58 protein-coding genes and 1 tRNA gene (1 of these 59 only partly in view) are annotated in these 55,179 nt (G+C 61.1%); 29 read left to right on the top strand and 30 right to left on the bottom strand.

Annotation, left to right across the window (positions count from 1 at the left end; all coding sequences use genetic code 11):
• Window positions 1–156: 156 nt before the first annotated feature.
• Window positions 157–810 (top strand): protein-L-isoaspartate O-methyltransferase, encoded by a 654-nt coding sequence (locus tag BV911_RS01325; protein ID WP_086051770.1) that lies wholly within the window; start codon window positions 157–159, stop codon window positions 808–810.
• 35 nt (window positions 811–845) lie between these two features.
• Window positions 846–2,252: a TolC family outer membrane protein gene (locus tag BV911_RS01320; protein WP_240512099.1), complete on the top strand. Its 1,407-nt coding sequence runs from the start codon at window positions 846–848 to the stop codon at window positions 2,250–2,252.
• Between the two features lie 18 nt (window positions 2,253–2,270).
• Here the strand turns inward: BV911_RS01320 and BV911_RS01315 are convergent, their stop codons facing one another.
• Entirely contained in the window at window positions 2,271–3,734 is a 1,464-nt protein-coding gene (locus BV911_RS01315) for a cobyric acid synthase (RefSeq protein WP_086052014.1), read from the bottom strand.
• 94 nt (window positions 3,735–3,828) lie between these two features.
• Complete coding sequence (locus BV911_RS01310) at window positions 3,829–4,143, bottom strand: DUF6280 family protein (RefSeq protein WP_086051768.1); 315 nt, start codon at window positions 4,141–4,143, stop codon at window positions 3,829–3,831.
• 211 nt (window positions 4,144–4,354) lie between these two features.
• Between BV911_RS01310 and efp the strand changes: the two genes are divergently transcribed.
• A complete protein-coding gene (efp, locus tag BV911_RS01305; RefSeq protein WP_086051767.1) occupies window positions 4,355–4,918 on the top strand; it encodes an elongation factor P in 564 nt (187 codons plus the stop codon).
• 82 nt (window positions 4,919–5,000) lie between these two features.
• On the opposite strand, the gene xylA is transcribed toward efp, so the two are convergent.
• The 5 genes from xylA to BV911_RS01280 all read right to left on the bottom strand — a co-directional run bounded on the left by xylA (window position 5,001) and on the right by BV911_RS01280 (window position 11,024).
• Entirely contained in the window at window positions 5,001–6,305 is a 1,305-nt protein-coding gene (gene xylA / locus BV911_RS01300; RefSeq protein WP_086051766.1) for a xylose isomerase, read from the bottom strand.
• A complete protein-coding gene (gene xylB, locus BV911_RS01295) occupies window positions 6,302–7,741 on the bottom strand; it encodes a xylulokinase (protein WP_086051765.1) in 1,440 nt (479 codons plus the stop codon). The genes xylA and xylB overlap by 4 nt, the downstream gene beginning before the upstream one ends.
• On the bottom strand, window positions 7,742–8,503 hold the full coding sequence (locus BV911_RS01290) for an ATP-binding cassette domain-containing protein (protein ID WP_086051764.1): 762 nt from the start codon (window positions 8,501–8,503) through the stop codon (window positions 7,742–7,744). It abuts the gene before it with no gap.
• 13 nt (window positions 8,504–8,516) lie between these two features.
• The gene (locus BV911_RS01285; protein ID WP_086051763.1) at window positions 8,517–9,836 is read right to left on the bottom strand and encodes a sugar ABC transporter permease; all 1,320 of its coding nucleotides are present in this window, start codon (window positions 9,834–9,836) and stop codon (window positions 8,517–8,519) included.
• Between the two features lie 165 nt (window positions 9,837–10,001).
• Complete coding sequence (locus BV911_RS01280; RefSeq protein ID WP_086051762.1) at window positions 10,002–11,024, bottom strand: substrate-binding domain-containing protein; 1,023 nt, start codon at window positions 11,022–11,024, stop codon at window positions 10,002–10,004.
• A 206-nt stretch (window positions 11,025–11,230) separates the two neighbouring features.
• Between BV911_RS01280 and BV911_RS01275 the strand changes: the two genes are divergently transcribed.
• Entirely contained in the window at window positions 11,231–12,502 is a 1,272-nt protein-coding gene (locus BV911_RS01275; RefSeq protein ID WP_086051761.1) for an ROK family transcriptional regulator, read from the top strand.
• Between the two features lie 69 nt (window positions 12,503–12,571).
• Here the strand turns inward: BV911_RS01275 and ggpS are convergent, their stop codons facing one another.
• Genes ggpS through BV911_RS01260 form a run of 3 tightly spaced genes read right to left on the bottom strand, consistent with a single transcriptional unit; the run spans window position 12,572 to window position 16,012 of the window.
• Entirely contained in the window at window positions 12,572–14,080 is a 1,509-nt protein-coding gene (gene ggpS, locus BV911_RS01270) for a glucosylglycerol-phosphate synthase (RefSeq protein ID WP_086051760.1), read from the bottom strand.
• A complete protein-coding gene (locus BV911_RS01265) occupies window positions 14,070–14,870 on the bottom strand; it encodes an HAD-IIB family hydrolase (RefSeq protein WP_086051759.1) in 801 nt (266 codons plus the stop codon). The genes ggpS and BV911_RS01265 overlap by 11 nt, the downstream gene beginning before the upstream one ends.
• Window positions 14,867–16,012, bottom strand: coding sequence for an NAD(P)H-dependent glycerol-3-phosphate dehydrogenase (locus BV911_RS01260; protein WP_086051758.1), 1,146 nt, complete (start codon window positions 16,010–16,012; stop codon window positions 14,867–14,869). Before BV911_RS01260 ends, BV911_RS01265 begins: the two co-directional genes overlap by 4 nt.
• Window positions 16,013–16,209: 197 nt before the next feature.
• Between BV911_RS01260 and BV911_RS01255 the strand changes: the two genes are divergently transcribed.
• Window positions 16,210–17,253: a Glu/Leu/Phe/Val dehydrogenase dimerization domain-containing protein gene (locus BV911_RS01255; protein WP_086051757.1), complete on the top strand. Its 1,044-nt coding sequence runs from the start codon at window positions 16,210–16,212 to the stop codon at window positions 17,251–17,253.
• Between the two features lie 21 nt (window positions 17,254–17,274).
• On the opposite strand, the gene BV911_RS01250 is transcribed toward BV911_RS01255, so the two are convergent.
• Both BV911_RS01250 and BV911_RS01245 read right to left on the bottom strand, forming a co-directional pair.
• Window positions 17,275–18,183 (bottom strand): LysR family transcriptional regulator, encoded by a 909-nt coding sequence (locus BV911_RS01250; protein ID WP_086051756.1) that lies wholly within the window; start codon window positions 18,181–18,183, stop codon window positions 17,275–17,277.
• A 117-nt stretch (window positions 18,184–18,300) separates the two neighbouring features.
• Window positions 18,301–19,803, bottom strand: a complete 1,503-nt coding sequence (locus tag BV911_RS01245; protein ID WP_086051755.1) for a CoA-acylating methylmalonate-semialdehyde dehydrogenase — start codon at window positions 19,801–19,803, stop codon at window positions 18,301–18,303.
• 82 nt (window positions 19,804–19,885) lie between these two features.
• Between BV911_RS01245 and BV911_RS01240 the strand changes: the two genes are divergently transcribed.
• Complete coding sequence (locus tag BV911_RS01240) at window positions 19,886–20,776, top strand: LysR family transcriptional regulator (protein ID WP_240512098.1); 891 nt, start codon at window positions 19,886–19,888, stop codon at window positions 20,774–20,776.
• 390 nt (window positions 20,777–21,166) lie between these two features.
• Here BV911_RS01240 and BV911_RS01235 read toward each other — a convergent pair.
• From BV911_RS01235 to BV911_RS01220, 4 genes are all read right to left on the bottom strand, one after another.
• Window positions 21,167–21,243 (bottom strand) — tRNA-Arg (locus BV911_RS01235).
• Window positions 21,244–21,299: 56 nt separating this feature from the next.
• Window positions 21,300–22,691 carry a HAMP domain-containing sensor histidine kinase gene (locus BV911_RS01230; protein ID WP_086051754.1) on the bottom strand — a complete coding sequence of 464 codons (1,392 nt, stop codon included), beginning with the start codon at window positions 22,689–22,691 and terminating at the stop codon, window positions 21,300–21,302.
• Window positions 22,692–22,709: 18 nt separating this feature from the next.
• On the bottom strand, window positions 22,710–24,125 hold the full coding sequence (locus BV911_RS01225; RefSeq protein ID WP_086051753.1) for an NAD(P)/FAD-dependent oxidoreductase: 1,416 nt from the start codon (window positions 24,123–24,125) through the stop codon (window positions 22,710–22,712).
• 2 nt (window positions 24,126–24,127) lie between these two features.
• Window positions 24,128–24,826, bottom strand: coding sequence for a TVP38/TMEM64 family protein (locus tag BV911_RS01220; RefSeq protein ID WP_240512097.1), 699 nt, complete (start codon window positions 24,824–24,826; stop codon window positions 24,128–24,130).
• Between the two features lie 334 nt (window positions 24,827–25,160).
• On the opposite strand from BV911_RS01220, the gene rpmH reads away from it, so the two are divergent.
• The 11 genes from rpmH to BV911_RS01165 all read left to right on the top strand — a co-directional run bounded on the left by rpmH (window position 25,161) and on the right by BV911_RS01165 (window position 36,928).
• On the top strand, window positions 25,161–25,295 hold the full coding sequence (gene rpmH, locus BV911_RS01215; protein ID WP_086051751.1) for a 50S ribosomal protein L34: 135 nt from the start codon (window positions 25,161–25,163) through the stop codon (window positions 25,293–25,295).
• A 20-nt stretch (window positions 25,296–25,315) separates the two neighbouring features.
• Entirely contained in the window at window positions 25,316–25,738 is a 423-nt protein-coding gene (gene rnpA / locus BV911_RS01210) for a ribonuclease P protein component (RefSeq protein ID WP_086052012.1), read from the top strand.
• Window positions 25,735–25,956, top strand: a complete 222-nt coding sequence (yidD, locus tag BV911_RS01205; protein WP_086051750.1) for a membrane protein insertion efficiency factor YidD — start codon at window positions 25,735–25,737, stop codon at window positions 25,954–25,956. The genes rnpA and yidD overlap by 4 nt, the downstream gene beginning before the upstream one ends.
• Before the next feature lie 305 nt (window positions 25,957–26,261).
• Window positions 26,262–28,457, top strand: a complete 2,196-nt coding sequence (locus BV911_RS01200) for a DEAD/DEAH box helicase (RefSeq protein ID WP_086051749.1) — start codon at window positions 26,262–26,264, stop codon at window positions 28,455–28,457.
• 101 nt (window positions 28,458–28,558) lie between these two features.
• A complete protein-coding gene (locus BV911_RS01195; RefSeq protein WP_086051748.1) occupies window positions 28,559–30,121 on the top strand; it encodes an ABC transporter substrate-binding protein in 1,563 nt (520 codons plus the stop codon).
• Window positions 30,118–30,660: a DUF4329 domain-containing protein gene (locus BV911_RS01190; protein WP_086051747.1), complete on the top strand. Its 543-nt coding sequence runs from the start codon at window positions 30,118–30,120 to the stop codon at window positions 30,658–30,660. Before BV911_RS01195 ends, BV911_RS01190 begins: the two co-directional genes overlap by 4 nt.
• 138 nt (window positions 30,661–30,798) lie before the next feature.
• Window positions 30,799–31,296, top strand: coding sequence for a DUF2059 domain-containing protein (locus BV911_RS01185; protein WP_168183949.1), 498 nt, complete (start codon window positions 30,799–30,801; stop codon window positions 31,294–31,296).
• Between the two features lie 354 nt (window positions 31,297–31,650).
• Window positions 31,651–32,619, top strand: coding sequence for a TAXI family TRAP transporter solute-binding subunit (locus BV911_RS01180; RefSeq protein ID WP_086051745.1), 969 nt, complete (start codon window positions 31,651–31,653; stop codon window positions 32,617–32,619).
• A 79-nt stretch (window positions 32,620–32,698) separates the two neighbouring features.
• The gene (locus BV911_RS01175; protein ID WP_086051744.1) at window positions 32,699–35,305 is read left to right on the top strand and encodes a TRAP transporter permease; all 2,607 of its coding nucleotides are present in this window, start codon (window positions 32,699–32,701) and stop codon (window positions 35,303–35,305) included.
• A complete protein-coding gene (locus tag BV911_RS01170; protein WP_086051743.1) occupies window positions 35,302–35,742 on the top strand; it encodes a universal stress protein in 441 nt (146 codons plus the stop codon). Before BV911_RS01175 ends, BV911_RS01170 begins: the two co-directional genes overlap by 4 nt.
• A gap of 142 nt (window positions 35,743–35,884) precedes the next feature.
• Window positions 35,885–36,928, top strand: a complete 1,044-nt coding sequence (locus tag BV911_RS01165) for an AI-2E family transporter (RefSeq protein WP_086051742.1) — start codon at window positions 35,885–35,887, stop codon at window positions 36,926–36,928.
• A gap of 24 nt (window positions 36,929–36,952) precedes the next feature.
• Here the strand turns inward: BV911_RS01165 and BV911_RS01160 are convergent, their stop codons facing one another.
• Window positions 36,953–37,762 carry a division plane positioning ATPase MipZ gene (locus BV911_RS01160; protein WP_086051741.1) on the bottom strand — a complete coding sequence of 270 codons (810 nt, stop codon included), beginning with the start codon at window positions 37,760–37,762 and terminating at the stop codon, window positions 36,953–36,955.
• A 217-nt stretch (window positions 37,763–37,979) separates the two neighbouring features.
• Here BV911_RS01160 and BV911_RS01155 point away from each other — a divergent pair, with 217 nt between their 5' ends.
• Window positions 37,980–39,242 (top strand): Hsp70 family protein, encoded by a 1,263-nt coding sequence (locus BV911_RS01155; protein ID WP_086051740.1) that lies wholly within the window; start codon window positions 37,980–37,982, stop codon window positions 39,240–39,242.
• Window positions 39,243–39,324: 82 nt separating this feature from the next.
• Here BV911_RS01155 and rpmE read toward each other — a convergent pair whose 3' ends face one another.
• From rpmE to ffh, 8 genes are all read right to left on the bottom strand, one after another.
• Window positions 39,325–39,546, bottom strand: a complete 222-nt coding sequence (gene rpmE, locus BV911_RS01150; RefSeq protein ID WP_086051739.1) for a 50S ribosomal protein L31 — start codon at window positions 39,544–39,546, stop codon at window positions 39,325–39,327.
• Between the two features lie 11 nt (window positions 39,547–39,557).
• Window positions 39,558–39,950: a 50S ribosomal protein L19 gene (rplS, locus tag BV911_RS01145; RefSeq protein ID WP_086051738.1), complete on the bottom strand. Its 393-nt coding sequence runs from the start codon at window positions 39,948–39,950 to the stop codon at window positions 39,558–39,560.
• Window positions 39,951–39,998: 48 nt separating this feature from the next.
• On the bottom strand, window positions 39,999–40,829 hold the full coding sequence (gene trmD / locus BV911_RS01140; RefSeq protein WP_086051737.1) for a tRNA (guanosine(37)-N1)-methyltransferase TrmD: 831 nt from the start codon (window positions 40,827–40,829) through the stop codon (window positions 39,999–40,001).
• Window positions 40,826–41,365, bottom strand: coding sequence for a ribosome maturation factor RimM (gene rimM / locus BV911_RS01135; protein WP_086051736.1), 540 nt, complete (start codon window positions 41,363–41,365; stop codon window positions 40,826–40,828). Before rimM ends, trmD begins: the two co-directional genes overlap by 4 nt.
• The gene (locus BV911_RS19505; RefSeq protein WP_168183948.1) at window positions 41,365–41,508 is read right to left on the bottom strand and encodes a hypothetical protein; all 144 of its coding nucleotides are present in this window, start codon (window positions 41,506–41,508) and stop codon (window positions 41,365–41,367) included. The genes rimM and BV911_RS19505 overlap by 1 nt, the downstream gene beginning before the upstream one ends.
• Window positions 41,509–41,583: 75 nt before the next feature.
• Window positions 41,584–41,982: a 30S ribosomal protein S16 gene (gene rpsP / locus BV911_RS01130; RefSeq protein ID WP_086051735.1), complete on the bottom strand. Its 399-nt coding sequence runs from the start codon at window positions 41,980–41,982 to the stop codon at window positions 41,584–41,586.
• 39 nt (window positions 41,983–42,021) lie between these two features.
• Window positions 42,022–42,318 carry a chorismate mutase gene (locus tag BV911_RS01125; RefSeq protein ID WP_086051734.1) on the bottom strand — a complete coding sequence of 99 codons (297 nt, stop codon included), beginning with the start codon at window positions 42,316–42,318 and terminating at the stop codon, window positions 42,022–42,024.
• Window positions 42,319–42,415: 97 nt separating this feature from the next.
• On the bottom strand, window positions 42,416–43,933 hold the full coding sequence (gene ffh, locus BV911_RS01120) for a signal recognition particle protein (RefSeq protein ID WP_086052011.1): 1,518 nt from the start codon (window positions 43,931–43,933) through the stop codon (window positions 42,416–42,418).
• A gap of 414 nt (window positions 43,934–44,347) precedes the next feature.
• Here ffh and BV911_RS01115 point away from each other — a divergent pair, with 414 nt between their 5' ends.
• On the top strand, window positions 44,348–44,728 hold the full coding sequence (locus BV911_RS01115) for a winged helix-turn-helix domain-containing protein (RefSeq protein ID WP_086051733.1): 381 nt from the start codon (window positions 44,348–44,350) through the stop codon (window positions 44,726–44,728).
• An 18-nt stretch (window positions 44,729–44,746) separates the two neighbouring features.
• Here BV911_RS01115 and BV911_RS01110 read toward each other — a convergent pair whose 3' ends face one another.
• Window positions 44,747–45,334 (bottom strand): FMN-dependent NADH-azoreductase, encoded by a 588-nt coding sequence (locus BV911_RS01110; protein WP_086051732.1) that lies wholly within the window; start codon window positions 45,332–45,334, stop codon window positions 44,747–44,749.
• A 222-nt stretch (window positions 45,335–45,556) separates the two neighbouring features.
• Here BV911_RS01110 and BV911_RS01105 point away from each other — a divergent pair, with 222 nt between their 5' ends.
• Window positions 45,557–46,441 carry a LysR family transcriptional regulator gene (locus tag BV911_RS01105; protein WP_086051731.1) on the top strand — a complete coding sequence of 295 codons (885 nt, stop codon included), beginning with the start codon at window positions 45,557–45,559 and terminating at the stop codon, window positions 46,439–46,441.
• Window positions 46,442–46,448: 7 nt separating this feature from the next.
• Here BV911_RS01105 and BV911_RS01100 read toward each other — a convergent pair whose 3' ends face one another.
• A complete protein-coding gene (locus tag BV911_RS01100) occupies window positions 46,449–46,811 on the bottom strand; it encodes a helix-turn-helix transcriptional regulator (RefSeq protein WP_086052010.1) in 363 nt (120 codons plus the stop codon).
• Between the two features lie 117 nt (window positions 46,812–46,928).
• Between BV911_RS01100 and BV911_RS01095 the strand changes: the two genes are divergently transcribed.
• The 6 genes from BV911_RS01095 (at window position 46,929) to BV911_RS01070 (ending at window position 50,663) form a co-directional block, all read left to right on the top strand.
• Complete coding sequence (locus BV911_RS01095) at window positions 46,929–47,825, top strand: DMT family transporter (RefSeq protein WP_086051730.1); 897 nt, start codon at window positions 46,929–46,931, stop codon at window positions 47,823–47,825.
• A 182-nt stretch (window positions 47,826–48,007) separates the two neighbouring features.
• On the top strand, window positions 48,008–48,346 hold the full coding sequence (locus tag BV911_RS01090; protein WP_086051729.1) for an AtpZ/AtpI family protein: 339 nt from the start codon (window positions 48,008–48,010) through the stop codon (window positions 48,344–48,346).
• A 63-nt stretch (window positions 48,347–48,409) separates the two neighbouring features.
• The gene (locus BV911_RS01085; protein WP_086051728.1) at window positions 48,410–49,162 is read left to right on the top strand and encodes a F0F1 ATP synthase subunit A; all 753 of its coding nucleotides are present in this window, start codon (window positions 48,410–48,412) and stop codon (window positions 49,160–49,162) included.
• Window positions 49,163–49,208: 46 nt separating this feature from the next.
• On the top strand, window positions 49,209–49,445 hold the full coding sequence (locus BV911_RS01080; RefSeq protein ID WP_086051727.1) for a F0F1 ATP synthase subunit C: 237 nt from the start codon (window positions 49,209–49,211) through the stop codon (window positions 49,443–49,445).
• A gap of 84 nt (window positions 49,446–49,529) precedes the next feature.
• Window positions 49,530–50,102 carry a F0F1 ATP synthase subunit B' gene (locus tag BV911_RS01075; protein ID WP_086051726.1) on the top strand — a complete coding sequence of 191 codons (573 nt, stop codon included), beginning with the start codon at window positions 49,530–49,532 and terminating at the stop codon, window positions 50,100–50,102.
• Between the two features lie 3 nt (window positions 50,103–50,105).
• A complete protein-coding gene (locus BV911_RS01070; protein ID WP_086051725.1) occupies window positions 50,106–50,663 on the top strand; it encodes a F0F1 ATP synthase subunit B in 558 nt (185 codons plus the stop codon).
• 60 nt (window positions 50,664–50,723) lie between these two features.
• Here BV911_RS01070 and BV911_RS01065 read toward each other — a convergent pair whose 3' ends face one another.
• The 3 genes from BV911_RS01065 to BV911_RS01055 form a co-directional block, all read right to left on the bottom strand.
• Window positions 50,724–51,473 carry a LamG domain-containing protein gene (locus tag BV911_RS01065; protein ID WP_139840010.1) on the bottom strand — a complete coding sequence of 250 codons (750 nt, stop codon included), beginning with the start codon at window positions 51,471–51,473 and terminating at the stop codon, window positions 50,724–50,726.
• Window positions 51,474–51,606: 133 nt separating this feature from the next.
• Window positions 51,607–52,260: an OmpA family protein gene (locus BV911_RS01060; protein ID WP_086051723.1), complete on the bottom strand. Its 654-nt coding sequence runs from the start codon at window positions 52,258–52,260 to the stop codon at window positions 51,607–51,609.
• A 57-nt stretch (window positions 52,261–52,317) separates the two neighbouring features.
• Window positions 52,318–53,253 carry a bifunctional helix-turn-helix domain-containing protein/methylated-DNA--[protein]-cysteine S-methyltransferase gene (locus tag BV911_RS01055; protein WP_086051722.1) on the bottom strand — a complete coding sequence of 312 codons (936 nt, stop codon included), beginning with the start codon at window positions 53,251–53,253 and terminating at the stop codon, window positions 52,318–52,320.
• A 155-nt stretch (window positions 53,254–53,408) separates the two neighbouring features.
• Here BV911_RS01055 and nth point away from each other — a divergent pair, with 155 nt between their 5' ends.
• The 3 genes from nth to BV911_RS01040 form a co-directional block, all read left to right on the top strand.
• Window positions 53,409–54,098: an endonuclease III gene (nth, locus tag BV911_RS01050; protein ID WP_086052009.1), complete on the top strand. Its 690-nt coding sequence runs from the start codon at window positions 53,409–53,411 to the stop codon at window positions 54,096–54,098.
• A gap of 32 nt (window positions 54,099–54,130) precedes the next feature.
• Window positions 54,131–54,511 carry an HIT domain-containing protein gene (locus tag BV911_RS01045; protein WP_086051721.1) on the top strand — a complete coding sequence of 127 codons (381 nt, stop codon included), beginning with the start codon at window positions 54,131–54,133 and terminating at the stop codon, window positions 54,509–54,511.
• 85 nt (window positions 54,512–54,596) lie between these two features.
• A protein-coding gene (locus tag BV911_RS01040; RefSeq protein ID WP_086051720.1) for a TrkA family potassium uptake protein crosses the window boundary here: on the top strand, window positions 54,597–55,179 show its 5' portion. 80 nt of this gene lie beyond the right edge of the window; only the first 583 of its 663 coding nucleotides appear in the window; the start codon lies at window positions 54,597–54,599; its stop codon lies beyond the right edge, outside the window.

Below are 55,179 nucleotides of genomic sequence, written 5' to 3'. Positions count from 1 at the left end.
AGGTGTGACACGTCTTCGACAATTATCAAGAAATTCCGGCTCTCACGGTGCCGTTCTGGCTGCGGCTTTTGGAATCCCGGTGTTTTGAGCGGTTGCCCGACCTGAGGTTCTGTGCGATGTCGAAGTCTGATGAAACTAGACGGTTGAGTTTAGTACATGACAGATTTTGCCAAACGCAGACATATGATGGTCGATACGCAAGTGCGGCCTTCGGACGTCACCAAGTACCCCATTCTCGAAGCGATGCTTCGAATCCCGCGCGAGGCCTTCGTGCCCCATGATCGGACCGAGGCCGCCTATGTGGGCGAGAACCTAGCCATCGGCCCACGCCGGGTGATGCTGGAGCCGCGCACGCTGGCCAAGATGATGGACGCGGTGAACATCCAGAACAGTGATCTGGTTCTCGATATCGGCTGTGGCTATGGATATTCGTCTGCCGTGATCGCCGAGATCGCCGAAGCGGTCATCGCCGTCGAGGAAGACCCCGCCCTTGCCACCGAAGCCGAAGATCGTCTGGCCGAGCACGGGATCGACAACGTTGCCGTGGTGACCGGACCGCTGTCCGAAGGCGCGGCCCAGCATGGCCCTTACGGCGCGATTTTCGTGCAAGGCGCAGTGGAAGAGGTTCACGCAGACATTCTGGCGCAATTGAAAGAGGGTGGCCGGATCGTCGCAATTTTCGCAGAAGGCGAACTTGGCGTGGTGCGCATCGGGTTTCAGATCGACGGGCGCGTGTCCTGGCGGTTCTCGTTCAATGCGGGCGCGCCGATTGTTCCCGGCTTCGAGAAGCTTGTGGAATTTGCGTTATAATACAATTGGCCTGAACAGGCATGAGGAGCGGACAAGTGACGGGTTTCAGACAGTATAGATTGCGCCTGACGGGATTTGTCTGCGCGCTCTGTTTGGCGGTTCCGGCATCGGCCGAAACTTTGACCGACGCGTTGGTCTCTGCCTACAACAACAGCAACCTGCTGGAACAAAGCCGGGCGGTGCTGCGGGCTGCGGATGAGGATGTTGCCGTCGCAGTTGCGGCGCTGCGTCCGACATTGGATTATAACCTCACCCGCGATTGGGGTTTTGCGCAGGACGACAGCTTTTTGATCAATCGCGACAGCGTTGTGAACACGCTGGCCCTGACGTCTGAGTTGTCACTGTATGAATTTGGGCGGAACCAACTGGCGATTGATGCCGCTAAAGAAGCGGTTCTCGCGGCACGCGAAGGGCTGGTCCAGCAGGAGCAGGCGATCCTGTTTGCTGCGGTCAGCGCGTATATGGATGTGCTCGGGGCGATCGAGATCGTCGAACTGCGGGTCAACAACGTGCGGGTTCTGCAAGAAGAAGTCCGCGCCGCGAATGACCGCTTTGAAGTGGGCGAAGTCACTCGGACCGATGTAGCATTGGCGCAGTCTCGTCAGGCTCTGGCAGACGCCAATCTGGAATCGGCACGCGGGGATCTGCAAATCGCCCGTGAGGCGTTCAAGCTGGCCGTTGGTCGTTACCCTGGGACATTGGCCCAACCGCCTGCTGTTCCGGCCACGGCTGCATCGTTGGATGCTGCACGCGATATCGCGGTTCGGCTGCACCCCGCCGTGCTTGAAGCGCAGCGTCTGGTCACCGTGTCTGAAATCAACGTGGCGCGGGCGGAAGCCAGTGTGCTGCCATCCCTCACCGCCAATGCGCGGGCAGGCTATGCCGATGGTAGCTCGACCTCCAATTCGGGCAACCTTGAAGGGTTCGGGTCAATCGGGGTGGAATTCGGCGGCCCGATCTATCGTGGTGGTGCGCTGAACTCGGCGTTCCGCAGTGCCAAGGCGCAGCGCGATCAGAACCGGGCCACGTTGTTGCAGACCAGTTTGCAGGTGTCCGAGCAAGTGGGCCGGGCGTGGGCTGTGCGTGAAGTGGCGCGAGCCGTGCTGGTGTCAACCGGTCGCCAGATCGAGGCGGCGCAGATCGCCTTCGACGGTACCCGCGAAGAGGCGACCTTGGGCGCGCGGACAACGCTGGATGTGTTGGACGCTGAACAAGAGCTTCTGGATGCGCGCGGTGATCGGATTGCCGCTGCGGTGGACGAGCAGATCGCGGTTTACGGGCTACTGTCGTCCATGGGGAGGTTGACGGTCGATTATTTGGGCCTGCCGGTGATGGCCTATGATCCGTCGGTCTATTACAATCAGGTGCGCAACGCGCCCGCCGCCAACAGCGCACAGGGACTTCAGTTGGACAATGTCTTGAAAAGCATCGGCAAGTACTAAGGCCAAGGCGCGGGGTCGTCAGTCCCGGTTGATGACCGGGGCCGATAAGGCGAGCAGCGCGTCGAGGTCCAGATGCGTCGATAAGTGGTGCGCCAGATCGTCAAGCGCACTTTCGACGCCAGCATTGAAATCAAACTTCGCGCCATCAGCCCCGAGCCGAGTAAGAAATGCGGCGCGAAAATCATCTGCCGCAAACAGCCCATGCAGATAACACCCTTGCACCCGGCCATCGGGCGATGCGGCCCCTTCTGGGCGTCCGGCAAGTGACAGCCACGCCCGGGCGCAGTCAGGGCCATCGGTTGCACCAAGGTGGATCTCATAAGCGCTGACGGCGGTGTTGCTGGCAAGATCCACGGCGGTTGACAGGGCCAGCCGCTTTTCCGGGTGCATCACCGTGGTCACGTCGAGCAAGCCCAGACCGGCGACACTGCCGGGGGCGCCTTCCAGTCCATGCGGGTCCGCGATGGTGCGTCCGAGCATCTGATAGCCGCCGCAGATGCCCAAGACATGGCCGCCGCGCCGGACATGCGCTGCAAGATCGATGTCCCAGCCCTGCGCGCGGAAATAGGCCAGATCGGCAATGGTCGATTTGGTTCCCGGCACAAGAACCAGATCCGCATCGCCGGGCAACGGGGTGCCGGGTTGCACGATTACCACTTGCACCGAGGGATCGGCGTTCAGCGGGTCAAGGTCGTCGAAATTCGCGATACGGGACAGCCGCGGCACCGCCACCTTAAACCCGGTGCCGGGACGCGAGCGCAGATCCATCACATCTTCGGCAGGCAGGCGCCATGCCCCATCAAACCACGGAATGACCCCAAGTGACAGCCAGCCGGTCCGCCGGACAATTTCGGTCAGGCCGTCGTCAAACAGGCTGGGGTCGCCGCGGAACTTGTTGATAGCGAAGGCCTGAATGCGGTCGCGGTCGGATTTCGGCAGGACTGCATGGGTACCAACCATCTGGGCAATGACGCCGCCGCGATCAATGTCGCCAATCAGTACCACGGGAATGCCCGCCGCCTCGGCAAAGCCCATATTGGCGATGTCGCCCGCCCGTAGGTTGATTTCAGCCGGACTGCCGGCGCCCTCGATCAGCACGAGGTCGGCATCGGCAGCTAGGCGGTAAAAACTGTCTAACGCGGCCGAAAGCAGGGTGGGCTTGATCGCCGCATAATCGCGCGCTTGTAGGGTGGCAAAGCGTTTGCCCTGCACGATCACCTGCGCGCCGCGATCGCTTTCCGGTTTCAGCAACACCGGGTTCATATCGACCACAGGCGATACCATGGCGGCGCGGGCTTGCAGGGCTTGCGCGCGGCCAATCTCGCCCCCGTCTGCGGTGACGGCGGCATTGTTCGACATGTTCTGCGGCTTGAACGGACGGACCGCGAGCCCGCGCTTGTGGAATGCACGCGCCAGCCCCGCCACGATGATGCTTTTGCCGACGTTGGAGCCAGCCCCTTGGATCATCAAAGCACGCGTCACGCCCCGCCCCCGAAACAAAGAGGGAGGTTGGCAGGGTCATGAAACGAAAAGCGCGCCCCGAAGGACGCGCCCAAAAGTCCCGGACAGGTCACGCTTACGCGGCTTCGGCCTGCTGGTTGCGACGTTCGCTTTCCTCGCGCGACAATGCGACAGATGTGCGGACGCCCTTGCCAACAAAATCCATCAGACCGGTCACGACACGCTCATTGGGGTCGATTCCGGCGCAGGACAGCACCTCACGACCATCACGCGACCGCGCCCAACGGGCGATCTGCTCTGGTCCATTGCCGTATTTCTTGTTGTCTGCAATTGCATCATCCAGCGCTGCTAGTACGACAGCAGCAAACAGTTTGCGGGCACGGTTGCCTTGTTCATGATTGAAGGCCGTGCCATCGACGAACTCGCCCATCTAGTTTCCTTATTCTTGCTCTTGTATCCATCGCGGAGAAAGGCACTATGGCCTAAATAAACTGATTCGGTATCCCGAATTTGACATACCACATATGCGCTCTGCGCATAGGTATGATATTGGATTGGACATCGCTCCCGCACTTGCCACGCCCTTGTGTCGAAGATATAGGGGCGACTTAATCCTGTTTCAACATGCGCGTGAGGGCGAAATGCCTAAGATCAACGGTAATGAAATTCGCCCGGGCAATGTGCTGGAGCACAATGGTGGTCTGTGGGCGGCGGTCAAAGTGGACCATGTGAAGCCGGGCAAGGGCGGTGCTTTTGCTCAGGTCGAGATGCGGAACCTGCGCAACGGCAGCAAACTGAACGAACGGTTCCGCTCTGCGGATAAGGTCGAACGAGTCCGTCTTGAGCAAAAAGATCAGCAATTCCTGTACGAAACCGACGGCATGCTGGTGTTCATGGACACCCAAACCTACGATCAGATCGAATTGCCTGCGGAGCTTCTGGGCGATCGTCGTCCGTTCCTTCAGGACGGCATGACCATCGTGGTTGAATTTAACGGCGACGAAGCATTGAACGCGACCGTGCCGCAAAAAGTCACCTGCCGCATTGTCGAAACCGAGCCGGTGGTCAAAGGACAGACTGCGGCCAACAGCTTTAAGCCTGCGATTCTCGACAATGGCGTCAAGGTTATGGTGCCGCCCTTCGTCGGACAAGATGAAGACATCGTCGTCAACACCGAGACCATGGAATACGCTGAACGGGCCTAACGCCCGCCTCGCGACCCGATTTTAAAAGCCCGCACCCCAAAACAGGGATGCGGGCTTTGTCTTGTTTTGGGTGAGGCTGCGCTTAGAGGAACCGGTTGACCAAGTTCTCTAGCCGTTCTTGACCGCCCGAGCGGGGCTGCGGATTTATGTCTTCGGCCAGCACGCGCTCAGTGATGCTTTGCAGATCACTGTTCAGCATGGAGGTGGCTTCCGGGGCTTTCCATCCGGCATAGCGTTCGGTCCGCCGCGTTTCCAGCGACCCGTCGGTTAGCAGGGCATGGGCGGCTTTCAGGCCGCGCGCGCAGGTATCCATCGCCCCAACATGGCCCGCGATTAGGTCGATGGGATCAAGGCTTTGACGGCGGATCTTGGCGTCGAAATTGGTGCCGCCGGTGGTGAAGCCGCCCGCTTTGAGCACTTCGTAATAGGCCAATGCGGTTTCGGGCACATTGTTGGGGAACTGGTCGGTGTCCCAGCCGGACTGGTAATCGTTCCGGTTCATGTCGATAGACCCGAAAATCCCCAAAGACGCTGCCATAGCTAGCTCATGTTCAAAGCTGTGACCGGCCAGAATGGCATGGCCTTGCTCAATGTTCATTTTGACCTCGGTCTCTAGGCCAAATTGCTTGAGGAAGCCGTAAACGGTCGCAACATCGTAATCGTATTGGTGCTTGGTCGGCTCTTGCGGCTTCGGCTCGATCAGGATGCTGCCCTTGAAGCCGATCTTGTGCTTGTAATCCACGACCATCGACAAGAACCGCCCGGCATGTTCGCGCTCGGCCTTGAGATCGGTGTTCAGCAGGGTTTCATAGCCTTCACGGCCCCCCCACAGCACGTAATTCTCGCCGCCGAGCTTGTGGGTGGCGTCCATGCAGGTTTTTACGGTCGCGGCTGAAAACGCGAAGACATCCGGGTCGGGGTTGGTGGCCGCACCGGACATGAATTTGCGCTGGCTGAATAGGTTGGCGGTGCCCCAAAGCAGTTTTGGACCGCCCGCCGCCATTTTCGCGCCGAGGTATTCAACCATTTCTTCGAGATTGCGGCTGTTCTCGGCGAAATTTGCGCCTTCGGGGCGCATATCGGCATCGTGGAAGCAGTAGAACGGGGCGCCAAGGATGGCGAACATCTCGAAGGCCACGTCGGCCTTCAGCTTCGCCATCTCCATCGTGTCGGCCTTGAACCAGGGCCGGTCTAGGGTCTGCCCGCCGAACGGGTCGCCGCCCGGCCATGCAAAGCTGTGCCACCAAGCAACCGCAAAGCGCAGATGCTCGGCCATGGTTTTGTCGCCCAGCATTTCGTCGGGATTGTAATGGCGGAACGCCAATTCATTGGTACTGTCCGGACCTTCATAGGCAATGGGAGCAATTCCGTCGAAAAACGTCGTCATGAAAGACCTTTCAAGGCTTGGTAGGTACGTGAGTATCGATCATGCGCTTCTGCAAAAGCGTCTGTCAGGCCAGCCACGGGGGCAATGGTCCGGTCGATGACCGGTGCGGTGGCGATCTCAATGCCAGCTCCGGTTGCCGCCATCTGGGCCAGACGGGCCGCCCCAAAGGCGGCGCCAAATTCGCCGGATTGTGGCACCGAGACGTCAATTCCCAATGCGGTGGCGATGCCGGTCAGCCAATAGTCCGACCGGCTGCCGCCGCCGACGGCGATGAGGCTGTCGATGCGGGTTCCGGTTGCGGTCAGCGCGTCGTAGCTATCGCGGATGGCATGGGTGACGCCTTCGATCACGGCGCGGGTGCCGGCCGCCGCATCGGTGGTGTGGTCGATCCCAGTCAGTGACGCGCGGATGCGGGAATCGTTATGCGGGGTGCGTTCGCCGCCCAAATAGGGCAGAAACAGCGCCGATCCCGGTGCCTGCAATGGCCCAAGTCCGCGGGTCAAATCTGCTGCGGTTTGCCCGACCAGCCCGGCATACCAGTTCAGCGCGTCCGTGGCCGACAAGATCACGCCCATCTGGTGCCATGTATCCGGCAGCGCGTGACAGAACGTGTGGACCGCGCTGGCCGGGTCCGGTTCATAGGCCGCTGAGGCGGCGAACAAGACGCCGGACGTGCCAAGGGAGACAAAGGCTTGCCCGGCCTGAACCACACCGACACCAACCGCCGAGGCGGCATTATCGCCGCCGCCCCCGGCGACGATGACATTGGGGTTCAGGCCCCACCGATTGACAATCTCTTGGCGCACGGTGCCTGAGACGGCGTTTCCTTCGATCAGACGGGGCATCTGCGCCGTGTCGAGGCTGCATGCGGCCAACAGCGGGGCGGACCAGTCGCGCGTCCGGGTGTCCAGCCATGACGTTCCGGCGGCGTCTGACATCTCTGACACGGCCTCACCGGTCAGCCAAAGCCGCAGATAATCCTTCGGCAGCAGCACCCGGCGGACTTTTGCGAAAATCTCGGGTTCGTTGCGTTGCACCCAAAGCAGTTTGGGGGCGGTAAAGCCGGGAAAGACGATATTGCCGGTGATGGCGCGAAAATCCGGATCGGAATCCAGTGCCGCCGCTTCCTCATGTGCCCGGGTGTCATTCCAGAGAATACAGCGCCGCAACACGTTATCCGAGGCATCTAGCAAGGTCGCGCCGTGCATATGGCCGCTTAGGCCAATGCCCTTGATCTGCGCCAGTGATTGCCGGGCGGCGAGGGCGTCCATGACTGCGCCGACCGCGGTCACCCAGTCTGCTGGGGATTGCTCGGACCATCCGGGGTGAGGGCGAAAGACCTCTAACGGGGCATGGGCTTCGTCGATGACGGACTGATCGGCACCGATCAGCAATGCCTTTACCCCAGAGGTTCCAAGATCAAGACCGAGATACATTTACGCCACCTTTGCGGGCTGTTTGCCCAAAATAATCATACTGAGAATGTCATCGTCGGTGACATCCTTAACGTCGACAGTGCCAACCAGTTGGCCGTTTTTCATGACGCTGGCACGGTCGCACAGATCCATGACCGCTTGGACGTCATGTTCGATCAGAAAGATGCCCAGTCCCTGACGCTTCAGTTCTTGGATCAGCTCGGCCACCATCTGGGTTTCTTGTGGCCCCAGCGCCGCGGTGGGTTCGTCCATGATCAGGATGCGCGCATTGAAATAGACGGCGCGGGCGATGGCCACCGACTGGCGTTGGCCGCCAGACAAGGCTTTGACCGGGGCCGAGAACTTGGTGAAGTTGGGATTGAGCCGCGCCATGATTTTGCGGGTCTCGGCCTCTTGCCGGGCATCGTCGACAAACCCCATGGGGGTGATCAGTTCGCGCCCGAGAAACAGGTTAGAGGCCGCGTCCAGATTGTCTGCCAGCGCTAGGGTCTGATAGATCGTCTCAATGTTATAGGACCGGGCGTCGCGCGGATTGTTGATGACCGCCTTTTCGCCGTTGATATAGACGTCGCCGGAATCCTGTTTATAGGCGCCGGAGAGGCATTTGATCAGGGTGGATTTACCCGCGCCGTTATGGCCAAGCAGGCCCACGACTTCGCCGGGATACAGATCGACCGAGACATGGTCGACCGCCTTGATCCCGCCAAAGGCGATCGAGATGTCCCGCAACTCGACCAGAGGGGTTTGTGCGTGTTGAGTCATGGTTGTGTCTCCCTCAGTTCGATTTGCGGCGGTACAGAATGTCGAGATAGACAGCCAGTACCAGCACGCCGCCAACGACGACCTGTTGGATGGCGGCGTCAAACCCGATCAGAACCATCCCGGTTTTCAGTGATTGCATGACCAGCGCCCCAAGGATCGCACCGTAGATGGTGCCGATCCCTCCGGCGAGCGAGGTGCCGCCGATGACGGCAGCGGCAATCACGTAAAGTTCGTCCAATGTGCCGAGGGCGTTGGTGGCGGAATTCAGGCGGGCCGAGGCCACCACGCCGGCCAAGGCGGCCAGCATCCCCATGATCGCGAAAATCTTGACCGTGACCCAGCGGACATTGATGCCCGACAGTTCCGCCGCTTCAGGATTGCCGCCGATGGCAAAGACATAGCGGCCAAAGCGGGTGCGGGTCATCACGATGGTCATGATGATGCCCACGGTGATCAGGATCAGCACCGGGAAGGCAAAACCGTGCGAGATGAACAAGCCGGTTTCCGGAACGTCGATGCTGTTGGCTTCGGCATATTGCCGGACGATGCCGCGCGGCCAAGGATAGGCGTTGAACAAAAGGACGGTGCCGATCACCAGCCCGCAGCCCAATGTGCCGAGCACGACTTCGGCCCAGATCGGACGCAGGGCGAACATGTGCGACCGGCGCGAGGCCCGTCCGCTGACCAACAGGTAAATGATGCCAGCACAGGCAATCAGGCCAACAATCCACGTTCCTGTCGCGCCAATGGACCCATATGGCCCGCCGCCAAGCAGCGAAAACCGCTCGTCGACCGGGGAAATGGTTTCGCCCCGGGCCACAAGGAAGGCGGCACCGCGCCAGACCAGAAGGCCGCCAAGGGTGACGATGAAGGCCGGGATACCGCGATACGCCACTAGCCAACCCTGAAACGCGCCGATCAATGCGCCAAGAATAAGGCCGAACACGATGGTCAGAATCCAGATCAACGGACTTCCAAGGCCCAAATATTCCGGCAAGAACCGGACTTGAAACAGGCCCATCGCCATGGCTGTAAAGCCAAGAACTGACCCGACGGACAGGTCGATATGCCGGGTGACGATCACCAGCACCATTCCGGTGGCCATAATCCCGATGGACGAGGTCTGGACCGAGAGGTTCCAAAGGTTGCGGGGGGTCAGAAAGGCGCCGAAGCCGTTGACCAGCGCGCCGTAAAGATGAAACCCGATCCAGATTAAGACCAACGCGCCGATCATGCCCAACAGGCGGGTGTCGATTTCGGTGGCGCGCAGAAATTTCGCGACCGGGCTGGCGGGGGGCGTCTGCCCGTTGGATGGGGGAATGGGGTCGCTCATGGTCAGGTCCAGCCTTCGTCGCGTGAGGATGTAGAGGGGGGGCGTGATCGGGACGCGCAGCGCCCTGAAAGGAGTGCGGCATCACGTCAGGGGCACGGGCACGGCGGTGCCGCGTGCAGGTCTGCCCGGCGCTGCGAGGGTGCAGTGCCGGGCAGGCTGAAGAGATCAGTTACAAGCGGGAACGTCTGGCATCGCGCCTTCGCAGGCCTGTGCCTTGGTGATGTGGCCCGCATCAATCGCAAGGTTGAGGTTCTCTTTGGTGATCGGGGTCGGCTCAAGCAGGATCGCCGTCATTTCGACCCCCTTGGCACCGTCCGAAAAGGTCGACGCGCCGGGAACATCGGCCATGGCCGCCCCGTCAGCCAGCGCCAAAGCGATTTCGGCTGCGGCTGTGCCCAGTTGACGCGAGTCCTTCCAGACCGACACCGTTTGGGTGCCGCGTGCAACCCGGTTCAACGCCGCCAGATCGCCGTCTTGGCCGCCCACCGGAATCGTCAGCCCCTGCGCCGAAAGCGCCGCGATGACACCGCCAGCCATGCCGTCATTCTCGGCCAACACCGCGTCGACGTTGTTGTTATTGGCGGTCAGGATTTGTTCCATGTTCTGCTGGGCGGCTTCCGGCTTCCAGCCATCCGAGAACGCTTCGCCAACGATGGTGATCTTGCCCGCGTCAACATCCGCGCCGAGGACTTCCATCATGCCAGCCAGCAGAAAAGCGGCGTTGGGATCGCCCGGATCGCCCTTGATGATGGCATAATTGCCTTCAGGCTGAACGCCTTGCACGGTCGAGGCAATAATTCTGCCGACGCCTTTGTTGTCAAAGGTCAGGTAGAAGGCGCGCGGGTCCTCGATCAGGCGGTCATAGCCCACGACCGGAATGCCTTCGGCGGTGGCCGCATCCACGGCCGGGCCGATGGCGTCCTTGTCCATTGCCAAGATGATCAGGGCATCAGCGCCTTGCGCGATCAGCGCTTCGACATCGGTCAATTGCTTGGCCGCAGACGCTTGGGCATCAGCGGAAATGTATTTGGCACCGGCGGCATCAAGCGCGCTTTTGATGGCGGCCTCATCCGTCTTCCAGCGCTCTTCTTGAAAGTTCGACCAGCTGACCCCAACGGTCATTTGTGCGCTTGCAGCCGTGGCAACGCCAGCGGCCATTGCCGCGGCGAGAATAATTGCATTCCGCATGTAGTCCTCCCATTTGACTGCCCTTGAACAGGGCCTCCAGACCTCCCTGGATGCCGAGATGATGAATTTATATTTTTCAGTTGTCAAAATAAAAATATGACGGATAGGATGAATTTCGCAGAAATATTGGTCCAGCCGCCTAAAATCGCTGCGCTTGTGAAAGAATTTCCAGATATTCTGGGGGCTAAACTTCAAGGGATAAACAAATGGATGGAATCGATCAGGTGTCCCAAGATGACGACCCCCACGGGACCGGTATCGGACCCATCCTGACGACAGCACGGACACGCGGTCGGTCTTTGACTCATCAAGTCTTTGAAAAGATAAGATCATCCGGACGCATTTCCCGCAGCGACGTGGCCAAAGATCTGGGGGTCAGTCCCGGGTCGGTCACCGCGATTGTCGCTGGCCTGATGGACGCCGGGTTTGTACGCGAAAGTCCGTCTCCCAGCCGGGATACTTTGCGTGGCCGCCCGCCGGTGGATCTGACGATCATCCCGGAAGCCCGCTTTGTCATTGGTGTGAACATGCGGGCCGATCAGCATATGGCCGTGGTGGCGGATTCCTGCGGTAAAACCTTGGCTTATGCGGAAAAATCGCATTCGGCCGGGCGCATGGATGTGCCCGCGATGCTGGAAGATCTTGATGAGTTGATTGGCCGTGTTTTGAAAACATCCGGTTTGGCGCGCAACCAGATCTCGGCGCTTGGCCTTGGCTTGCCCGGTTTTGTCGATCACGCGGCGGGTATGGTGCATTGGTCGCCGATTCTGCGGGATCGAAAGGTCGAACTGCGCGCCGCGCTGGAATCGCGGTTCCCGTTCTCTGTCCAGATCGACAATGACGCGAATCTGCTGGCCATGGCGGAATCGTGGTTCGGGGTCGGGCGCAAACTCTCGGATTTTGCCGTGGTCACCATCGAGCAAGGGGTCGGGATGGGGCTGATCTTGGACAACGCGATTTATCGCGGCGCGCTGGGCCTTGGGCTGGAAATCGGCCACACCACGGTGCAACTGGATGGCGCGCTATGTCGCTGCGGACAACGCGGGTGTCTGGAGGCCTATGTAGCGGATTACGCATTGGTCCGCGAGGCATCGACGGCCATGGAATGGGACCCAAGGGTGGCACGTTCGCCGCAGCAAGCCCTTGAAATGCTGTTTGATCAGGCCAAAGCGGGCAATGATGCCGCGCGGTTGATTTTCAACCGTGCCGGTCGGTATCTGTCGCTTGGTCTGGCGAACGTCATCCGCATTTTCGATCCGGAATTGTTGATCATTTCCGGGGCGCGGTTGCGCTATGATTATCTCTATGCCGAAGAGGTGTTGGCCGAGATGCACAGCTTTTCGGATCAGATCGGGCGGCAGCGCACCCGGGTCGAGATCAACACGTGGGGCGATCTTGTTTGGGTGCGGGGGGCCGTCGCCATGGCATTGTCTGCGGCAACCGAAGATTTGTCCGCGCCTGCGCGGGACACCCCATAAACTTCACCGCGAAAATTAAAGCGGAGGCCATTCATGGCCCCCGCGTTGGCTGTGCGCAGTGGATGGTGCTTAATCTGACAGAAGTTCGGCAGTCTTTGGCCGGTCTTTGACGGCATCGAACATCCGGGTTTGGTCTTTGGACCACGCGTGGACGTCGTATTTTCGAACGGACTTGCGCAGGGCCGCCATACGAGAGCGCCGTTCTTCCTCGTCCATTTGCAATGCTTGCAGAATGGCGCTGTCCATGGAACGGTTCGAAAACGGATTGGTCATGACCGCAGGGGACAGATCCACTGCCGCACCGGCGAATTCGGACAGCACCAGAACCCCATCGCCGTCGATGCGCGAGGCGGCAAATTCCTTGCAGACCAAGTTCATTCCGTCAGCAAGGGGGGTGATCCACGCCACCGCGGCAGCCTGATAATAGGCGACCAGTTCGGTGAAGGGGATGGCATGTGAAATCAACGCGATCGGTTGCCAGACAAAGCTGCCATAGGCGCCGTTGATGCGGCCAGCGGTTTGTTCCAGTTCGTTCTGGATTTCCTTGTAGGCGGTCATTTTTGTATTGGCCGAGACCGAAACATGCAGCAACCGGACCTTGCCGCGCAATTCGGGATGATCCCGCAGGATGCGGCCAAAGCTTTCCAGCTGCTCGATCCCGCCTTTGGTATAATCGGTGCGCCCAATCGACAGGATCATCTTGGCGTCGCCCAGTTCTTCCTGAATGCGGGCCAGACTGAGGCCGGTTTCAGGCAGGTAGGCTTGCTCTTCGATGTAATCGACATTCACACCGACTGGCGATGCAGACACCCGCACGTCGTGACCCTTGTACCGGATCCGGGTGGGCGTCGTGCGTTCGCTCAGCGCTGTTCCCTCATGGATGAAGTCTGGGTTGACGACTTCTTCTTTCAAAACCTCGACTTCCAGGAGGCTTTTGGCAACGGCGACAAAGTTGCCGCAATAGCGCGGGATGTGAAATCCGACCACGTCGCAAGACAGCAGGCTTTCGACGATCTCACGCCGCCACGGTAGCACGTTGAACATGTCGGCGGCGGGGAAGGGGGTGTGGTGGTAGAATGAGATTTTAACGTCGGGCCGCAGTTGGCGGATATAGCCGGGCACAAGCCAGAGGTTGTAATCGTGGACCCAGATGGTGGCGCCTTCGGCGGCCTCAAAGGCGGCGGCTTCGGCAAAGGCCCAGTTTACCTCGCGAAAGGTGGGCCAATCGACCGGGTCATAGTTGTAGCGTTCCTTAAAGGAATGCAGGATCGGCCAGAATGCCTCTTTCGAGGTGATGTGGTAAAAACTGCTGACCTGTTCGGCGGTCAGCGGCAGGCGCGACACGCGGTAAGAGCCAAAGCTGTCGTCGATGCTGATGATCCGCTCGAACTCGGGGTTGGCGGGGTCATCGGCTTGTTTCCACGCAACCCAAGACGCCGCCTTGGCCTGCCCGAAAAAGCTTTTCAGGGTCGGAACAATCCCGTTCGGGCTGGTATTCTCGCGCAGCACAACCCGGTCGTCCACTTCGACCTCTTCATAAGGTTGGCGGTGATAGACGATGACAAGATCAGACTTCATGTTGCGCATCCTCAATCTGGGGGTGAAGGGACAGGGCGGCGATGGCCTCGATAATGCCCGCAGCGCCGATATCTTTGGCCTTATAGACTGTCGCGTGATCGCGAACTGCGTCAAGCAACGGTGCCTCAGAGCCACCAACAGCCACCGCCGGAACGCCGCAAATCAGCATAGTCAGGTCGTTCATGGTATCGCCCGCTGCCAGAACTTGGGCTTGCGGCACCTCCAGATGCGCCAGAAGGCGCAGCAGCGAGGGGCCTTTGCTGACGCCGCGCGGCAGCACGTCGAAATAGCGGTTGTCCGAGATCAGGTGATCCAAGTCCATGTCGCGCACGGTCTCAATGCTTTTGCGGTCGAAGTGATCGGGGTGCAGGTCATAGCTGACCCGGTGCCGGAACGCGGTCGGCTGTAACGTCAGCCCCGGATGGTCGGCGAGGGCGGCGCGCACCGCTTCGGCGCTGTCGTTCCAACGCTGCGAGATATCGGCCTCCAGCGCAGGAATCGGATGCACAGTGGCATCCTCGGCCACTTGGGCGATGGTGGTGCCGACATCGCCCACCACATAATCTGGCCGGGGGGCCTGTCCGCTGCGTACCAGTTCGGTGATAAAATCGGGGTCGCGACCGGTCACGAAAATCAGTCCAACCGAGGACCGGTGCGCCTCAATCCAACGATACAGCCGCTGGCGGTCGGCGTCAGTGCCGCCAAGGAAGGTCCCGTCAAGATCGGTGGCCAAAGTGAATTGCCGCGTGCTGAGCGACGGGGTGGGGGTCTCGGGTTGAAAAATGGTCATGACATCCTTTGAGCAAGGTCGTTGACGGCGGACTGTTTCGCCGGGTGATTGATTGAGATTTTGCCAAGGCTTTTCGGTTCCGCCTGGATCGGCAGGGACCACAGCGCCGCGAAGGTTGCGCCGATCGGGGCGCCTTGGTGCAGGATTGCGTGGACGGCTTCGCAAATGGGCATCTGCACATGCACGATCGCGGCCAATTCGACGACGGAGATCGCGTTGATTTCGCCCTCGACCACAACATTGCGCCCCTCGAAGCAGTCGGCGCGGGCGATCCCCTGTCCCAGTTGCACCCCGAGTGACATGTTGCGCGACGTCTGCGACGAGCAGGTCAGCGTCAGATCGCCCGCCCCGGACAGGCCGGTGATGGTTTCGCGCCGACCGCCCAGTTCTTCGGCAAGGCGCTTCATCTCGTCCATGCCGCGTGTGATCAAAGCGGCGCGGGTGTTCTCGGCAAATCCGGCGCCGGTCATCATCCCGCAGGCAATGGCAATCACGTTTTTAACGGCACCGCCAATTTCGACCCCGATCAGATCGTCGGAAATATAGGGGCGGAAGGCTTCGGACCCCATGGCCAGCGCCAGCCGCGCGGCGGCGCTTTGCTCGGGATGCAGTCGGTCCTGATAGGAGAAGGGAAAGGCGATGGTTGCCGCGGTCAGGTGCCCCAGTGCAGTTTCGCGGGCAAAGGTCGGCCCGGACAGCGCGCCGATCGGATGGCCGGGCAATTCTTCTTCGCAAAGCTGGCTCAGCGGCAGGCCCGTGCCCCGTTCGATGCCCTTGCAACACAGGGCCACCGGGACGTTCGCGCCAAGGAAAGGCCGAATTTGCGCGCAAATCTCGCGCAGGGTGTTGGATGGGGTCACGATGAGCACTGCGTCGGCATCCACGCAGGCCTCTTCGATGTCGGTGGTGGCGATCAGACCTTCCGGCAGTGGCACGTCGGGCATGTAGCGGGTGTTCACGTGGACCGTGTTGATATCATCAACGAGGGCCTGATCACGCCCCCAAAGCCGGACACTGCGCCCGGCGCTTAACGCCACAACCGCAAGGGCCGTGCCCCATGCGCCGCTGCCAATCACAGCGATCCGGCCGATTTTGGCCTCAGCGCCTGCTGGAAAGTCGTCAGTCGTAAAAAGTAATCCCATAAGTGCCCTTTGTTTACCGCGTGTGTCCTCGGATGTCCAACGCAGGCACCCTTTCAGATGTCGCCGCGTGCAACCCTCCCCGCACTCTAACGCAGTTCCCAGGAAAACCGTTCCATTTCTCTTGTCACCAGCCGAGTTGAATTTCGCGGGCTGTCAGAGTTAGGTTCAGAGAGTGCGCATATCTAGCAGGGGGCGAGATGCTCAATCTACCAGATTTTGACGATCACGAGGCAGTTACATGGGTCTCTGACCGAAAAAGTGGCCTGCGGGCGGTCATTGCGCAGCATTCGACCGTTTTAGGGCCAGCAGCGGGAGGGTGCCGTCTGTGGTCCTATGGCTCGCCCGAGGCTGGGGTGGTGGATGCTCTGCGGCTGTCGCGGGGGATGTCCTATAAGAACGCCATGGCCGGATTGCCACTTGGCGGTGGCAAAGCCGTGATCTTCGGACCGGTGCCGGCGGATCAGCGTGAAGCGGTGTTCGAAGCCTTCGGTGCCGCGGTGGAGCGCCTTGCGGGGCGCTATGTCACCGCCGAGGATGTGGGCGTGTCGGTCAGCGATATGCAAATCGTGGCCCGTCAGACCCGCGCGGTTTCAGGGTTGCCGCGCGCCAGCGGCAGCGTTGGCGGCGATCCGTCGCCCTATACGGCGCGGGGCGTGCTGCGCGGGATCGAGGTCGCCATGCGCCAAGCCGATGGACGCACGGATCTGGAGGGGGTGCGGGTGGCTGTGCAGGGGCTGGGCAGTGTCGGCGGGGCGCTGTGCGGCTTGCTGGCTGAACGCGGTGCCAAGCTGCTGGTAGCCGATCCGCACCCGGACCGGGTGGCGGCGGTGTGTGAGGCAACCGGCGCAAAGGCCGTGCCGCTGGACGCGATCCTGTTTCAGGACGTGGATGTACTGGCACCCTGCGCGCTTGGCGGCATCCTGACTGCCGAAGTGATTGGCGCGTTGAACGCCACGGTCATTGCGGGCGCGGCGAACAACCAACTTGCAGACCGAGCGGCTTCCGCGGCGCTGGCGGCCAGCGACCTGATCTATGTGCCGGATTATGTGATCAATGCGGGCGGGATTATCGTTGTCGCCGCGGAATATCTGGGGGGGCAGACTGAGGCAGATGTGCTGGATCGCGTCGATGCCATCGGTCCCCGGGTTGCCGATCTGCTGGCCCGGGCCGCGCGTGAGGCGGTGCCGGTGGATGCGTTGGCCGACCAGCTTGCAGCGGGCTTGATCGAGGCGGCGCGCTGACGGCTGATCAGGTGCGGCGGATCAGGTGCGGCAGCGCAGTAGGCCACCATGCAGGGTGCCGTCAGGAAACGCGCCTTGGATTACATCCAGCACCACCCGTAGACGCGCGGTCAGGGACTGGGCACTGGGATAGACCAAGGTCAGCTCGGTTGGCGCGCATTCCCAGTGTTGTAGCAATTGGATCAGGCGACCGGCAGCCAGATCCTCTTCGACCAGAAACAGCGGCAAAAGCGCGAGGCCAGCAGCCCCCAGTGTTGCGTCGCGCAAAGCTGGCTCCGAGGTCATGGCCAGTCGTCCGGCCAGCCGTACCGAGGCTTGCTCGCGTCCATTTTGGAAATACCACGTCTGAACCAGCCCGACCCCGGCGAGCAAAATTGGCAATCCGGTTAAATCTGCCGGCGTTTCCGGAATAGATTGCAGCACATCCGGCGCGACGACCACGACGCGATGCGCGGTCGCGATGGGCTGAGCGATTAACGCACTGTGCGCCGGATGGCCGATGCGCAGGGCGGCATCGAACCCATCTTCGATCAAATCGGGTTGGCTGTCGGTCAGAACGATTTCAAGGCTGAGATCGGGATAGAGCCGACGGCAGACCGCCGCGATCTGCCCCATAAACGCCTGCCCGAACAGCACCGGTACCGCGATCCGCAGATGCCCGCTGATGCTGTCGCCAGTGTCATTTAGGGCTTGGGTGATCTCGCTGGCATCCGACAGGATGCGCTCTGCCCGCGCCAGAACCATGGCGCCTTCTGCGGTCAGGCGCAATTTGCGGGTGGTCCGTTCGATCAGTTGCACGCCAAGCGCCGCTTCAAGGTCTTGTATGCGTTTGGAAACGGTGGATTTCGGGGTGCCCAATTTCCGCGCCGCCGCTGCAAACGAGCCCTCGGTCGCGATGGCGGCGAATTCTTTAAGTGCGTTCAGGTCCATTTGGCGTTCCCGTTTTGAACTGGAAAAACCATGTCCGCTGCGGGTTGCCAAGGTAGAATTGCCGAATTGGCCCCGCACCCGGCCCAAAAGTCGGACCGGGTGTGGGGCGGGATCGGATTAGCCGAGGGTCGGCATCACGAATTCTGACGCGGTGCGCATGCCGGATGGCCAGCGGGTCGTGGTGGTCTTGATGCGGGTATAGAACCGCACCCCTTCCATCCCGTGCATGTGGTGATCGCCAAAAATAGATGCTTTCCAGCCGCCAAAGCTGTGGAACGCCATCGGCACTGGGATCGGTACGTTGATGCCGACCATGCCGACCTCGATCTCATTGCTGAAGGCCCGCGCCACATCGCCGTCACGGGTGAACACAGCCACCCCATTGGCATAGTCATGGCTGTGGATCAGGTCGATCGCCTCTTGATAGTTCTGACGGCGGACCACCGACAGAACCGGGCCAAAAATCTCATCCTTCCAGATGGACATGTCGGGCGTCACATTGTCGATCAGGGTGCCGCCTAGGTAATAGCCGTCCGCATATCCCTGTTTGTCCTGCTTGAAGTCGCGGCCGTCGACGACGATGGTCGCGCCTTCAGCTTCGCCCGCATCGATGTAGTTTTTGACCTTGTCCCGGTGCTGTTTGGTCACCAGTGGCCCCATGTCCGAGGCCTTGTCGGTGGACGGGCCGATTTTCAACGCTTCGATCTGCGGCACCAGCTTTGCAATCAGCGCATCGGCAACCGCATCTGTCACCGGCACTGCGACGGAGATTGCCATGCAGCGTTCCCCGGCCGAACCGAAAGCCGCGCCCATCAGCGCGCCAGCAGCCATGTCCAGATCGGCGTCGGGCATGATCACCATGTGGTTCTTTGCCCCGCCAAGCGCTTGAACACGCTTGCCGTTCGCGGTGCCGGTCTGATGGATATATTGCGCGATCGGGGTAGAGCCAACGAAGGATATGGCCTTGACCTTGGGGTGATGCAGCAGCGCATCGACCGCTTCTTTGTCGCCTTGGACGACCGAGAACACACCGTCAGGCAAACCAGCCTCAGCCAGCCATTCGGCCATCAGCAACGACGCGGATGGGTCCCGTTCGGAGGGCTTCAGGATGAAGCAGTTGCCGCAGGCCAGAGCCACCGGGAACATCCACAAGGGCACCATCGCCGGAAAGTTGAACGGGGTGATCCCGGCGACCACGCCCAACGATTGCCGGATCATGTGGCTGTCGACGCCGGTGCCGACATTCTCGGAAAACTCGCCCTTCAGGAAAGACGGCGCGGAAGTGGCAAACTCGACCACTTCGATGCCACGGGTGACTTCGCCAACCGCGTCGTCATGGGTCTTGCCGTGCTCGGCTGAGATTGCCTCGGCCAGTTGATCGGCGCGGTCCCACAAAATGGTCTTGAAGCGGTCCAAAACCCGGGCGCGGCGCAGGGCAGGGGTCGCGGACCATGCTGGCCATGCTGCCAATGCAGAGGCTACGGCAGTGTCGACTTCGGCGGTCGATGCCAGCGCGACGGTTGTGTCTGATGTGCCTGTGGCCGGGTTGAACACGGGCTGGCTGCGGCCTGATGTTCCGGCAACACGGGCATTGTTAATGAAATGGGCAATCTCGGTCATGGGATCCTCCTCTGGTTGTCCTGTTATAGATGTTATGAAATCCGCATAGCAATTCAGGATTCTTGAACATTGATATGCAATAATGCATAACACTGCGATGAATTGGGAAGATGCACGATTGTTCCTGGCGGTGGCGCGTAGCGGTCAAATGCTGGGCGCGGCCCGGCGTTTGGGGGTCAATCAGGCCACCCTATCCCGGCGGGTGTTGGTGTTGGAAAAAGAGTTGCAGGTCACCTTGCTGCATCGGCGGCCGCATGGCTGTGATCTGACCGATGAAGGGCGACGGTTGGCCGAGCGGTTGGAGCGGGTGGAAAGTGAGTTTCTGCGCGCAGAAAGTGAGATTCGCGGCCGGGATATGGCGGTCACGGGCACTGTGCGGATTGGTGCGCCGGATGGGTTTGGAACGGCGTTTCTAGCACCCCGCCTCAAGCTTTTGGCCCAGCGGCATCCGGGGCTTGCGGTGCAGCTTGTTCCCGTGCCGCGCAGCTTTTCGCTGTCCCGGCGCGAGGCGGATATTGCCGTCATCGTCGGACAACCTGAACGTGGGCAGTTGGTGACCCGCCGGTTGATGGATTACAGCCTCAGCCTGTATGCGACGCCAGAATACCTTAGGCAGGCGCCGCCCCTGAACAGTGCTGCTGATCTCTCGGCGCATGATCTGGTCGGCTATGTCGAGGATCTGATCTACGCACCCGGGCTTGATTACGCGCAGGAAATCACCCGCACCTGGACCAACCGGATCGAAGTCTCCAGTGCGCTTGGACAGCAAGAGGTGGTGCGGGCCGGTGGCGGCATCGGGCTGCTGCACGATTATCTGGTGACGCCAGAGATGGGGCTTGTCCGGGTCTTGCCGGATATGTCGATTCAACGCGCCTATTGGATCGTTTTTCACGAAAGCTTGCGCGACATGCGCCGCATTCAGATTACCACTGACTTCTTGCTGGAAATCGTCCGGGACGCAGGCCGGACCTGACCCGTTTCCCGCCCTCCGCCCTGTCCAGCGGGAGAACCGGGCAGGGCGGGCCGGTGCATCGGGCCTGACGGCATAACGCTTGGCCAAGGCTTCGACGCTCTGCGGTCGGATCGGTGATCCAAGGCGATCGGAACCGAGCCGCTGTAGATTGGCTAGATTCCGTGGTCCGCACGGATAGAATGGTCGTTATTTCCATCGAATTGCAACAAAAACGCCGAACTGTCCTGCAAAAGGCCAAAAGTCGCCATTTTTATGCCATAATTGGGCGCGAGGGAGTGTCACGGCGCAGTCGGATGGACGGGCGATGCGCATCGAGTCGCCGGGAGGGGGCATGATCTTGTCAGGCGCCTTCAGGCACCACAATGATCTCAGTTGGACGTATAGGGGATATGGTGCGCTGGGGAGGATTCGAACCCCCGACCCCTTGATTCGTAGTCAAGTACTCTATCCAACTGAGCTACCAGCGCGTTGAGGGGGGTTTAGTCGGGGTGTCCGGAGACTGCAAGAGCAAATATCACTCTTTTTAAGCGTCGAGGATCGCTTGCCCTTTGGGCAACCAGATGGCGAAGATGGTGCCCGCATCATCACTGCGTTCCAACTCTAGCCGGCCGCCGTGGCCGCGGACCAATTCCGACGCGATGGCAAGGCCGAGGCCGGTGCCGCCTTTGCGAAAACTGCCCTGAAAGGCGGTGAAAAGATGCTCGCGCGCTTTGACGGGCAAGCCGGGGCCATTGTCAGCGACGCGAATCCACCAGTCGGCGTCGGATTCTCCGGCGGTGATTGAAATGACGCCGGCGTCGCCGTTTGCAACGATCGCTTGACGCGCATTGCCCACCAGATTGCCCAGAATGCGCAGCATTTGATCCGGGTCACAGCGCAGGATCAGGCTGTTTGGAACGTCACAATGAAACACGACGTCATCGTTGCTGACGGCGATGCGTTCATTGTCCAAGGCATCTTCGGCCAACGTTGCCAGTGAGATCCGGGTCAGGGTGGGGGGCGGTTCTTCGGCCTTGCCAAACGCCAGCGTCGATTCGCACAAGTTGACCGCGCGGCGGATGGAATTGACCAGTTTTGGCACCGCGCGCTGGACCACCGGATCCTCGCTGGCATCCATGCGGTCGGCAAACAGCTGAGCCGTGGTCAGGATATTGCGCAGATCGTGGCTGACCTTGGCTACCGCGCCGCCCAGTTGCGCCAGTCGCTCTTTTTGCCTGAGTGCGCCGGTCAATTGCGTCTGCATCGAATACAGCGCTTCTTCGGCTTGGCGCAATTCCCGCACGCTGGCATGGGGCGTGATGATGTTGCGGGCATCTTCCGGGGCGGCGGCATAGCTGCGGATATAATTGACCACGCCTTTGATCGGCCCGACCAAAAAGCGCTGCACGGCCAGAAACAGCATCCCGGCGGTAACGACCGAGATCACGGCCGACAACAGCAGGACGCGGATACCATAGTCCAGCAAGGCGTGGCGCAGCGGGTAGGCCTCCATCGTGACCTCAATCAGAAGCCCGGCATCCTGCGTCGGATTTCCGATCACCCGAATCACGTCCTTCTGGGCTGAAAACAGGCACATGATCGCGTCTTTGATCAGGGTCAGCGCCGTTGCTTCGCGCAAGTCATAGGTGGCGACGATGGGCGAGGGAATCGGCGAGGACAACATCAGCTGGCGCACTTCATCCCGCAGCAGGACCACGTTGAACACCCCGGCGTTTTGCAGCAGCTCGGTTTCAAGTGTCGGATCGATGTCGTCGGTGGCCAGAAGCACGAGTGAGGCGATCTGGGCCCGCTCAAGGCGGACCAGCAGATAATCTTCCCGAAATCGGGCGACAGAGGGCACGAAGATCAGAATCTCGGCCAACATCACGAACAACACGGTCAGAACGAGAAAGCGGCCAGATAGGGAATTGAGCATTCTCGTCCTCAGGTCAGGTCACGGCACAAAGCGTTGAACGATGCCGACCACGCGTTTCACAGTCGGGTTGTCGAACAGCTTCGGGCTAAAATAGGCACCCGCAGCCCGTTTGTTAATCTCGCCAAGGGTCGGATAGGGCGCAACCATGTTGGCAATAGCAGTCATTTTCAGATTGTTTGCAAGAGCCAGCGCCCAAATGCCGATCAACTCGCCTGCCTGCGCGCCGACGATCGAAGCCCCGACGGGGCGGCCTTTCACGATCATGACCTTGATCAGCCCGGTGGTTTTTCCCTCGGTGATGGCGCGGTCATTCTCATGATAAGGAAAGCGCACAACGTCCAGCTTGTCGCCGTGTTGCTTGCGCGCCTCTGCTTCGGTCAGGCCGACTTGTGCCATTTCGGGGTCAGTATAGGTGACCCAAGGAATGTGGTCGGTGCGCGCTTTGGCGGGCAGGCCGAACAGCAGCGATCGGATGACCACCCCGGCGTGGTAGCCCGCGACATGGGTGAACTGAAGCCCGCCTGCAGCATCGCCAATCGCGTAAACGCGCCGGTTCGATGACCGCAAGCTGGCATCGACAGTGACGCCCTTCTTGGTGAACGCAACGCCTGCGGCCTCAAGGTTCAGCCGGTCGATGTTCACGGATCGCCCGACGGCCATCAGCAGGTGCGAACCGGTGACGCTGCCGTCTGAGGTTGTGACGGTGATCTGGCCATCCTGTTCCGAGACGCGTTCAGCTTGGGCACCCTCAATGATCGTGATGCCTTCGTCGCGCAGAGACGACAGCGCCACCTCGGCCAATTCTGGGTCATCCTTGCCGAGGGCTTTCTGGCCTTCGATCACGGTGACCTGACTGCCAAGCCGAATATGCGCCTGCGCCATTTCCATGCCGATGGGGCCACCGCCGATGATAATCAGATGCGTCGGGCGATCCCGGAGGTCGAACAGCGATTCGTTGGTCAGATAGGGAACCGTGTCGAGACCCGGGATCGGTGGCACCAGCGGACCAGACCCGGTGGCAATCACAAACCGCCGGGCCTTAATAACCGTGTCACCGGCCTGAACCTCGGTGTCTGAAATAAACTGTCCGAATTCGCGAATGACATGAACGCCAAGACCTTCGAACCGTTCTTGGCTGTCAACGGGGGCGATGCTGTCGATCACCCGCTGCACATGATCCTTCGCTGCCGAATAGTCGATCTCGGGCGTGACCGGGCGAACGCCGAAGGGCTGACCGCTTTGCATGGCATGGGCGTGCTTGCCCGCAGCAATCAGCGCCTTTGACGGCACGCAGCCATAGTTCAGGCAGTCGCCGCCCATCTTGTGGCCTTCGAGCAGCACCACCTTCGCCCCCATCTGGCTGGCACCCGACGCGACCGACAGGCCGGCGGACCCGCCGCCGATGACGCAAATATCACAGGTCAGTTTGGTCATGGTCACAAACCTTTCTTGCCGCGAAGGGCTTTAAGCAGGATGGGCAGCGCCGCAAGCGCGCAGAGCCCGAGAATTGGCAGCAGAATATGGGGTTCAAAGATCAGTCCCAGATCTGGGGTTTCGCCGCGGGCGAAGACCTCGCCCAATCCGGCCCCCACTGACGTATAGACCAGTGCCCCGGGGATGATCCCCAGAAAGGTGCTGATCGCGAACCGTGACAGCGGCACGCCGACAAGGGCGGGGACCAGATTGGCGACGAAGAAGGGTACGGCGGGGACAAGGCGGATCAGGAACAGCATTTCCCATTGGTTCTGGTCGATGCCGTCTTTGATCTTACGGGTCAGCCCTTCGGCGCTGTCCATTTTCGCGGCCAGTCGTTCGCCAAGACCCCAGCGTGCCGCCAGAAAGATTGCAATCGCGCCAAGGGTGGCACCGGTGATGTTGAACAGCACCCCGGGGAAGGTTGCGAACAGGAAGCCACCGGTCAGGGTGGCGATGGTTGCGCCGGGCAAGCTGAAGGCAACGATGATGACATAAGCGGCAATGAACAGGACCACCGCGAGGAGGTAATGCGCATCCCGATAGGCCAAAAGCTGTTCGCGGTTCTCGGCAAGAGTTTGAAAACTGAGGGTATCGCCAAGGCTGATCGCGCCGATCACTGCCGTCACGGCAATGGCGATCAGCGGTAATCGTCGAATCATTGATCGCTTTTGTGCGTCTGCACCGTCCATTCTATCGTCGCTTTCTATATTTGATGTCCGACCAACATGCGCCGTCGTGTCGGCTCAGCCCACCCCCCTCACAGCGGCTTGATCCCCTGTCGGGTAAGCGTGATCTGATGCGGCGTTTGTGACAGGTTCTGTAACATTGACGGCGAATTTGCTGGTAACTGCCGTCTTGTTTCGGCAATTTGTTGCATCGCCCCTGAGAGATGGTTGACTGAGCCCGGAAATCCGCTTAGGTCCGGGTTTCTGAAATTGGACCGGTGCCGAATCTGTTTGGGTTCGTGGGCCGCAGTTATATGGAGACGGAGCGATGAAACGCACCTTTCAGCCCAGCAATCTCGTTCGCGCCCGGCGGCACGGGTTTCGCGCACGTATGGCCACTAAAGCTGGCCGTAAAATCATCAATTCGCGTCGTGCCAAAGGCCGCGCAAAGCTGAGCGCATAAGCGCCGGACGCGTCAGGATGATGGACGTTCAAGATGCCGCCAAGCCCTGCGCTGGCGGCTCTTTTGCGTCGACCGCAGGATCGATGGTTGTGTTGCAGAAACGCCGGGATTTCCTGGCGGCGGCGCGCGCCAAGCGACACAGCATGCCCGGCTGCCTGATTCAGGCGCGCCGTCGGCATGAGGATGAGACGGGCGGTTCTGAACTGCGCGTCGGGTTCACCTGTTCCAAGAAGGTCGGGAATGCTGTCGCCCGCAACCGTGCCAAGCGCCGGTTGCGCGAATTGGCCCGTAGCGTCTTGATTGGCAAAGGAAAGCCGGGTTGGGATTACGTCCTGATCGGCCGCGCCGAAGTTACGGCGACACGCCCCTACGCCCAGATGCAGGCTGAACTTGCGCACGCGCTGGACCGGTTGCATCCGTCGGCCGCTTCGCCGCAGACATGACGCCATTGGCGCAGATCGCTGCCCTGCCGGTGCGCGGGTACCGGCTGCTGTTCTCGCCTTGGGTGGGGCATGGTTGCCGCTTCCATCCGACCTGTTCAGCTTATGCGCTTGAGGCGCTTGAGAAACATGGCGGCGTGCGCGGGACGTGGCTGACGCTGCGCCGGATCGTGCGCTGCAATCCGTTCGGCGGGTCGGGCATCGACAACGTCCCAGACTAGGGGCGGTGCGCCCGGGAAACCGGTCAATCGGCGGCGTGCCAACGGCCTGACGTGCCCCAGAAATCAGCGTCGGATTATTATCGGACAATCGTCGGACTTTTGTCGGACTTTGGCCCGATCAACCTCTGACCCCATGTGGGCGTGACTGAGCGCGCGGACGTGGGATGTGACGAAATTCTTAGTGTATCCTGATGCGACAATGATCGACACAGCCGGTTTCTGTCGGTATCACCCACCTTTCCGAATCGTTTAATGCCGTTGGCCCGCCTGTGATGTCTGGACCAGCCTGAACCCCCGAGGTCCCGATGATCCCTACTCTGTCCGAAGCGCTTGCCGCGAAAGGCTATACCACCCTAACTGCCGTTCAAGAGGCGGTCTCTGATCCCAGCCTCGGCAATACCGACCTGCTGGTGTCAGCGCAAACCGGGTCCGGCAAGACCGTAGGCTTTGGCCTTGCGATTGCTCCGACCCTGCTTGGGGAAGACGACCGGTTCGGCAAAGCGGCCACGCCGCTGGCATTGGTGATTGCGCCGACCCGCGAGTTGGCCTTGCAGGTGCAGCGCGAATTTCAGTGGCTCTATGGTCAGACGGGCGCGATCATCGCGTCTTGCGTTGGCGGCATGGATATGCGGACCGAGCGCCGTAATCTGGACCGGGGCGCGCATATCGTCGTGGGCACACCGGGCCGTTTGCGTGACCACCTGATGCGCAACTCGCTGGACATGACCGACATCCGCGCGGTGGTTCTGGATGAAGCCGACGAGATGTTGGATCTGGGCTTCCGCGAAGATCTGGAATTCATTCTGGGCACCGCGCCGGATGATCGCCGCACCTTGATGTTCTCGGCAACGGTGCCGTCAGCGATTGCGGCTCTGGCCAAGAATTACCAAAAACCCGATGCCAAGCGCATCAGCACCGTGAGCAGCGGCAGCCAGCACAGCGATATCGAGTATCAGGCCCTGAATGTCGGCAATAGCGATGTCGAGTCTGGCATCATCAACGTGCTGCGCTTTCACGAAGCCCCGACCGCGATGGTGTTCTGTAACACCCGCGCCATGGTCAGCCGGCTGACGGCGCGCTTTTCCAACCGCGGCTTTTCGGTCGTGGCCTTGTCGGGCGAACTGAGCCAGACCGAGCGTACCCATGCTTTGCAAGCCATGCGGGACGGACGGGCGCGGATTTGTGTGGCGACCGATGTGGCGGCGCGCGGGATCGACCTGCCGAACCTTGATCTGGTCATCCATGCCGATCTGCCCAGCAACTCGGACACGCTGTTGCACCGGTCGGGCCGGACCGGCCGGGCCGGGCGACAGGGCATCAGTACGCTGATCGTGCCGGGCAGTGCCCGCAAGAAGGCCGAGCGCCTGTTGAAATTTGCCAAGATCACCGCAGAATGGGGCGTGCCGCCCTCGGCTGACGACGTGCTGCGTCGCGACGAAGAGCGGCTGCTGTCCGATCCGGTCTGGTCGACCCCCGGCAACCCGGATGATGCGGAATTCGTCGCGAACCTGTTGGCCGAGCATGGCCCCGAGGCGATCGCGAATGCCTATCTGGCACTGTATCGCGCCGGGCGCTCGGCGCCTGAGGATCTGGCCACACCGCAAGCGCCGCGTCCCCGCGAAGCGTTTGGTCCCAGCGGATGGGTGTCCCTGTCAGTGGGCCGGGCGGAACGGGCCGAGCCGCGCTGGTTGCTGCCAATGCTGTGCCGGATGGGCAATATCGACAAGACCCAGATCGGCGCGATCCGCGTGCAAGAGACCGAAACTTTCGTTGAACTGGGTCTGCCCGGTCTCGACAGCCTGATGACGGCCATTGCCCCCGGCATGGCGTTGGAAGATGGCATTGCGGTGCGTCGTTTGGACGGCACCCCGGATATCCAGCCGCACTCGTCGCACAAGCCCGGCGGCGCACCGCGCCCGCCGCGCCGTCCTGAGCGGGCACCATCGGCCCCGTCTGCACCGCGCTCGGCCCCTGAAACATCCTATGACCCGCTAGCCGGGGCAGGGGGCGTCGTTCCGCCTGAGGCCCCCGCACCGCGCAAGCCGCGCCATGTCGCTAGTGCGGCAGCCGATGTGGATGCACCACGGTCGAAGCCTGCCTATGCTAAAACCAGTGGCCCGAAGCCGCCCTATAAGGGAAAATCTGCCGATGGCGATAAGCCGCGCGGCAAGGCCCCCTATAAGCCCCGCTCCACCGAGGGCGATGATCGCCCGCGGTCAAAGGCGCCTTACAAGCCACGGGGCGAGGGCGCACCGCAAGGCCGCTTTGGCGGTGATGACAGCCGTCCCCGCAGCAAACCCGCTTCGGCAGGCGCGGCCAGTACGCCCTATCGCGAAGGCGCCTCGGACCCGTCAAAGCCAATGCGCAAGCCACGTGCTGGCGCTGCTGGCAAGCCCGCTGGCAAGCCGGGCGGCTTTTCCAAGGCCGGTGCCAAGCCGGGCGGACCCCGCAAGCCTGCTGGTCCGCGTAAACCCGGTGGGGACGGCTCGCCGCGCCGCTAAGACGACGACCGATAAAAAAGCCACGGGTCGGACGTTTATGTCCGACCCGGTTGCGTGTCCTGCGCCGTGCCGCGATCATGGCCGCAAGACGGGAGCAAGCGATGACGGCTGGACCAATTTGGGCGGTGGCCCTGATGATCGCGGTGTCGGGATCCCCGGCGGCGGCAGAGATCCTACGCTGGGCCAGCGCCTTAGAAAGCGCAAGCTTGGATCCGCACGCCCAAACTGAAGCCGCCCCCGCCACCCTGATCCGCCAGATTTACGAGCCACTGGTGTTGCGCAACCCGGAAGGGGCGCTTGAACCGGCGCTGGCGACCGATTGGCAGGTTTCGGCCAGCGACCCCACGGTCTGGGTGTTCAATCTGCGCCAAGGGGTGACGTTTCACGACGGCGCCAAGTTTGACAGCGCCGATGTGGTCTATTCGATCGGCCGAGCCCGGTCAGAGGGCAGCGGCCTGCGTACATCGGCGGCCGACATCCGGGCGGTGCGCGCGCCGGGGCCTTTTACCGTCGAGATCGTCACGACAGCTCCGACGCCGAACTTGCCAGACCTGTTGACCGGCCTTGAGATTATGGACAAGGGCTGGACCGAGGCCAACCGCGCCGGGCCCGTTGCGGCGGACGGCTATGCGGCGAGCCACACCAACGGCACCGGCCCCTATCGTTTGGTGGCACGTGAGGCTGGGGTCCGCACCGATCTGACCGTACACGAAGCCTATTGGGGTCATGTATTGTTCGCGATGGACGTGACCGGCATCGTCCACACGCCGTTGCCCGAAGCCGCGCTGCTGCCGGCGTTGCGGGACGGGCTGGTGGATGTGGTGCAGGATGTGCCCGCGCGCAGCCTGACCAAAGCCGATCACGATGCAGGGCTGTCCATGCAAACGGCACCGCAGAACCGGGTGATCTTTTTCGGGCTCAACGTTGGCGCCAAGGATCTGGTCAGCGATGATCTGACGACGGGCAATCCGCTGTCGGATCCGCGGGTGCGGCGGGCGATGTCGATGACGATCAACCGCGATGTGATCCAGCAGGTGGTGATGGGCGGGCAGTCGCGCCCGGCGGGGATGCTGATCGCACCATCGGTCACAGGTTGGTCCGCTGACCTGAACCGCCCGCCTGAAACGGATGTCCTGTCGGCCAAAGCGTTGATGGCTGAGGCCGGTTATGACGATGGGTTCACGCTGCGCTTGGACTGCCCTGAGGGGCGCTATGCTGGGGACGCAGCAATCTGCGAGGCCGTGGCCCGAATGATGGCGCAAATCGACATTATCGTCACCCCTGAGATCACCTCAAGCGCGGTGCATTTCGGCAAAATCCTTGCGGGTGAGACTGATTTCTATCTGCTGGGTTTGGGCGTTTCGACGTTGGATTCAGCTCCGGTGCTGGATGCGCTGTATCACAGCCGCAAGGCTGGCCACGGCGTCTGGAACGCGACCGGGTTCGCAGACCCGGCCTTTGACCAGAAGATTGATGCCTTGGCTGCGGTCACCGATCCCGGGGAACGGGCGGCCCAGATTGCCGACCTGTGGGTGGCGGCACAGGACCTGACCCTGTATTTGCCGCTGCACCAACAAGTGACCTCTTGGGGCGTTGGGCCGGGCGTTGAAATGACCGTCGATCCCGCAGACACGCCGCTATTCAAATATGTGACATTGCAATGAGCCGGGGTGCCAGAAGGATCGGATGGCTGATCGCGGGGCTTTGGGCGTTGCTGGTCGGCGGCGGCGCTCAGGCGCAGACGGCTGCGGAAGTGGCGGCGGCCTCGTCCTATCTGTCGCGATTGCAGGCGGTGTCGTTTGCCTCCAATCACGAATATTGCGGCGTGCTTGGCTATCGCTTTGACGGGGTGATCGTGGCCATCCGCGCCAGTGAGGGGACGCGGTTCAGTTGCACATCGGGTTATGCCCCCAAAGAAGTGCGGGTGTTTGCCAGCTATCACACCCATGGTGCCTATGATGTTGGCTATGACGGCGAGGTGCCGTCGGTGGCGGATGTGCTAGACGACATGGATATGGGCGTTGACGGTTATATCGCCACGCCGGGTGGCCGACTGTGGTTTGTCGACGGCGAGACCGGAAATTCCCGGCAGATTTGTGGCCGGGGTTGCCTGCCGGTGGACCCGCATTTCCAGCCGGAAACCTATGGACCGGTTCTGCCAAGCTATACGTTGGCGACGTTGCGGCGGCGCGAGGGCGGCTAGCCCCGGGTCCAGATGCCGGAATTGTGCGCCCATTTGGGGGTTTCCATTCCGGCGGCTCTGGGGGAAGCTTTGTGGCCAAGCGCCGGATGGTGCATGGACCGCGACGCGATATTTTCCATCCCTTTGAGGAAGCCTGAGATGATAGTCAGACAGTTTTTGCCACGCCTTTGCCTTGCCACGGTGCTTATGGCAGGTCCCGGCCTTGGCGTTGCCTTCGCCCAAGGCGAGGACATGGCGGCGCTGCGGGCGGCGGCGGAGTCGTATATTTCCAGCCCCGGACAACAGGCGATGATCGACCGGCTGCTGTCGCCGGAAACGGTGGTCGAACAGGTTCGGTCCTCTAGCCCTGATCTGCCGCCGGAACTGGTGGTTGAGATTGGCACGATTGCCTCAGAAGAACTGGTAACCGTGCGCGAGCCACTGGAAGACGCCATGGTCGAGGCCGCCGCCGAAACCTTTACCTTGGACGAATTGCAGGCGCTGGATGCGTTCTATCGCACGCCAGAGGGATTGGGCGTTCTTGACAAGATGCAGCCCTTCATGGCGGCGGCAATGTCGCTGGTTGGACCCGAATTGCAGGCGGCGCAGCAGCGGATCATGCAGCGCGGCATGGCGGCAATGGGCGCGGAAAACTAAACCCCGCTTGCCGGATTTTGCTGTCGCAGACCTGACCCATCTCCCATCCTCTCGCGCAACGCGCCGGGGGGTGGGTCGTTCGGAAATGCGCAACAGTTTGGCATTTCAAGATGCATTGGTGGCAAAATAAGCAGTTATGACCGGGTAACCATACGTAAATCTTTCCCCTGAAATGCAAGGGATGGTCCGATATTGTTTCAATATATCAAACGCTTGCGGTATTTTCCGCAGTGGATTACGCAGCCGTTGCATTCTTTCATGTCCCGGGCCATGCTTCCGGGATCGACAATTAGAATGTCCTTTCGTGCGAAACATCGCCGAAAGGAACTCTAGGTATTTTGGGGAGTTACGCGAATGAAGGCTTCGTTGTCCTTTGGCGCAATGATGGTAGTCGCGGGCGCTTTGGGTGCGCCTGCGTCCTATGCGCAAGAGTTTTTCACAATTGGGACCGGCGGTGTGACCGGGGTGTATTATCCGACCGGTGGCGCGATTTGCCGTCTGGTCAATAAAGGCCGTAAAGAACACGGATTGCGCTGCTCGGTCGAAAGCACCGGCGGTTCGGTCTATAACATCAACACCATCCGCGCGGGCGAGCTGGAATTCGGCGTTGCGCAGTCGGACGTGCAGTTCAACGCGTATAACGGCACCGGTTCCTTCGCGGATGCCGGGCCATTCCCGGAACTGCGCGCAGTTTTCTCGGTCCATCCTGAGCCGTTCACCGTGGTGGCGCGCGCCGATTCCGGCGTGACGAACTTTGACGATCTCAAAGGCAAGCGGGTCAATATCGGCAATCCCGGTTCGGGCCAGCGGGACACCATTGAGGTGTTGTTGGAAGCCAAAGGGATGAGCACCAGCGACTTCTCTCTCGCGACCGAGTTGAAGGCAGCTGAGCAGTCGGCGGCGCTGTGTGATAATCAGATCGATGCGATGGTTTACACCGTTGGTCACCCGTCCGGGTCGATCGAAGAAGCCAGCACAGCCTGCGATTCCGTACTTGTCACCGTTGACGGACCGGAAGTTGAAGCGCTGATCGAAGAATTCCCGTATTACCGGAAGGCGATCATCCCCGGTGGCATGTATCGGGGCAGCGATGAAGATGTGGTGACCTTCGGGGTTGGCGCGACCTTCGTTTCTTCGACCGCCGTTGACGACGAGACCGTGTACCAGCTGGTCAAAGCGGTGTTCGACAACTTCGACGATTTCAAGACCCTGCACCCGGCCTTCGCCAACCTGCAGGAAGAGGAAATGATTTCCGCTGGTTTGTCCGCGCCGCTGCATCCCGGTGCTGAGAAATATTACAAAGAACGCGGCTGGATCGAGTAACATCCACCCGTAACCTACGTTTCAGGGCGCCCGATTGGGCGCCCTGAGGCCACCCAGATCCGCTGCGAAGGAGCGTGCGATGCAGGATAGCGCCAAGGGACAACTGTCAGAGGCCGAACTACAAGACCTTGTCGCGTCGTCCGATTCCGGCGCCCGCACCCCAGCTGGGCCAATCGGCCTGTTTATGGCTTTGGTGGCCGTGGCATGGTCGGTGTTTCAGGTGGTTTTGGCATCGCCGGTATCCAATTACATCCTGCCCGGATCTTTGATCAATAACTCCCGCCAGGTTCATCTGGCCTTCGCGATGTTCCTTGCCTTTCTCGCCTATCCCGCTTTGAAATCCAGCCCGCGCGACCGCATTCCCTATCAGGATTGGGCGTTCGCGGTGATTGGCGCATTTCTGGCGATGTACGGCTATTTCTTCTATAACAAGATCGTTGCCAGCGGCGGACTTGCCGACAATACGGACAAATGGTTCGCCTTGGCCGGTCTGGTGCTGCTGTTTGAAGCGGCGCGTCGGACCCTTGGCCCCGCCATGGCCATCATCGCGTCGATCTTTTTGCTGTACGTGTTCTTCGGATCGTCCCCGGTCGTGCCGGAAGTGATCCGCTGGAAAGGGGCCTCGCTGCAAAAAGCGATGAGCCATATGTGGATCACCTCGGAGGGCGTGTTCGGGATCGCCCTTGGGGTATCGACCAAATTCGTCTTCCTGTTCGTGCTGTTCGGCGCTTTGCTGGATAAGGCGGGGGCCGGGAACTATTTCATCAAGATGGCCTTTGGCGCCTTGGGGCACCTGCGCGGTGGTCCGGCCAAGGCGGCTGTGGTCGGCTCGGCCGCGACGGGCCTGATCTCGGGCTCGTCCATTGCCAATGTGGTGACCACGGGCACATTTACCATTCCGCTGATGAAGCGGGTCGGGTTCACGCGCGAACAAGCCGGCGCGGTCGAGGTGGCCAGTTCGGTCAACGGCCAGATCATGCCGCCGGTGATGGGGGCTGCGGCCTTCCTTATGGTGGAATATGTCGGCGTCTCTTATGTCGAGGTGATCAAGGCCGCCTTCCTGCCTGCCACCATTTCCTACATCGCGCTGGTCTATATCGTCCATCTGGAGGCGGTAAAGCGCAACATGCCGACGCTCGGCAACCGGGCGACATCCATGGCCAAGACCATTGGCGGGATGATGGCCTTTTTCGTCGGTTTCGCGGTGCTGTGCTATGGGGTGCAATTCCCGGTGCGGTGGATTTCGTCAATGGTGCCTGAGGGCGCGGGCTGGATTTTGGCGCTGCTGGTGATGCTGGCCTATGTGGCGCTGCTGTATCTGGCATCGCGCGGGCCGGATCTGATGCCGGATGATCCCAACGCGGAACAGATCGAATTGCCGGTGGTGGCCGAGATCTACAAATCCGGGTTGTACTATTTGCTGCCGATCATCGTGCTGGTCTATTTCCTGATGATCGAACAGAAATCGCCCGGCCTGTCGGCGTTCTGGGCCGCGTCGCTTTTGTTTGTGATGCTGCTGACCCAAAAGCCGTTGAAAGCGATCTTCCGGGGCGAATCTGAGATTGCTAACGAATTCGTGCTTGGGGTCGTGGATCTACTTCAGGGCATGATCGACGGCGCGCGCAACATGATTGGCATCGGACTGGCCACGGCCACGGCGGGCGTGATCGTCGGAACCGTCACTTTGACCGGCGTCGGACAGGTGATGGCCGATCTGGTGGAGTTCCTGTCGGGCGGCAACCTAATTGCCATGCTCGTGCTGGTTGGGATCTTGTCGTTGATCCTTGGAATGGGACTGCCGACCACGGCGAATTACATCGTCGTCAGTTCGCTGATGGCCGGGGTGATCGTGACCTTGGGCGCACAGTCCGGGCTGATCGTGCCGCTGATCGCCGTCCACCTGTTCGTGTTCTATTTCGGGATCATGGCGGATGTGACACCGCCAGTTGGCCTTGCCAGTTTCGCGGCGGCGGCGGTGTCGGGGGGCGATGCGATCAAGACCGGCTTCGTTGCTTTCTTCTATTCGCTTCGGACCATCATGTTGCCGTTCATGTTCATTTTCAACACCGATCTGTTGTTGATCGATGTGGGCTGGGCGCAGGGCACTTTGGTCTTTGTCGTCGCCGCAATCGGAATCCTGGTCTTCACCGCTGGGACCATGGGCTACTTCCTGACCCGCAATACCATCATCGAAAGTGTGTTGTTGGTGGCGATCGCGTTCTGCCTGTTCCGACCGGATTTCATCATGAACCGGATTACGCCGCCGTATCACATGGTGCCGCCGGCGCAGATGGAGACTGCGATCGGCGAGGCCACGGCAGGCAGCGAGATGCGGATCGTGGTCAGCGGCCCGGACTTCATGTCCGGCACCGAAAAGTCGACCACGCTGGTTCTGCCGGTCGCGGGCGACGGAACGGGCCCGGAGCGGTTGGATGACCTTGGCCTGATCGTGCTGGCTGAGGACGGTCTGACCAAGCTTGACGAGCCCATGTTCGGCACGCCTTACGCAGATGTCATGAGTGGCTTTGACTTCTATGGTGATGATCCGGTGGTGGTGACCGAGGTCAAAGCCCCGGCGGCGCAATTGCCCAAGGATCTGGTCTTTATTCCGGCGCTGCTGTTGTTGATGGGGATTGTTTGGCTTCAACGGGGACGCGCCGCCCGGCAAGAGGAGGCACTGGCATGAGCGGGATCATTATCTGCGCTTTGGATCTGGATCGTACAGATCACGAAAAGCCGGTGCTGCGACGGGCGCTGCAACTGGCGCAGCTGGATGGGGCGCGGCTGGACGTGATGACGGTCTTGCCCGATTTCGGCAGCAGTATGGTTGGCGGCTATTTCCCCGCCAATTTCCGTGAGAACGCACAAGCCAAGGCGCGGGCGCAACTGTCCAAAATGGTGACAGAGACGCTGGGCGAAGAGGTCGACCATGAGGTGCGCCATGTGGTGGCCACGGGCCGGGTCTATGACGAGGTGATCAAGGCGGCCAAGGCGGACACGGCGTCGCTGATTGTCATGGGATCGCATCGCCCGAACCTCGGTGATTACGTCATTGGCCCCAACGCCGCGCATGTGGTGCGTCATGCCCCCTGTTCGGTTCTGGTGGTACGCGACACCGACTGAACGCGGTACGGAAGTGGCCCTTACCCCGACGTGCGTGGCTGCATAGGCTGGACGCATACGGGCGGTTGTGATTTTGTCCTCTGGGATCGTTGGGGCGCACGGATTGAGCGAAGACCCTGATGCCGCCGGAGACCGATCGCCCATGCCACTGCGTAACCTGTTCTACCTGACTGCCTTCGTTGCTTTGGTGATCTGGTGCATGGTGAACGGGCGAACGGTGATCCTGCCGATCGTGATCGCCATCATGCTGAGTTATGTGCTGGTCGGGGCGACCAAGGCCATGCGGCGCTGGTCGCTGCTTAAGCATTGCCCGTTCTGGCTGGTCTATTTGTTGGTGGTGCTGATTTTTGGCGCGGCCTTGACCATGATTGGCCTGATCGCGGTGACCAATTTGCGCAACATTGCCCTGTCCGGCGTCGATTATCAGGGCAATATTCTGCGGTTAATGGCTAGCGTCGGCGATGCGTTGGGATTGGTGGATCAGCCGTCGTGGGAAACCATGCGCATGATGGTGCAGGATCGGCTTGATCTGGCGACCCTGTCGCTGAACTTGTTCGGAACGGTGGTCAGCGCGGGCGGCTATATCGTGCTGGTCGGGACCTATGTGGTCTTCATGGTGGCCGAGCGGGAAACCCTGTCCAACAAGATCGATCTGGTGCTGGTGGACGGCGGTGAGCGTGATACCGCGCGGGAAATCTTTGACCAAATCAACGAACAGGTGGTGACCTATCTGTTCACCAAGACGTTGATTAACGCGGTGCTGGCGGTGTTGTCCTATGGGGCGATGTGGCTGCTCGGGATCGAGAATGCTGTATTCTGGGCGTTCCTGATCGGTCTGTTCAATTACATCCCCTATGTCGGGTCGCTGATGGGGGTCGCCGTGGTGGTTGGCTATGACATGCTGCTGACCGGCGATTGGGCCGAGGTGATCTCGACGCTGGTTCTGCTGACCATTGCGCAGGTCTATGTCGGCAACTGGCTGGAACCGCGCGTGATGAGCCGGTCTTTCAACATGAGCCCGGTGGTCGTGCTGTGCACGCTGTTGATTTGGACCAGTATCTGGGGATTGATCGGGGCCATCATTGCGGTGCCGATGACCGCGATCCTGCTGATCGTGTTGTCAGCGTTCGACGCGACCCGTCCCGTGGCGATCTTGGCCTCTCGGGATGGCCGGCTTCTGGATTAGTCCGATGATCGCCGGACGCAGGCTTTAGAAGTCGGCTTTGACGCCGGGCAGTTTCAACGCGTTGATCAGATCGCGGACTTCTTGCCGGGCTGCGATATTGGACAAGTTCAGACTTCCGACCCCGATGTCGCGCAGATCCAACAGCGTCAGGCCACGGGGAAAGAGCTCGCGGAAGATCACCCGTTCCGCAAAGCCCGGCGCGACCCGAAATCCGATCCGTTTTGACAGATCGTTCAGCGCGTCACCGACCTTTTTCTTGTTGTGCATCTGCTGGCGGCCCATCCGGTTGCGGATCACCACCCAGTCCATCGCCTTAAGACCGGCCCGGGCCCGCAGCTGGCGGGCATTCCAGACCATTTCGGAATAGACCGATGGTCCGGTGATTTTGCCGGTGGCGGGATCGTGCCGCGCCAACAGATCGAAGTCGATGAAACTGTCGTTGAGCGGCGTCACCAACGTATCGGCCAAGGAATGGGCGACCTGACTGAGCCGGGTATGGGAGCCGGGGCAATCGATCAGCAGGAAATCGACCTTATCTTCCATCTGACTGACCGCCGCGTCGAGGCGCATGTCATAGATGTTCTGCCCCTCGGTCAGGCTGGCCGGATCGACCTCGGGCAGGGGTAGGTAATGGACCCGGGGCAGGTCATGGCCTTCAAGGGCGCAGAATGCTTCGCGGTTTTCCACATAGCGCCCGAAACTGGTTTGACGCAGGTCCAGATCCAGCCCGCCAACCCGATGGCCCATTCGCGCCAAAGCAGTCGCAATATGCATGGACGTGGTGGATTTCCCCGACCCGCCTTTTTCGTTTCCGACGACGACGATATAGGCCACGGGCGCTCCTGTCTTGCCCGGGGTCCGGGATATGCTCTGGCTGTTCCCTACCTATATGTTGTGGAAATAGGGTTGGGAAGACACATCGGACATATCGTGCCGGATGGTGCGCCCAAGCGGCATGTTCGGCAGTGGTTGAGGCCGGGTGTCCGGTGCTTTAGAAGGCGGCTCTTGTTGAAGCCCTGCCGTCTATCCCTGCCCAGAAAGACCCATCCCCATGACCCTGCCGCAGTCTCAATCGACCCTTGGCATCGATTTCGGAACCTCGAATTCTGCGGTCGGTCTGACCGTGAATGGCAAGGCGCATCTGATCGATGTAGAGCCGGGCGGCCAGACCTTGCCGACCTCGGTATTCTTCGATCCGTCGCTGCGCCGGGCGCTCTATGGCTCGCCCGCCAATGCCGCCTTGATAGAAGGGCGGGAAGGGCGGTTCATGCGGTCGCTCAAACGGGTGCTGGGCACGCCATTGATGCACGAGTCCCGTCATATCCAAGGCGAGCGTCTGACCTTCGTCGATATCATTGGCCGGTTTCTGGCCACGTTGAAAGCGCGGGCCGAGGCGGCGTGTTTCCAGAGTTTCGACAGCGTCGTGTCGGGGCGTCCGGTTCATTTTCACACCAACGACCCCGAGCGGGACGCGCAAGCGCTGGCTGATCTGACGGCCTGTTATGAATATGCGGGTTTCCGCGATATCCGGTTTTTGGCCGAACCAGAGGCGGCGGCACGGGCCTATGGTGCGCTGGACACTGACACGTTGGCCTTGATTGTTGATATCGGCGGCGGCACCTCGGATTTTTCGGTGTTCCGCGGCGGCGCTTCGGGGACTGAGATTCTGGCCAGCCACGGGGTGCGCATCGGCGGCACCAATTTCGACAAAAGCTTAAGCGTTGATCATGTGATGCCGTTGTTTGGACGCGGATCGGACCTGCGCAAGGAAATGGGGCCGGGGGTGCTGCGGGCCCCGGGCCATCTGTTTCAGGATCTGGCAAGCTGGGAGAAAATCCCCTTTCTCTATTCCGGTGAATTGCAGCGCGATGTGGCCCGGATGGAAAAACTGGCCGTGAACCCGGAAAAGTTCGCGCGGCTGGGCACGGTCCTAGAGCATCATCTGGGCCATGATGTCGCCTTCGCGGTCGAAAAGGGCAAGATCGCGGCGAACACGCCCGAGCGCGATGCAGCGATCATTGATCTGAAGGTTGTTCAGCCGCGTCTGGCGGTGCCGCTGACCAAGACCGATCTGGCGCAATCTTTGGCCGAGGACGTGGCGCGCATTCGGACTTGTGCCCGCGAAACATTGAATTTGGCCGGGATCGCACCGTCGGCCATCGACCGGGTCATCTTTGTCGGCGGCTCCAGCCTGATGGCGGTGGTCAGCGATGCGATCCGGGATGAATTCCCTGCGGCGCGGCTGGAATATTCCGACGCATTGACCGCCGTTGTCACGGGGCTGGCCTTGGCCGCCGGGGACGTGCCGGGCTAAGCTCCGGGCAAGGTCTTCCAGAACGCAAAAGGCCCGGGGCGTAATGCCACCGGGCCTTTCGATCTTAAAGAACGTCGTAAGCTTAGAAGCCCAGACCTTCGTACTTTTTCTTGAACTTCGACACACGGCCGCCGGTGTCCATCAGGCGAGTGTTGCCGCCGGTCCAGGCAGGGTGCACCGAAGGATCGATGTCAAGCACCAGAGTTGCGCCTTCCTTGCCATAGGTCGAGCGCGTCTCGTAAGTGGAGCCGTCGGTCATCTTTACGGTGATCGAGTGGTAATCGGGATGGGTATCGGTTTTCATCTCGGGCGTCCTTATGCGTCGGACCCGGCCTGCGCGGCCAAGGGCTTGTAGTTGGTCTTTTCGACGATACGGGCCGACTTGCCGCGACGATCCCGCAGGAAGTACAGCTTGGCGCGACGCACTTTACCGCGACGGACGACGGTGATGCTGTCGATGTTGGTCGAGTGCAGGGGGAACACACGTTCCACGCCTTCACCGAAAGAAATTTTGCGGACCGTGAACGATCCGGCAATGCCCGCGCCATTCTTGCGCGAAATGCAAACGCCTTCGTAGTTCTGGACCCGGGTGCGGGTGCCTTCGGTCACTTTATAACCGACGCGGATGGTATCACCCGCTCTGAAGTCAGGAACCGTGGTTCCCAGCTGAGCGATTTGCTCGGCTTCCAGTTGCGCGATCAGATTCATCGCTATCATCCTTACTGTGGCGCGGTTGTCCGCGACGTTGATGCGCCCCTAGAGCTCTTGGTCTCCGTCCGGGTCCCTACCATGCGCTGCACAGTAAGCCCGCCAGAGGTCAGGGCGACGTTCCTTTGTTAGCCTTTCGGCTTGGTCCTGCCTCCAGCTGGCAATTTTCGCGTGGTGACCCGACAGGAGAATGTCAGGGACCGTGCGGCCATCCCAAAGAGCAGGTTTCGTGTATTGCGGATGTTCAAGCAGACCAGCAGAAAAAGATTCTTCTTCTACCGAAGCCTGATTCCCCAAGACTTGCGGTATAAGGCGGACCGTGGCGTCGATCAAGGCCTGAGCTGCGATCTCGCCGCCGGTCATGACGAAATCGCCAAGCGAGACTTCGATGACACCGTAGGAATCCAGAACTCGTTGGTCAAACCCCTCAAAACGCCCACAAATCAGGGTCATTCCTTGGGCGCGGCTGAGGCCTTGCGCCATGGCTTGGGTGAAGGGGATGCCGCGCGGGCTGAGGGCGATGATCGGCCAGAGCCCGCGATCCGCCGGGGTGCCGATTGCCGCATGGGTCAGGGCATTGGACAGCACGTCCGGGCGCAGCACCATGCCCGCACCGCCGCCCGCAGGGGTGTCGTCGACATTGCGGTGCCGGCCTTCGCCAAATTGGCGCAGATCGATGGTGTCCAGTTGCCACAGCCCTTCCTGCAAGGCCTTTCCGGTCAGGGACGCGCCTAAAACTCCGGGAAATTCCTCTGGAAACAGAGTGATGACTTTTGCGGCCCATGCCCCGGCCAGTTCAGGCCGGTCGGTCATGAGGGCGCGTGGTTTTGGGCTGGCATAGATTGCCTTGCGGCCGTGGGACTTCGGCGGCAGGGTCATGTCGCGGTCCCGGACGGTCCCGCCCGGTCCGGCACTGCGCCCTCCGGGGGATCCACAACCATCCGGCCTGCGGTCAGGTCTACCGTCGGCACCACCGCTTGGGTGAAGGGCAACAAAAGACCGTCTTTCAGGCCCTTGCCTTGAACCTCGATCAAGTCCGAGGCTCCGTGGTTCAGCACTGCGCTGACCCGGCCAAGGATGTGGCCGCCGGTATCGACGACCTCTAGTCCGATCAGATCGGTATGATAGAATTCGTCATCCGGCAGGCCGGGCAGTCGGTCGCGCGGGGCGAACAGGCGCAGGCCTTTCAGGGCATCTGCCGCTTCTTTTGTGGCGATGCCGGACAGGCGCGCGGCCAAGCCATCCTTGATCTGACCGGTGATTTGCACCGTGAAACTGCGGCTGCCGTCTTCGGTGGTCAGTGGGGCGTAATCGCCGATGGCGAGGGGATCGGCGCAAAAGCTTTTTAGGCGAACCTCGCCCCGGACGCCAAACGACCCGGCGATCGCGCCGACACAGATCAAAGGTGAAGTCATTAGGGTGCGCCTGTGCAGAAGTGGCGCGGGTCGACCGATCCGCCTGCGGCATGGCAGGCGTCGGAATAGATCGCGCGTTCGTATTTCGCTCCGGCCCACAGGCCGGTCGTGAACAAGACCAGATAAATCACCAGCCGGATCATGCGGCCTCCTGCCTAGATCGGCATTTCGTTGCCCGCGCCGACCGGATCAGACCGGTCGGCGCGAAGCGACGGTGATTATTCGGCGGCGGCGTCTTCAGCCGGAGCTGGAGCAGCAGCAGCAGCAGCTTCAGCGGCTTCCGCAGCTTTGGCGGCATTTTTCGCAGCGCGTTCAGTGGCTTTCTTGCCGGGGACGCCCTTTTTCAGGTTGGCGCGTTCGACTTTCGGCAGAACACCGGCAGCTTCCAGAAGGCGGCTGACGCGGTCGGTCGGCTTGGCACCTTTGGACATCCAGTACTGGACGCGCTCGATGTCCATCTTGACGCGGTCTTCGCTGTCTTTCGGCAGGAGCGGGTTATACATGCCCAGCTTTTCGATGTAGCGGCCGTCGCGCGGCATCCGGCTGTCGGAGGCGACAACACGGTAGAACGGGCGCTTGTTGGAACCGCCACGGGCGAGACGAATTTTCATGGCCATTTGGTTTTCTCCTTTGAATGGCGTGCTAGGGGAATTCCCCTATGATTTCTGCTTGTTATGGTGCTGAATGACTTCCCGGATGATAAAATTTAGGAAGTCTTTGGCGAAGGCAGGGTCGAGATTGGCATCAAGTGCCAGCTGTTCCAGACGCGCGATTTGCTGCGCCTCTCGGGCTGGATCAGAGGGGGGCAGGTCGTGTTCCGCCTTAAGCTGGCCCACGGACTGCGTGTGTTTGAACCGCTCGCCCAGCGTGTAGACCAAGATAGCATCCAGCCGGTCGATGCTGTCGCGATGATCCTTGAGAAGCGATGCGGCGCGGGTGACGGCGTCGGTCATGGCAGCCTCCGAACGGGCAAAACCGCGTGTCGGAAATCTGTCGGACTTTCGTCGGACTTTTGTCGGACCGCGCGGGGCATATGCAGTGAGGATAGGGTCATTTCTTTTTGCCAAATCCCGACAGGCCCGGGGGCAAAGCCGCGCCGCCGCCGAGGCCGGGAAAACCGCCCGGTAGCGCGGCGGGAGCCGCCCCGGCACCAGCACCGGCCGCACCCATCTGCTGTTGGGCCGCCGCGATCTCGGCTTGGCTGGGCATGCCGCCTTTGCCGCCGAGCAAGCCGCCGAGCTGACGCATCATGCCTTTTTTGCCCATCTTGCCCATCTTCTTCATCATGTCCGCCATCTGGCGGTGCATTTTGAGAAGTCGGTTCAATTCGGACACGTCGAGACCGGCACCCTTGGCGATCCGCTTTTTGCGGCTGGCCTGAAGCAGAGCAGGGTTGGCACGCTCTTTCTTGGTCATGGATTGGATCAGGGCGATCTGGCGGCGCAGGACTTTGTCGTCCAAACCCGATTCGGCCATCTGCTTTTGCATCTTGCCCATGCCCGGAAGCATGCCCATGACGCCTTCCATGCCGCCCATCTTCATCATCTGCTCAAGCTGGTTGCGCAGATCGTTCATGTTGAATTGGCCCTTTTGGAACCGCTTCATCATGCGTTCGGCCTGTTCGGCCTCGATGGTTTCTTGGGCTTTCTCAACAAGGCTGACGATATCGCCCATGCCAAGGATCCGGCCCGCAACGCGTTCGGGGTGGAATTCTTCGATCGCGTCCAGTTTTTCGCCAAGGCCGACGAACTTGATCGGCTTGCCGGTGACGGCGCGCATGGATAGGGCGGCACCGCCGCGCCCGTCGCCATCCATCCGGGTCAGTACAACGCCGGTCACGCCGACCTTGCCGTCGAATTCGGTGGCGACGTTGACGGCGTCCTGACCGGTCAAGCCATCGACCACCAGCAGGGTTTCCCGCGGGCTGGTGATGTCACGAACGGCCTGAACCTCGTCCATCAGCACGTCGTCGATGTGCAGACGGCCGGCGGTGTCGAGCATGTAGACGTCATAGCCGCCCAAGCTGGCTTGGGTTTTGGCGCGTTTGGCGATCTCGGTGGCGGACTGACCCTTGACGATGGGCAGGGTATCGACGCCGATCTGCACGCCCAGAATCGCAAGCTGTTCCTGCGCGGCGGGCCGGTTGGTATCGAGCGAGGCCATCAGGACGCGCTTGCCACTTTTGTCAAACAGGCGCTTGGCCAGCTTGGCGGTGGTGGTGGTCTTGCCCGAGCCTTGCAAGCCCACCATCAGGATCGCGGATGGCGGGTTGTCGATCTTCAGCTCGCCTGCCGTGGCGGCGTCACCGGCCAGAAAGTGCACCAGTTCGTCATGGACGATCTTAATGACCTGCTGGCCCGGGGTCACCGATTTGGTGACCGATTGGCCCGTGGCCTTGTCTTGAACGGCTTTGACAAAATCGCGGGCGACGGGCAGCGACACATCGGCCTCTAGCAGGGCGGTGCGGACTTCGCGCAGGGCGGTCTTGACGTCATCCTCGGACAGCGCGCCTTGCTTGGTCAGGCGGTCAAAGACGCCACCAAGGCGTTCGCTCAGGGTCTCGAACATGCCACTCGCTCCTTTCGCCATCGAATGCGGGGCCCAAGGACGCCGCAGAAATACATCGGTGCGAGGGCCGAAACCGCCGCAGAAAACCAGAATTGCACCGGTGGGCGCAACGCGCTGACCGGTGTCGATCCCTGCCATGCAGGGACCGGAAGCCATAGATACTTCCGGGATTTGACTGGCTGGTACTGCGAAATGCCGCCCGGTGTCAAGCGCAGGCCGCCGCCGAGGTCCAACCAGACCGCATAAGCGGATTGCAGCGCATTTATGAAGAACGGGTAACAGTGGGATCGGAACTGCGCTAGAGGGCGGTCTTGTTTTACGAACGATCCGTGGATGGGGTAACGAAATGAGACGTTTAAGGGTGACGACTGACGACGGTCGCGTCGCAATAATGCAGCGCCAAGGAGGCCTGCGATGACGGTCGCACCCCGCCAACGGCGGTCAGGGCCGAAGACCCCGCGCCGGGTCCGTCCGTATTTGCGCCTGAACGTGGCGCGGCGCAGCGTCGGTCTGGGCGATGTCGAGGTCGTGCTGACCGGAAGCGAGTTTTTCCTGATCAAGATGATTGCTGACAGCCGGGGCGCGGTGGTGACCAAAGACATGCTGCTAGAGGCACTGTATGTCGGGCAAACCCCGCCAGCGGCCAAGATCATCGATGTCTTTATCTGCAAAGTGCGGACCAAGTTCCGGGCCGCAGGACTGGATGAACGCTGCATCACGACGATCTGGGGCGAGGGCTATGCCTTGGGGCAGAACCCAACGCATAGCCAAATGCAGGAGCGCGGCGCCGCCTGACCGCGCTGAGGCGGCCGGTTATGCGGCCAGTGCGTTGATGCTGTGATCGGCGCGGGCCAAGCTGCCCGCGCGGTCGACATTCATCTGGTCGGCGGCGACGATCTGAATATCGGTGATCCCGACAAAGCCCAGCACGTGGCGCAGATAGCTGGTCGCGAAATCCATCTCGGAGCCGACCACTGTGCCGCCTGCGGCAACTACTAGAATGGCGCGTTTGCCGGACAACAGCCCTTGGGGGCCGGTTTCGGTGTATTTGAAGGTGACGCCAGCGCGGGCGATCAGGTCAATCCAAGATTTCAACGGGGTCGGTACGCTGAAGTTATAGATGGGCAAGCCGATGACGAGGGTGTCGGCGGCGCGGACTTCGGCCACCAAGGCGTCGGACTGGGCCAGCCGTTCACGCTGGGCATCGCTGCGGGCATCTGCCGGGGTGAAATTTGCGCCGACCCAGTCTTCGGTGATGATCGGCAGGCCAGTGGCCAGATCGCGATAGGTCACGGTGGCGCCCGTGGTCACAGACAGGCGATCGGTCACCCGTTTGCTGAGGTCGCGTGAGACAGAGTTACTGGCGCGGGCGGAGCTGTCGATGTGCAAGATATGGGTCATGAGGCGGTTGGTCTCCTTGGTGGCGGGGTTGCGGATGGATATAACGCCTCTGCGAGAATGTGCTATTCGATGCCTGTGCTGCATATGCTGTGCGTATTTGAACAGTGGTGCGCCGTGTGGTCATTGCCGAACGACTTTTGCGGGTCAACGCTTGCCGCCCGCGTAAATTGTTGCATTGTCAAACCCGGGGCCGGGTGGGCCGGATGAACTTGGAGTAGACCGATCGATAACTGGGATGAAATCCGGACCGCGTTTCATGTGGCCAAGCAGGGCACGGTGTCGGGCGCGGCGGAAATGTTGGGTGTGCACCATGCGACGGTGATCCGGCACATTGATGCGCTGGAAGGGCGGTTGGGCACGAAGTTGTTCCAGCGCCATGCCCGCGGCTATACGGCGACCGAGGCGGGCAAGGATCTGCTGCGGGTGGCGCAGGCCACCGACGAGCAATTCGCCCAGCTTGGCGCGCGGTTGCGCGGCACCGGCGATGCGGTGGCGGGTGAACTGGTGGTCACTGCAATTCCGGGGCTGGCGCTGGTGCTGGCACCGGTGTTGGCCGAGTTTCAGATGGACCATCCCGATGTGCGGGTGCGGCTTATGACCGATGTGCGGGTGTTCCGGCTGGAATATGGCGAGGCGCATGTGGCGTTGCGCGTCGGGATGAGCGCCCCGGACGAGCCTGACAATGTGGTGCAATCGCTGGCGCCGTTGCGTTCGGCGCTGTACGCCTCGCAGGATTATATCGACCGGACGGGATTTCCCGAGACCGATGAAGATTTACTGAGCCGCAGTTTCGTTGGAAGCCTTGGGGTATCGTCGCGCGCACCGTTTCATGTCTGGATGGACAGCGTGGTGCCACCTGAACAGATCCTGTTTTCCGCCAGCGATTTCGAATCGACCAAATATGCGGTTCTGGCCGGGATCGGCCTGGGGTTTATTTCGACTTGGGAGGCGGCAAAACTGCCGCAACTGGTGCAGGTGCGGCCCCCGCGTCCGGACTGGACAGTCAATATCTGGCTGGTCACCCATGTGGATCTGCACCGGACGCCGAAGGTTCAGGCCATCGTCAACCGAATCAAGGCGAAGGCCGTCGACTGGCCCGACAGCTGAGCGGCGCTTAGCCGGGTGCGGCGTCCGCGGGGGGCGGCGCATCGGGCAGGGGGGCAAGTTCGGTTTCCAAAAACCGCTCAAACGCATCCAGATCGACCGGTTCGAACTGACCAAAGCCCTGCATCCAGACCGAGGCCCCGCGCAGGGCGTGGGGTTCCAGCTTGCACCACGTGACACGGCCCCGCTTGTCTTGCGTGATCAGCCCGGCCCGGGTCAGCACGATCAGGTGCTTGGAAATCGCGGCGAGGGACATCTCGAATGGCTCCGCCACGTCGGTGACGGCCATGTCATCTTCAAGAAGCATGGTTAAGATGCGCCGCCGGGTGGCGTCGGACAGGGCGGCAAACACGATATCGAGGCTGGGATCCATGACCGCGCAACCTACGCTGGTTGCCGGGAAAGGCAACTGCGCCTGAACAGGGGTGCCCAGCGGGCCGGGATCGGCGTATGCCACGGCCACGACACCTGCGCGCGAAGGGCGGACAGCATGTTACTGCGGTATTGGATCATCATCTGGGGGCTTGGGCTGGCTTGGGGCTCGTCCTTCTATTTCAACGCGATCCTGCTGCGCGAGATCGGGCCGCTGTCGGTGTCCATGGGTCGGGTCGGGGTTGGCGCGCTGGGGTGTTGGCTGTGGGTGCTGGTCAGTGGCCGGTCGATGCGGGTGCAACTGCCGGTTTTGGCGTCGCTGTTTGTCTTTGGACTGTTTCAATACGCGCTGCCTTTGGCGATCTATCCGTTCGCGCAACAGGCCATCACCAGCAGTGCCGCCGGGATCATCAATGCCATGACGCCGATTATGGTGGTGATCGTGTCGCATTTCTGGCCGGGCGGAGAGCGGGCGACGGCGCAAAAGACAGTTGGTGTTGCGGTGGGCTTCGCCGGGATCGTGTTGCTGATGCTGCCCTCGGCGCGCGGGATCGGGGATTGGGCGCTGTGGGCCCTGTGTTTGGCGATGCTGGCGCCGCTGTGTTACGGCATTGGGCTGAATTACATCCGGCGCTTTGCCGGAATGGACCGCGCGGTGATGACGGCGTGGTCACTGATCTTGGCGACGCTGTTCATTGCGCCGCTGGCGCTGTGGCGCGAAGGTGTCCCGGTAATCACCCAGACTGAGACATGGATTGCACTGGCGGTGATCGGCTTTGTTCTGACCTCGATGGCCTTTCTGGTGATGTTCTGGTTGCTGCCGCGAGTGGGGGGCACCACCGCTTCGACCCTGACCTTCATTGCGCCACTGTCGGCGGTTCTGTTGGGGGTGTTGCTGCTGAACGAACATCTGACGGTCTATCATCTGATCGGAATGCTGGCCATTTTCGCTGGGCTGTTGCTGATCGATGGGCGGCTTTGGCGGCGGGTCCGGCGACGGACACCGAAGGCCTAAGGGCAGGGCGGATGGCATGCTCAACTTTGCGGTTGAATATCATTGCTGCGATTTTGGGGGTGCGACGCTTCGGCATGCTCCTTTGGACGCCTTTAAAATCAATGGGTTGTTAGGGTGACAGGCTGCGTTGACTCGGCGTGTCTGCCAGCCTAGTGTCCGCTCGAACCTCAAAGGGGGCTTCAATGGCGCAGCATCCAGATGACGAGCAGCTTCGGCAGCTTCATGATCGGATCGCGGCTGCCAAGTCGGCGGCATCACCGCCGTCGAAGGCCCATCAAGAGGAGCATTACTCCAAGGCCAATATTGGCTGGCGAATGGTGACGGAATTGGTTGCCGGTCTTGGGATCGGATTTGGAATTGGCTACGGGTTGGACGTGCTTCTTGGCACGATTCCGATCTTTCTGGTGATCTTCACCCTGCTGGGCTTTGCCGCCGGTGTGAAGACAATGATGCGCACCGCCAAAGAGGTGCAGACCACAGGCCGGGCACATGCCCCGGATACGGATGATGAGGCGCCCTGAGGGGCGGTTTGGATACAACGAGGACGCCTCTGAACGGGGGCGTGGACGCAAGGGGAACGACACGTGGCGACGGAACAAGCATCTGAGGGCGGCCTTGTATTTCACCCGATGGACCAGTTTATCGTGTCGCCACTGTTTGGCGACGGTGCGGTGCATTGGTACACCCCGACCAATGTGACCCTGTGGCTGGCCCTGACCGTGGCCGCGATTGCCGCATTGCTGGTGCTGGGCACCAAGCAAGGCCGGGTCGTGCCGGGCAAGACCCAATCGATTGCCGAACTGGCCTATGGCTTTGTTTATAAGATGGTCGAGGACGTGTCGGGCCGGGATGGTCTGAAATACTTCCCCTATATCATGACGCTGTTCATGTTCATCCTGTTCGCCAACTTCCTTGGCCTGCTGCCGATGGCCTTTACCACCACCAGCCACATCGCCGTGACCGCGATCTTGGCGATGGCAGTGTTCTTGGCGGTGACCATTCTGGGCTTCGTGCTGAACGGCGCGTCGTTCTTGGGAATGTTCTGGGTTAAGTCGGCGCCGCTGGCGCTGCGGCCTGTGCTGGCCCTGATCGAAGTGATTTCCTACTTCGTGCGCCCCGTCAGCCACTCCATTCGTTTGGCCGGCAACATGACCGCAGGCCACGCTGTTATCAAAGTTTTTGCCGCCTTCGCTGGACTTGCCGCTTTGTCGCCTTTGGCGATCCTCGGCGTCGTCGCGATGTACGGCTTGGAAATCCTGGTGTGCTTCATCCAGGCCTATGTGTTCACTATTCTGACCTGCGTGTACCTCAAGGACGCGTTACATCCGCATCACTGACGGTCAGAGACAAAACTACTGCCATTCCCATAAAGGAGAGAAGTCTATGGAAGGCGATATCGCAGAACTCGGCAAATTCATCGGTGCCGGCATCTCGGCTATTGGTATGGGTCTTGCCGCCCTCGGTGTGGGCAACGTTGCAGGAAACTTCCTTGCTGGCGCGTTGCGCAACCCGTCGGCTGCTGCTGACCAGACCGCGACGCTGTTCATCGGCATCGCATTCGCAGAAGCACTGGGGATCTTCTCGTTCCTCGTTGCCCTGCTGCTGATGTTCGCTGTGTAATCCACCTGAACCATCCTTGCCCCCGGGCGGCTCGGCCAGATGGCCGGGCCGCCCGTGTAAGACCCGAGGTTCCTGGAGGACGACATGGCTGAGACAACGCACGCGGCTGCAGGCACCGCGCATTCCGCCGCTGACGCGGTTGCACACGGAAGCGCAGCGACCCAGTCTGCGGGAATGCCGCAGCTTGAATTCGCGCATTTCCCGAACCAGATTTTCTGGCTCGTTATCGCGCTTGGCGCGCTCTATTATATTCTGTCGCGCGTGGCTCTGCCACGGATCGCGTCCATTCTTGCTGACCGTCAGGGTCGGATCATGGACGATATCGCCGCCGCCGAACAGCTGAAGCTGAAAGCGGAAGAGGCCGAGACTGCCTATCAGAAGGCGCTGGCTGATGCCCGCGCTGAAAGCAATCGCATCATCGCCGAAGCGCGGGCCGAAGTTCAGGTTGAACTGGACGCCGCCATTGCTAAGGCCGATGCCGAGATTGCGGCGAAGGCCGCGGAATCGGAACGCTCGATCAACGAGATTCGGGCCGGTGCGATCGACAGCATCGAAGCGGTGGCGAAAGACACGGCAGGCGCAATCGTTGCCGCGTTTGGCACCGGTGCGGACGACGCGGTGGTTGCCGATGCCGTCAACGCCCGCCTGAAGGGATAAGACATGAAAAAGCTCAGCCTATTGCTGATTCTTCTGTCGGCGAGCCCGGCGCTGGCCGCCGGTGGCCCGTTCTTCTCGCTGCACAACACCAACTTCGTCGTCCTGATCGCCTTCTTGGTGTTCATCGGCGTGGTCTGCTATTTCAAGGTTCCGGCCCTGTTGGGTGGATTGTTGGACAAGCGTGCTGCGGGCATCCAATCGGACCTGACCGAAGCCCGCAAGTTGCGCGAAGAAGCCCAACTTCTGCTGGCCTCCTATGAGCGCAAGCACAAGGAAGTTCAGGAGCAGGCCGATCGCATCGTTGAAGGTGCAAAGCGCGAAGCCGTCGCTGCGGGCAAGCAAGCCCGGATCGATCTGGACGCGTCCATTGCGCGCCGGGTTCAAGCGGCGGTCGAGCAAATTGCATCCGCCGAAGCACGCGCCGTTAAGGACGTGCGGGATCGGGCAATTTCGGTTGCGGTTGCTGCGGCTGGTGATGTCATGGCGCAGGGGATGACCTCTGACCGTGCCAACAAGCTGATCGACGGTGCAATCACCGAAGTCGGCGTCAAGCTGCACTGATCGCGCTTACCTTTAGGTTCTCGCAAAAGGCCCGGCACTCTTGCCGGGCCTTTTGACGTTTCAGGCGGACGTTCCCGGACGGCCCAACCAACGCAGCAGGGGCAACAGACCCAGCGCCCCAGCCAGCAGGGCCAGCGGCGCGGGCAGGGGCACTGGCGCCACCGGCGGAATGGGTTCTTGCGGCAGCCCGATTGTGGCAATTTGCGTCGGCGAGAGCGCGGCATCGTAGATCCGGACATAATCCAACACGCCGGAGACGGCTTGGGTTTTGCTGGTGGTTTTGTCATCTTCCAGCACATGAATATGGCCCTGATAGCCAATGGTCATACCGGTCGGGTCAAGGAAGCTGATCACCCGGCTTCCATCCAGATAGATGTCGACCAGTTTGCTGCTGTCATTGCGATTAAACACCAGAACGTGGTCTTTGTTGGCCGTAAGCAGGCCGGTGGCTGTCGGTGGCTGGGTGTCAAAGAACACCAGTGACGAGTTTTGATTGTAGAGCCCGCCATCCGACGCGAGTGTCCTGAAATCCAGCAGCTTGGTCTTGCCTGCCGTGGTATCAAGGCGGAACTTCATCGCCAGCGTGAAGGTCTTGATCTGGGACGGCAAGTCAATCCGGGGACCGCCATTGGCCGAAAACACCAATTCGCCGGCGGTGACGGTGCCGCCCGTGCTGCTGGCGGTGGCGGTGCCGACGGCATCGCTGAAGTCGGACCAGAATTCGAATGCGTTTAAAAGCGACGCGGCTTGGCTTTGTGCTGGGTGGGCCAGCGCCAAGCCAGCGGCGAGCATTAGGGGATAGAGTTTCATGATGGTACCTCATGGCAAAAGCTGCGCCATGAAGACCATAATCCGCCTAAGACAGGGTAAACGGAGGCGGGGATTTTTTTAACCACGCCGTCCTGAGGGACCGGAGGGGGGGTGCCCGCTCCGGTCTGCCAGATCAGGTTTGCGGGCGGATGATCACCTCGACCCGGCGGTTCTGTGCCCGGCCTTCCGGGGTCAGGTTGGTGGCGATGGGCGCGTCTTCGCCGCGACCGATGGCGGTGACCCGGCCACCGGGCACGCCTTGGGCAACAAGGATCGAGGCGACCGCACCGGCACGCCGGGTGGACAGGTCGAAGTTATAAGCGGCAGCGCCGGTATTGTCGGTATGGCCGATGATTTCGACATTGGTGGTGGGATAGCGCAGTAGGTTGGCAGCCAGCGCGTTCAATTCACTGCGCTGTGACGACGGAATCGTGGTGCTGTCGGTGGCGAACAAAATGTCTTGCGGGAACGAGACCAGCAGTTGGTCGCCTTGGTTCGACACCGTAACGCCGTTGCCAAGCTGCTGTTGCAACTCAGCGGCCTGCTTGTCGAGGTTGGACCCGATGATGCCACCAACAGCGGCACCAATGGCCGCGCCAGCCACGGCGCGCTTGCCATCACCGCCTGAGATCGGTCCTCCGACCAAGCCGCCAACAGCGGCACCCATCAGGGCACCCGTGTTGCGCTTGCTGTTGTCAGTATTGTTGAGATTGGCCGGAGTGGTACATCCGGCCAGCAGGGCTGTGCCTGCCAGAAGGGTGGCGAAAGCGGAATGTCGGGAAATCATGGCTGCCTCTGGTCTGGTTTTGCGCCAGTCTATGCCGGAACGGGGGGTGAAAGGAAATCACCCTTTCGAAACATCCTGTCGTGGTCGCGTGGTTTCGCCGGCCGGGGGTGGCGGTGGGCTGTCGCGGCGGGCCGCCTCCCATGCCAGCATGGCGCGTTTGACCGGCAAGCCCCAGTGATAGCCGCCCAAAGCGCCGCCTTTGCGCAGGGCGCGGTGACAAGGGATCAGCCAGCTGATCGGGTTGCGCCCAACTGCCGTGCCGACCGCGCGGGCGGCCTTGGGGTGGCCGACTGCGCGGGCGATGTCGGAATAGGTGGTGACCTGACCGGACGGGATGCGCAGCAGCGCCTCCCAGACCTTGATCTGGAAGGGCGCGCCGATCAGGTGCAGGTCGGCCACGCCGCGCGGGGCTGCGTCGGTGGCGATGCCGAGGGCGCGCAGGGCCAGCGGGCCGACACGGCCGGGGTCTTCGGTGAACGTGGCGCGTGGCCAGCGCCGTTGCAGATCGGCAAAGCCCGCCTCTGGCCCGCAATCGGCGGTGAAGGCCAATCCGCACAGGCCGCGCTCTGTTGCCATCGCCAAGGCCGGCCCGAAGGCCGTGTCGATCTGGGCGTAGCGGATGGTCAGGCCAGCGCCGCCGCGGGCATAGTCGCCGGGGGCCATGGCTTCCCAGCGCAAAAAGAGATCGTGCAGGCGGCCAGAGCCACTCAGCCCGACCGTGTCGGCGGTTTCAAGGGTGGTGGCATTGGCGGCCAGCAGGCTGCGAGCGTGATCCAGCGTCAGATATTGCTGATAGCGTTTGGGCGACACCCCGGCCCAGCGGGAAAAGACCCGCTGAAAATGGGCGGGCGACATCGACAGATCGGCGGCCAACTGCTCCAGCGGCATCGGGGCGCCGCCAGCCGCGTCAATGGCGGTAATGGCGCGCGCAATGACGCCGTAATGATAGGGGTCGGGCCGAAGATCATCGGGGTCAGTGAGCGCCCTACACATGCAAGCGGTCCTTTTCGGATTGGCGTGGCTTGGGGTAAACCTAGGGGCTTGGGCCGAAGCGGGCGACCCGAAACTTGCGCAAGGAGGTGGAGACTGCCGAGGCGGCGGTGGGAACAGGCTTGCCGCCCAGCGACCGGCCATGGCATAGCCGCCCTATGGTTCGACAATTTTCCTATCAAGACATGGTGACGGCGTTTCGCCGCTTTCAAGAGGTCGAGGCAGAGCCGAAGGGCGAGCTGGACCATACCAACGCCTATACGTTGCTGGTGGCGGTTGCGCTGTCGGCGCAGGCCACGGATGTGGGCGTGAACAAAGCGACGCGGGCGTTGTTCCCGATTGCGGATACGCCGCAGAAGATGCTGGATTTGGGCGAAGAGGGGTTGATTGGCCATATTCGCACCATCGGTCTGTTTCGCAACAAGGCCAAGAACGTCATCGCGATGAGCCGCCTTCTGGTCGAGAATTACGGCGGTGTGGTGCCGTCGTCGCGTGCGGCGTTGGAAAGTCTGCCGGGGGTCGGCCGGAAGACCGCCAATGTGGTGCTGAACATGTGGTGGGGCTTGCCGGCGCAGGCAGTGGACACCCATATCTTTCGGATCGGCAACCGCAGCGGGCTGGCCGTGGGACGCGACGTGGCCGCGGTGGAGCGCGCCATCGAGGACAATGTCCCGGCTGAATTTCAGCGCCATGCCCATCATTGGATGATCCTGCACGGGCGGTACACTTGCAAAGCCCGCAAGCCGATGTGCGGCGTCTGCGTGATCCGGGATATTTGCCAATATGATGCAAAAGAGCCGATTGAAACCGGCGGCTTGACAATTGGTGGTCCCGGCGCGACCCCTTGATCCAAACCGACCCAGCCAAGAGGGGACCCGTGATGGCCCATGCCTATGACGACCAGAATATCTTTGCCAAGATCCTGCGCGGCGAAATTCCCTGCACCAAGGTCAAGGAAAGCGCCCATTCGCTGGCGTTTCGCGATGTCCGGCCCCAAGCGCCGGAACATATTTTGGTGATCCCGAAAGGCGCGTATGTCAATTATGATGACTTCGCGCTAGCGGCAAGCGAGGCCGAGATTGTGGATTTCACCCGGCTTTTGGGCGAGATCGCAGCCGAGTTGGGGGTGCGCCCGGCCGATGGCGGCGCCGGGTTCCGGCTGGTGTCGAACGCGGGTCGGGATTCCCTGCAAGAAGTGCCGCATATGCATGTGCATCTGCTGGCCGGACGCCCTTTGGGAGGCCTGCTGCCCGCAGACTGAGCCGGGCCAGATGCCGCGCCGGAGGGGGGCATTAGCGCCTTGCCGGACACGAGATCTTGAATACGACCGGAAATAGGGATGCCGGATGGGACGCAAGCTACGCAATTTCGCGGTGATCGGATTGGGCAACTATGGCGGCACGGTCGCCAGTGAATTGACCCGGTTCGGCAATTACGTGATCGGCATCGACCGCGACGACAAGGTCGTGGCCGATTACACCGAAAAAGTGTCACAGGCGCTGATTCTCGACAGTCGCGATGAGGTGGCCCTTCGCGATGGCGGCATCGGCGAGTGCGATGTGGCCCTGATTGCCATGAGCGAGAACCTAGAAGCCAGCGTTCTGACCGCAATCAATCTGAAGATGATCGGCGTGCCGGTGGTCTGGGCCAAGGCGGTCAACAAGACCCATCATCGGATCCTGTCAAAACTGGGGGTGGACCGGATCATTCATCCCGAGGTGGATGGTGGCCAGCATACGGCGCAGGTGCTGCACAATCCGCTGGTGCGGGACTATGTCAGTTTGGGCAATGGCTATCACGTGGCCAATATTCTGGTGCCGCAGGCGCTGCACGGGCGCCGCTTGTCCGACCTGAAACTGTTGGAGCGGTTCGATCTGCGCTGTATCGGCGTGATGCGCGGCACGGATTATCTGGGCGGCGACGGGACGC

Origin of the sequence: Pseudoruegeria sp. SK021, assembly GCF_002119405.1 — a bacterium.
Lineage (GTDB): Bacteria > Pseudomonadota > Alphaproteobacteria > Rhodobacterales > Rhodobacteraceae > Meridianimarinicoccus.
This window is presented reverse-complemented; position numbering and strand designations above follow the sequence as displayed.

What these genes read in the sequence shown, in the direction of transcription:
- BV911_RS01285 (WP_086051763.1), bottom strand. Translation starts at nt 9,836, where the DNA reads ATGAGCGACCCCATTCCCCCATCCAACGGGCAGACGCCCCCCGCCAGC.
- ffh (WP_086052011.1), bottom strand. Translation starts at nt 43,933, where the DNA reads ATGTTCGAGACCCTGAGCGAACGCCTTGGTGGCGTCTTTGACCGCCTG.
- BV911_RS01090 (WP_086051729.1), top strand. Translation starts at nt 48,008, where the DNA reads ATGGCGCAGCATCCAGATGACGAGCAGCTTCGGCAGCTTCATGATCGG.
- rnpA (WP_086052012.1), top strand. Translation starts at nt 25,316, where the DNA reads ATGGACGTTCAAGATGCCGCCAAGCCCTGCGCTGGCGGCTCTTTTGCG.
- rpmH (WP_086051751.1), top strand. Translation starts at nt 25,161, where the DNA reads ATGAAACGCACCTTTCAGCCCAGCAATCTCGTTCGCGCCCGGCGGCAC.
- BV911_RS01100 (WP_086052010.1), bottom strand. Translation starts at nt 46,811, where the DNA reads ATGGATCCCAGCCTCGATATCGTGTTTGCCGCCCTGTCCGACGCCACC.
- yidD (WP_086051750.1), top strand. Translation starts at nt 25,735, where the DNA reads ATGACGCCATTGGCGCAGATCGCTGCCCTGCCGGTGCGCGGGTACCGG.
- BV911_RS19505 (WP_168183948.1), bottom strand. Translation starts at nt 41,508, where the DNA reads ATGATCCGGCTGGTGATTTATCTGGTCTTGTTCACGACCGGCCTGTGG.
- BV911_RS01075 (WP_086051726.1), top strand. Translation starts at nt 49,530, where the DNA reads ATGGCTGAGACAACGCACGCGGCTGCAGGCACCGCGCATTCCGCCGCT.
- BV911_RS01325 (WP_086051770.1), top strand. Translation starts at nt 157, where the DNA reads ATGACAGATTTTGCCAAACGCAGACATATGATGGTCGATACGCAAGTG.
- xylB (WP_086051765.1), bottom strand. Translation starts at nt 7,741, where the DNA reads ATGTATCTCGGTCTTGATCTTGGAACCTCTGGGGTAAAGGCATTGCTG.
- BV911_RS01200 (WP_086051749.1), top strand. Translation starts at nt 26,262, where the DNA reads ATGATCCCTACTCTGTCCGAAGCGCTTGCCGCGAAAGGCTATACCACC.
- BV911_RS01060 (WP_086051723.1), bottom strand. Translation starts at nt 52,260, where the DNA reads ATGATTTCCCGACATTCCGCTTTCGCCACCCTTCTGGCAGGCACAGCC.
- BV911_RS01290 (WP_086051764.1), bottom strand. Translation starts at nt 8,503, where the DNA reads ATGACTCAACACGCACAAACCCCTCTGGTCGAGTTGCGGGACATCTCG.
- BV911_RS01165 (WP_086051742.1), top strand. Translation starts at nt 35,885, where the DNA reads ATGCCACTGCGTAACCTGTTCTACCTGACTGCCTTCGTTGCTTTGGTG.
- efp (WP_086051767.1), top strand. Translation starts at nt 4,355, where the DNA reads ATGCCTAAGATCAACGGTAATGAAATTCGCCCGGGCAATGTGCTGGAG.
- BV911_RS01185 (WP_168183949.1), top strand. Translation starts at nt 30,799, where the DNA reads ATGATAGTCAGACAGTTTTTGCCACGCCTTTGCCTTGCCACGGTGCTT.
- BV911_RS01115 (WP_086051733.1), top strand. Translation starts at nt 44,348, where the DNA reads ATGACGGTCGCACCCCGCCAACGGCGGTCAGGGCCGAAGACCCCGCGC.
- BV911_RS01260 (WP_086051758.1), bottom strand. Translation starts at nt 16,012, where the DNA reads ATGGGATTACTTTTTACGACTGACGACTTTCCAGCAGGCGCTGAGGCC.
- BV911_RS01310 (WP_086051768.1), bottom strand. Translation starts at nt 4,143, where the DNA reads ATGGGCGAGTTCGTCGATGGCACGGCCTTCAATCATGAACAAGGCAAC.
- BV911_RS01170 (WP_086051743.1), top strand. Translation starts at nt 35,302, where the DNA reads ATGAGCGGGATCATTATCTGCGCTTTGGATCTGGATCGTACAGATCAC.
- rpmE (WP_086051739.1), bottom strand. Translation starts at nt 39,546, where the DNA reads ATGAAAACCGATACCCATCCCGATTACCACTCGATCACCGTAAAGATG.
- BV911_RS01080 (WP_086051727.1), top strand. Translation starts at nt 49,209, where the DNA reads ATGGAAGGCGATATCGCAGAACTCGGCAAATTCATCGGTGCCGGCATC.
- rpsP (WP_086051735.1), bottom strand. Translation starts at nt 41,982, where the DNA reads ATGGCCATGAAAATTCGTCTCGCCCGTGGCGGTTCCAACAAGCGCCCG.
- BV911_RS01265 (WP_086051759.1), bottom strand. Translation starts at nt 14,870, where the DNA reads ATGACCATTTTTCAACCCGAGACCCCCACCCCGTCGCTCAGCACGCGG.
- BV911_RS01045 (WP_086051721.1), top strand. Translation starts at nt 54,131, where the DNA reads ATGGCCCATGCCTATGACGACCAGAATATCTTTGCCAAGATCCTGCGC.
- trmD (WP_086051737.1), bottom strand. Translation starts at nt 40,829, where the DNA reads ATGACCCTGCCGCCGAAGTCCCACGGCCGCAAGGCAATCTATGCCAGC.
- BV911_RS01155 (WP_086051740.1), top strand. Translation starts at nt 37,980, where the DNA reads ATGACCCTGCCGCAGTCTCAATCGACCCTTGGCATCGATTTCGGAACC.
- BV911_RS01280 (WP_086051762.1), bottom strand. Translation starts at nt 11,024, where the DNA reads ATGCGGAATGCAATTATTCTCGCCGCGGCAATGGCCGCTGGCGTTGCC.
- BV911_RS01230 (WP_086051754.1), bottom strand. Translation starts at nt 22,691, where the DNA reads ATGCTCAATTCCCTATCTGGCCGCTTTCTCGTTCTGACCGTGTTGTTC.
- BV911_RS01245 (WP_086051755.1), bottom strand. Translation starts at nt 19,803, where the DNA reads ATGACCGAGATTGCCCATTTCATTAACAATGCCCGTGTTGCCGGAACA.
- BV911_RS01070 (WP_086051725.1), top strand. Translation starts at nt 50,106, where the DNA reads ATGAAAAAGCTCAGCCTATTGCTGATTCTTCTGTCGGCGAGCCCGGCG.
- BV911_RS01250 (WP_086051756.1), bottom strand. Translation starts at nt 18,183, where the DNA reads ATGGACCTGAACGCACTTAAAGAATTCGCCGCCATCGCGACCGAGGGC.
- BV911_RS01255 (WP_086051757.1), top strand. Translation starts at nt 16,210, where the DNA reads ATGCTCAATCTACCAGATTTTGACGATCACGAGGCAGTTACATGGGTC.
- BV911_RS01195 (WP_086051748.1), top strand. Translation starts at nt 28,559, where the DNA reads ATGACGGCTGGACCAATTTGGGCGGTGGCCCTGATGATCGCGGTGTCG.
- BV911_RS01225 (WP_086051753.1), bottom strand. Translation starts at nt 24,125, where the DNA reads ATGACCAAACTGACCTGTGATATTTGCGTCATCGGCGGCGGGTCCGCC.
- BV911_RS01180 (WP_086051745.1), top strand. Translation starts at nt 31,651, where the DNA reads ATGAAGGCTTCGTTGTCCTTTGGCGCAATGATGGTAGTCGCGGGCGCT.
- BV911_RS01055 (WP_086051722.1), bottom strand. Translation starts at nt 53,253, where the DNA reads ATGTGTAGGGCGCTCACTGACCCCGATGATCTTCGGCCCGACCCCTAT.
- BV911_RS01095 (WP_086051730.1), top strand. Translation starts at nt 46,929, where the DNA reads ATGTTACTGCGGTATTGGATCATCATCTGGGGGCTTGGGCTGGCTTGG.
- xylA (WP_086051766.1), bottom strand. Translation starts at nt 6,305, where the DNA reads ATGACGACGTTTTTCGACGGAATTGCTCCCATTGCCTATGAAGGTCCG.
- BV911_RS01190 (WP_086051747.1), top strand. Translation starts at nt 30,118, where the DNA reads ATGAGCCGGGGTGCCAGAAGGATCGGATGGCTGATCGCGGGGCTTTGG.
- ggpS (WP_086051760.1), bottom strand. Translation starts at nt 14,080, where the DNA reads ATGAAGTCTGATCTTGTCATCGTCTATCACCGCCAACCTTATGAAGAG.
- BV911_RS01110 (WP_086051732.1), bottom strand. Translation starts at nt 45,334, where the DNA reads ATGACCCATATCTTGCACATCGACAGCTCCGCCCGCGCCAGTAACTCT.
- BV911_RS01065 (WP_139840010.1), bottom strand. Translation starts at nt 51,473, where the DNA reads ATGAAACTCTATCCCCTAATGCTCGCCGCTGGCTTGGCGCTGGCCCAC.
- BV911_RS01240 (WP_240512098.1), top strand. Translation starts at nt 19,886, where the DNA reads ATGCATAACACTGCGATGAATTGGGAAGATGCACGATTGTTCCTGGCG.
- rimM (WP_086051736.1), bottom strand. Translation starts at nt 41,365, where the DNA reads ATGACTTCACCTTTGATCTGTGTCGGCGCGATCGCCGGGTCGTTTGGC.
- BV911_RS01220 (WP_240512097.1), bottom strand. Translation starts at nt 24,826, where the DNA reads ATGATTCGACGATTACCGCTGATCGCCATTGCCGTGACGGCAGTGATC.
- rplS (WP_086051738.1), bottom strand. Translation starts at nt 39,950, where the DNA reads ATGAATCTGATCGCGCAACTGGAAGCCGAGCAAATCGCTCAGCTGGGA.
- BV911_RS01175 (WP_086051744.1), top strand. Translation starts at nt 32,699, where the DNA reads ATGCAGGATAGCGCCAAGGGACAACTGTCAGAGGCCGAACTACAAGAC.
- BV911_RS01275 (WP_086051761.1), top strand. Translation starts at nt 11,231, where the DNA reads ATGGATGGAATCGATCAGGTGTCCCAAGATGACGACCCCCACGGGACC.
- BV911_RS01125 (WP_086051734.1), bottom strand. Translation starts at nt 42,318, where the DNA reads ATGACCGACGCCGTCACCCGCGCCGCATCGCTTCTCAAGGATCATCGC.
- nth (WP_086052009.1), top strand. Translation starts at nt 53,409, where the DNA reads ATGGTTCGACAATTTTCCTATCAAGACATGGTGACGGCGTTTCGCCGC.